This is a genomic window from Enterococcus casseliflavus NBRC 100478 (genome assembly GCF_001544095.1).
Taxonomy (GTDB): domain Bacteria; phylum Bacillota; class Bacilli; order Lactobacillales; family Enterococcaceae; genus Enterococcus_D; species Enterococcus_D casseliflavus.
This window is the reverse complement of record NZ_BCPT01000008.1, coordinates 115,343-158,832: the sequence shown is the minus strand read 5'-3', so window position 1 is coordinate 158,832 and position 43,490 is coordinate 115,343. Positions and strand designations below refer to the sequence as shown.

Below are 43,490 nucleotides of genomic sequence, written 5' to 3'. Positions count from 1 at the left end.
TTCCTTCTACATTCACTGCTTTTGCGGCCCTCTTCATGGTCCAAGAAGTTCTACTATAAGGCAGCTTCCCCTCGTTCATTGGTGCGAATCCGAATCGCTTCTTCCAACGGGTAGACGAATATTTTGCCGTCACCGACTTCATCTGTCCGACAGATCGATACAATCAGCTCAATCACCGCATCGACTTTTTCATCTGCTAAAACAAAACGGACATTTACTTTTGGTAAAAGAGTTGTGATCACTTCTTGGCCACGAATAAACTCTTTGAGCCCTTTTTGATTGCCACAGCCCAGCACTTGACTGACTGTCATGCCGCTGATCAAATCAGACTGGTCCAAAGCGGCCTTTAGTTCTTCTAATTTTTCTTGGCGAATAATCGCTTCAACTTTTTTCATGACTGCTCCTCCACTCTTAAGAGTCTAACCCCATAAAGGTAGGATAGGCCGTTTCGTCATGTTCGATCCGATCCATCCCCACTGCTTCTTCTTGTTGCGATACGCGAATCGGCATTACCCATTTGATCAAAGTGATAATGACAAAGGATAAGATACCTGCAAATAGAATCGTAAATACGATACTTTCGGCTTGTGCGAGAAAAAGATCAACGCCGCCATAGAGCAATCCTGACCGTCCACCCACTGTTGGATCCGCAAAGATCCCCGTCATCAAACCACCGAAGATCCCGCCTACCCCGTGGCAGCCAAAGGCATCCAGCGCATCATCTAATCCTAGACGATGTTTGATGACAGAAATAAAGAAGTAGCAAAACGGACTGACTAAAGCGCCAATGATAAAGGAAGACCAAAGCGAGACAAATCCCGCACCTGGTGTGATGGCAACTAAGCCCACGACGGCTCCAGTACACGCACCAACGATCGTCGGTTTGCCCAACACGATTTTTTCGATCAGCATCCAAGAAAGCATCGCACTGGCTGCAGCCGTATTCGTGGTCATTAGGGCGTGGATCGCTAGACCATCAGCTGCTAACGCAGAGCCAGCATTAAAGCCAAACCAGCCAAACCATAAAAGTCCAGCACCTAGTACTACAAAGGGAATATTATGAGGACGATATTCGGTTTGATGAAATTCTCGCCGCTTACCGACAACGATCGCTAAGACTAACCCACTGATACCCGAACTGATATGAACGACATTGCCTCCTGCAAAATCGATCGAGCCGATCGCATCTAAAAAACCGCCGCCCCATACCATATGTGCCATTGGAAAATACACGAGAGCTAGCCAGAAGCCGATAAATAGGAAAATAGCTGAGAAACGCATTCTGCCCACGACAGATCCAGTAATGATCGCCGTTGTAATCAAGGCAAACATCATTTGAAAGGCCGCAAATAACCCTTCAGGAATCCCTTCTCCTTCTGTCATCGAGACATGATTGAAAAAGACTTTATCTAAATTCCCAATAAATGAGCCTGTGCCGCTAAAAGATAAGGTATACCCTAAAGCGACCCATAGCACAGACGCCAAGCCCATCGTACAAATCACCATCATCATGGTATTGAGGATGTTTTTGCGACGTTCCAATCCTCCGTAAAAAAATGCCAATGCTGGAGTCATAAGAAAAACCATGCCGCTACAAATTAAAATAAATGCAATATTCCCTGTGTTCATTTTTGACGCCTCCTTTTCTTTATGTTAGTTATCCTAACATCATATTTTCAAATAATCTAGATTTTTCTGAGAAAACCGTGAATTTTCTGAAAATAGCTAACTATTGATGTCAGATAACTTAACACAAATCCGAAAAAAGACAAAAAAATACCGAGAGAATTCTCGGTATAATTACGTTTCTAATTGATGGTAGGCTTGATAAACAAGCTGTTTCTTCACTTGATTGCGTTTAGCCACTTCTTTGATGGCTTCTTTCGAAGACAAGTCTGCCTCTTCCATCAAGGCTGCCACCTGTTCAGCATAGCTTCCTTCATAAACGACTTCAGGGATTTCAGAAGCGCCTTCCACTAATAGACAGCATTCCCCTTTGATTGGTTGTTGGTCGAGGTATTCAATCAATTCTGAAAAGGTCCCTCGCAAATATTCTTCGTGGATTTTTGTCAATTCACGGCAGATAACTGCTTGACGTTCTCCCAATACCTCTTTCATCGTTTCGATCGTCGCTGCGATTCGATACGGTGACTCATAAAAAATCATCGTAGCTTTTTGGCTTGCCAATTCACTTAACGCTTGCTTTTGTTCTTTTTTCTTACGAGGTAAAAAGCCATAAAAAAGATTCGGCTGCGGTGATAAGCCAGAAGCGATCAGCGCGGTCAAACCAGCCGTAGGTCCTGGGAGCGCAATCACTGCGATTCCTTCGACCAAGCACGCCTTGACTAATTCATGACCTGGATCACTAATGGAGGGCATACCAGCATCACTGCATTGGGCAATAGTCTTGCCCATTTGCAGCTGTTCTATCAGCTGTGGCACCCGTTCTTTATAATTGTGTTCATGTAAGCTTTTTTGCGGTGTCGCAATCTCAAAATGATTCAACAATTTCTGGGTATTTCGAGTATCTTCACTTGCGATCAGGTCCGCTTCTTTTAAAATTTTGACACATCGGAACGTCATATCTTCCAAGTTACCGATCGGTGTTGGAACAAGATACAGTTTTCCAGTGTCTTGTTTATAACTTTGCTGCTTTTGCATGTACTGCTCCTTTCGAAAAAAAGACCAGCAGAAACTGATCTTTTTTCTAACGAACCGCTTCGTCTGTCAGCTATTTGCCGCTTTCACGATAGATCACTTCTAGACAAAACGCACAAGGTTCGTCATGTTCTCTGCGAGAACCATATAAGTCATAACAAACATGAAATCCTTCTTCGTAAATCTTTTCTAAGTTCATCCGTGATTTAGAAAGCTCTTGTTTGACCGATTCAGCGGGTGCATCTGCCACTTGGTTCAACTCACGAATGTGTTCACGTAAGCGTTGATTTTCCAATTCTAATGTCGTATTTTTTTCGACGATTTCTTGCAAAGACTGCTTCATTTCCGCTAGATTATTCAAGGAATTTTGCAACTCCACTTCTAACTGATTCAATCCGTCATATATTGATCGTTTGTCCATGCTCATTATGGTCACCTACTTATTTTGTCACTAGTTCTTCATAATCATACTCGATTGGTGTTTGCCGATCATGCAAACGGACTTTGATCACTCGGCTCAACAGATCCAGCCCGACCACACGTCCTTTGCCATCTGGCGTTTCAACTTCCTTGCCGCGATCCGGCAATTCTTTTTTTGCACGCTCATACTCTTCACTTTCGTACTTAAGACAACACATCAAACGACCACATAACCCTGAAATTTTTGCAGGATTCAAGGAGAGTCCTTGATCCTTAGCCATCTTGATGGACACTGGGATAAAATCGCCTAAAAACGTCGCACAGCATAGTTTGCGACCGCAGGGTCCAACTCCGCCTAGCGCCTTTGCTTCATCCCTGACACCAATTTGGCGCAGTTCGATCCGTGTATGAAATTCACTTGCCAAGTCTTTGACCAACTCACGAAAATCAACGCGGCTTTCTGCCGTGAACGAAAAAATCAGTTTTGTGCGCTCAAAGGTATATGCCACCCGAATCAGCTTCATTGGCAGCTGGTGTGCTCGGATTTTTTCTTTCCCGATTTTCAAAGCTTCGTCTGCTGCTTTTTGATTGGCGACAGCTTGCTCCAAATCTTTTTTCGTCGCTCGACGCAGGATCGGTTTGACTGCTTGAGGCAAATCGCTCTCATTCATTTTTCTGCTTTTTGTAACCACCGTGGCAAGACATTTGGCATCTTGTGATTCCACGATGACTTGTTCATTTATGGTATAGGTCTGTTTTTTTGGTGTGTAAAAATAAATCTGGCCCACGTCATGATAACGCACTCCGACAACTTCGATCATCTCTGGTCTCCTTTTCCGGCTGCTGCGTTTTATCCATAGATGATTTTCACGGAAAATTGTTCTGCCACTCCTTGGAAAGACACATTGGCTTGCAATTTTTTTTGTGCTTGCAATGCGGCTTCAATGGCACGATTGATCTCTTTTCCCCATAAACCTTGTGCCAACAATCGATCTCGTTCCTCTTGAAAGTAAAATAACAAGAGCAAAAAGATTTCTGATTGCTGATTTTTTTCTTTTGCTAGACCCAATAATTTTTTCTGAACAAAAATAAATGCTTGCGGGTCTTTCTTCAAAAGGTAATTCACCCAACGCTTAACAGCATCCTTAGTTTCATTAAACCATTCATTCTGCGAGATTTCAACTGCTTTATGATAACTATTCGTCAAGTGGCTCAGAAGTCGACTCGTCTCTTTGGAAAGTCCTTCTTCTTGGAGCTTCTCCTGTAGTTTTTCTTTTGACAGCTGCGAAAAATGAATGATCTGACAGCGAGACTGAATCGTCGGCAAAATACGTCCTAAACTCTCAGTTTCTAAAATCGCCAAAAAGTTTCCCACCGGTTCTTCCAAAAACTTTAATAGGCTGTTGGCAGCGCTGTTGTTCATTTTGTCAGCTTGAGACAAAATAAAGATTTTCAGACGACTTTCAAAGCCGCTTTTTGAGAACTCCTCTTGCAGCTGCCGAATCTGGTCGACTTTGATCATCTGCCCATCCGGCTCGATTTGGATGACGTCAGGATGCTCTCCTTGGGCGATCCGCAGACAATTGCTGCATGTGCCGCACGGGGCTTCTTCTTGCACATTGGTACAAAAAAGGCGTTTTGCGAGCCACAGACTTAATTCGTGCTTGCCAGTCCCCTTGTCCCCTTCAAAAAGATAAGCATGAGCAATGCGCCCATGCTTGATACTTTTTTTTAGTTGGGCAAAAACAAGAGGCTGATATTCTTGTAGAAATAACTCCTCCATGAAAAGCTCCTTTTTTAATATTGATGGAATCCGTCAACCGGTAGCACGAACACAGTTGCTCCGCCGACTTCGACTTCGACTGGATAAGGAACTTGACCGTCTAAGGAAATGTCTAAAGACATCGGTGTCGAGACATATTGTTTTCTTGATTGACAGGTTTTTTTGATCAATTCTAATGCATCTTGTACCCGATCGTCTTCAATACCAATGATAAACGTACTGTTGCCAGCCTTTAAAAACCCACCCGTTGAGGACAATTTTGTAGCACGGATATTGGCATCAATAAACTCATTTGCCAAACGATTACTGTCTTTGTCTTGTACGATTGCCATAATTAATTTCATGGGACCATCTCCTTTGTGTTATCCAACCTACTCTAGATTGACTTGAAGTAAGCAGGATACGATTCAACGATTGCTGAATAGCTGGATTCAACAACTTCTTGTAACCCCATTCTAGCATCAATCTTATGAATGCGTACAGGATTTTCTTCCGCCAGCTTAAGATACGCATGACGAACCCGTTGATGAAACTCCAATCCTTCCGAATCTAAGCGGTCATATTGATGTGCGCGGTTTTCTTGGATGCGACGCAAGCCAGTATCAGAGTCAACATCTAGATACAAGGTAAAATCAGGCGTCGTTCCTTCCGTCGCAAACTCGTTGATCCGTGCGATCTCAGGAATCCCGATGCGGCGTCCAGCTCCTTGATAGGCAAGCGAACTGTCAACAAAGCGGTCACAGATCACGATGTGTCCAGCATTTAATGCCGGCAGGACAACCTCAATCAAGTGTTGGCGGCGGGCCGCTGCATAAAGTAAGGCTTCCGTCCGCTCATCCATTTCTTCATTTCGCGGATCTAAAATAATTTTACGAATCTTTTCAGCGATTTTAACTCCGCCAGGTTCTCTTGTTTTCACGATTTTTCTTGTTGCTTCAAGCTGTAACCGAGGATACAACTCTTCGATCACACTGGTTTTTCCAGCACCATCCGGTCCTTCGATGGTTATAAACAATCCATTCACCCTAATTGCCTCCAATATCTTTATAATTCTCGGCGACCTTCTACTGCTTTTAGCAAGGTCACTTCATCCGCGTATTCAATATCGCTGCCCACAGATAAGCCATGAGCCAAACGCGTGACTTTAATACCAGCAGGCTTGATCAAACGTGACATATACATCGCCGTTGCTTCACCTTCCGTGGTCGCATTGGTCGCAATAATCACTTCTTTGACCTGATCATCATGCAGCCGCTGTATCAGCGATGCAATGTTGATATCTTCTGGACCTGTCCCTTCCATCGGGGATAACACGCCATGCAGCACATGATAAAGTCCATGATACTCCCGGACTTTTTCTAGTGCCATGACATCTTTAGGCTCTTCAACCACTAAAATCGTTTCTTTGTCTCTTGTTGGATCACTACAGATCTCACAAGGATCTTCTTCAGTTATATTTCCGCAAATACTGCAAAAGTGCAAATCTCGTTTGACACTAAGCAACGATTTGGCAAACTCATTGACGACTTCTTCTTTCATATCGATCGTATAAAATGCCAAACGTGTCGCGGTTTTTTGTCCGATTCCCGGCAGTTTCATGTAACTGTCGATCAATCGGGCGATCGGTTCAGGATATTGCACCGTCATTTCTCCTTTTATAGACCCGGAATGTTTCTTGTGTATTTGCCCATCGTTTGTTCCGATTCTTTTTCAATTTTCTTCAATCCGTCATTGACAGCTAAAATGATCATATCTTGCAGCATTTCCACATCGTCAGCATCAACGATCGCTTCATTGATAGTAATGTCTTGTAACGTCTTATCGCCAGTAAAGGTCGCTTTGACATAGCCATTTGTCGATTCGCCGATAAATTGTTTGCTGTTCAGCGCTTCTTGTTCTTTCATCATTTCTTTTTGCATTTTTTGCATTTGTTTCATCATGCCTTGCATATTTCCCATGCCTCGCATCATTATCAATCACTCCATTTTCATTAATTTTCTTCAATGCTGGTTAATTCACCAAATAACTCTTGCGCTTTTGTTACTAAGTCGTCATTTTCAGGTTCGACAGGAGCGGCTTCGGTCTCTTCTTGGTCTACTTCAATTTCCGAATCTGCCGTTGCTTGACCGCCGGCCAAAAACTCTTGCCGTAGTGCTGGCCAACTTTCTTTTGTGATAAAGACAGCCTGTGGGGCGTAGTCTTTGATCATGCGAGACAATTGATTATGGATCATCAATTGAAACTCTTGGTCGTTACTTGCTCGCTGGCATAAGATCTCATAGTCAAAAGCGATCACGACGCCCGATTCGCTGGCAGCTTTTGCTTCACTGGAATGCAGCATCGCTCTTTGCGTCACGGAAAGAGACATCAAAAGATCGTCCCAAACATTGCGAACGTTTGCCAAGTCTTTCTTCGTTGCACTTTTCAGTACTTGGAACACGCGTTCCTTTGGTAAACGGAACGTAGTACTCGCCTTGGCTTTCTTCACTGGCGCAGTGGTTTCCGCAACGGCACCTGCCGGTCGATTCTCCTGCAGTCGTTGCACCTCTGCCTGAAGTTTTTGCAATGCTTGCCGTAACTGCGCCACTTCTTGACTATTATCAGCTGAATTGCTAGCAACAGCAGCACTTTCTGGATCATTGGCTAATTTGACCACAGCCACTTCCAGATAGATCGTAGGATTGTTCGTAAATCGTACTTCATTTTGCGTATCGTTTAAGACCGTGATCCAGTGATAGATTTTTGCTGGCGGGGTATTTTTTGCCAGTGTTTGAAACGCTTCAGTCAATTGCAGCGACTTTTCAGATAGCAGCTGCGGCGCTTGTTGATACATCAGCAAGTCTCGACAATAAACCAACAAGTTTTCTAATAAACGTCGGGCTTCTTTACCAGAGGCTAATAACTCCCGCAAGGTCGCTAACGCATCGGCAACTTCTTTTTCCCCGCAAGCTTGCATCAGCCGGTCCATCATTTCATAGGACAAGCTGCCCGTCACTTCAAGAGCATCTTGGGTCGTTACGGTTCCATCACTAAAAGCGATCGCCTGGTCGGTGATACTCAAGGCATCCCGCATACCGCCTTCTGCGGCTCGCGCAATGATCTGTAAAGCTTCTGCTTCGTAATTGATCTCACTAGTAGTAAGGACCGTTTCTAAATGACCCACGATATCTTGCGTATTGATCCGTTTGAAATCAAAACGTTGGGTTCGAGAAATGATCGTTGCTGGAATCTTATGGGGCTCTGTTGTTGCCAAAATAAAGACAACATTTTTCCGTGGTTCTTCCAATGTTTTTAGTAAAGCGTTGAATGCGCCTGTTGACAGCATGTGCACTTCATCAATGATATAAACTTTGTATTCAGCTTGGGTCGGTGCATAGTTCGCACGATCACGAATAAAGCGAATTTCTTCTACACCGTTGTTGCTTGCCGCATCGATTTCGATCACGTCTTCTTGCGTCCCTGCTGTGATTGAGCGACACATATCGCACTCATTGCAAGGCTCACCGTTGACCTGGTTCGGACAATTGATGGCTTTGGCAAAAATTTTCGCTGCACTTGTTTTCCCGGTTCCTCGAGGACCAGTAAATAAATAGGCATGCGAGATCTGGTTTTGATCGATTGCATTTTTTAAGGTTTGGGTAATTGCTTTTTGTCCGACAACATCATCAAAACGCTGAGAACGCCAAACACGATATAATGCTTGATAAGCCATAGTTTTCCACACTCATTTCAAAATTCGCTACCTTCTATTATACGTAATATCAGCCAAAAAAACCACCGTTTGCGTGGGGGAATCTCAAAAGAAATGGAAATTTAATCCGCAACCTCCAATTTGTCTCTTTTATTCAAATCCACCTGCGAACGAACCGTTTATTGATGGATTTTGCGAAAAACTCCTCTCCAACTTTAGACTGATAACGTAAATCTCACCTCCTATGGTATAATGAATCTATGTTCATCTATTGTGATGAAAACAATTTAAAGGAGGACTGAAAATGGGTATTATCAAAGCGGCAACAAGCGCAATTGGCGGCGGATTAGCAGATCAATGGCTAGAGGTGATCGAGCCTGACAATATGAGCGATTCGACAGTAATGACAAAAGGTGTCAAAGTGCGGCGTAATGACAAACGCGGTTCCAACAGAAAAGGGACAGAAGATGTCATCACTGATGGCTCAGTGATCCATGTCTATCCGAATATGATGATGTTATTGGTTGATGGCGGGCGAATCATCGATTATACCGCCGAAGAAGGCTACTATACAGTGAAAAACGAATTAGCGCCTTCAATGTTAAACGGTTCATTGAAAGATGCGATTTCTGAAACGTTTGACCGCTTTAAGTTTGGTGGCGTTACACCGCAAAAACAACAAGTTTTTTATATCAATCTACAAGAAATCAAAGGGATTCGCTTCGGTACTTCCTCGCCTTTGAATTATTTTGACAACTTTTACAACGCAGAACTTTTCTTGCGGGCGCACGGAAACTATTCCTTACGAATTACCGATCCAATTTTGTTCTATACGAATGCGATCCCAAAAAACAAAAGTCAAGTCGATATCAACGACATCAACGAGCAGTACTTAGCTGAATTTTTGACCGCCCTACAAACAGCGATCAACAAAATGTCCGCTGATGGCGAACGAATTTCTTACGTTCCATCTAAGAGCATGGAATTAAGCAAATATATGGGAACAGTTCTTGATGACAGCTGGCGAGAACTCCGAGGAATGGAAATCGTTTCGGTTGCCGTCGCAAGCATCTCTTATACGGATGATTCCGTAAAATTGATCAACATGCGGAACCAAGGGGCAATGTTAGGTGACCCTTCGATTCGTGAAGGCTATGTTCAAGGTTCGGTAGCTCGTGGTATGGAATCTGCCGGTAGCAATGCCGCTGGCGCTACGACTGGGTTTGTTGGCATGGGCATGGGGATGAACGCTGGTGGCGGTTATTTGAACCAAGCGTCACAAAACAACCAACAGCAGATGCAGCAGCAACAAGCACCTGCACAAAGCAACGCAGATCATTGGGACTGCCCACAATGCGGCACATCTAATACTGGTAAATTCTGCAGCAATTGCGGCACGCCTAAACCAACGAGCGATGGACCAAGTCTGAAAATGAAATGCAGCGATTGTGGTGAAGTGATCGATTTAGCCAACGGCATTCCAAAATTCTGTCCGAATTGCGGCAAACCTTTCAAAGGTGTCCCAGTAGACTAATTGAGGAGGATTGCTGATGGATGTTATCACACATAAGTGCCCCAATTGCGGGGGTGCTTTAACTTTTGATCCTGGCGATCAAAAATTTCATTGTCCATTTTGTCTGAGTATTTTTACTGAAGACGAAGTCACTGCCTTTGAAGAAAAGCAAAAAGAAGCGCAAATGGCCGCTGATTCTTCTGTAGATGCTACGGCTACCTCAGTGACGGAGCCGAGCCTTGAAGAAGAAGTGCAGCAACAAGCCAATGCACAAGCGGGACAGATGGACCTTTTCACCTGCCCCAGCTGCGGTGCTGAAATCGTGACGGATGCGACTACAGCTGCAACCTATTGCTACTTTTGCCATAACCCGGTCGTTTTATCTGGACGGCTTTCGGGAGAATTTTTGCCAAACAAAGTCCTTCCCTTTGCGATCGAAAAAGAAGAAGCAACGCAAAAGTTTTTAGAATGGGCGCAAAAGAAAAAATTCGTCCCACGGGATTTCTTCGACCAAGCACAAGTAGAGAAATTGACTGGCGTATACTTCCCTTATTGGGTCGTCGATGCCGAGATGAACGGCTCCCTCTCAGGAATGGGTACCTCCTTGCGAATTTGGCGCGTTGGTGATATTGAATATACTGAACACAAACAATACGATGTCTTGCGACGAGGAAAAATCAAGGTGAATGAATTGCTCAAGCATGCGCTGTCAAAAAACGTCCAGCAAAAAATGGTGACTGGCGTTCAGCCGTTTCCTCTTGAAAAAGCTGTTAATTTTCGCAGTCAGTATTTAGCCGGCTTCCAAGCAGAAAAAAGAGACATTGAATACATTGATCTTTCCGACGAAGTCAAAAACGAGTTATCGGGGTATGCTGAAAACCTGTTAGCAGGTACCGTCAATGGCTATACTAGTTTTAAACGCAACAATCGATCCATCAATCTAACAAAAGAAGAAAACAATTACGTTTTGCTTCCTGTATGGCTAGTGACCTATCGAGCCGATGATGAAAACAAGAGTGCCTTTTATTATGCGATGAATGGGCAAACAGGAAAAGTCAGCGGTGTTTTACCAATCAGTTACAAACGCTTGGGAATCGTCAGTGGCGCAATTTTCGCGGCAACGACCATCCTCGCATTGATTGGAGCGTATTTCTTATGAAAAAACTATCCTATTTGTTGCTTCTGCTGGTTGGCTTTTTCTTCACCACCCTGCCCGCCTTCGCAGCCGAAGAGACAGTCGCAGACCACGCTGGACTTTTTACCGAACAAGAAATCCAGAAGTTGAATGAAGAAGCAGAAGCGCTGAATGCGAAAATCAAAGGCGAAGTGTTTATTCAAACAACGAACAGCAACACGGGAGATATCGAGTTGTATACTAATCGATATCTTTCAAGACGGATCGGCAACGACAACAATGGATCCGCTTTGGTGATCGATATGTCGCAACGTAAATTTCACGTTTCGACTTCTGGAAATATGATCGATTACCTCACTGACTCACGTCTAGACAAGCTACTTGATGCAGTATTTGACCAGATGGCAGAGGGAAATTATTACCAAGCGGCATTGGTCTATCTGCAAAAAGCGGCTGGTTTTGTGGAAGCAGGTGTTCCTGCCGATCACTATCGTATCGATCGTGATACTGGAAAAATTACTTATTACAAAGTGATGACGCCACTAGAAATTGCTATTTGCTTAGCAATCGCAGCAGTGATCAGTATCGCCTTTTTCATCATTGTTAAATCCCGTTACCAATTAAAAATGGGCGGCTACAAATTTAACTATCTAGAAAAATCAAGTATTGATCTGACCCAAAAAGAAGATCGCTTAGTCAACTCCTTTGTCACAACCAGACGCATCCCCCGTCCTTCGAATAATGGCGGTGGCGGCGGTGGCGGCGGTGGTGGCGGTTTTTCTGGCGGTGGCGGCGGCAGTACGACCCACTCTTCTGGTGGCGGTACTTTCGGCGGCGGCGGACGCAGTTTCTAATCGTTAAATAGTTGTTTTGAATGTAAAAAAGAGTTCCTTCAAACGGGAACTCTTTTTTTTGCTGCTATTCATACCATGAATCGACAAGATCCTTTAGCTATCGTCACAATGATTTTGACCCTATCGCAGGTAAAGATATAGAGATCCTTTTGATAATTTCAAATGCACCTCATCGATTTTACTTGAGTATGCTTTTTATTCAAATCATTTCCTTAAACACAGAGAAATCAATATTGCCGCCGGAGACCAAAGCCACAGTTTTCTTTCCTCGAAGTAAATGATCGATCTGTCCGCTTAAAATCGCCGCTGTACTTAATGCACCAGCACCTTCTGCAATGACTTTTTCCTTCAAAGCCAAGTAATGGATCGCTTGTTCGATGTCGGATTCTTCAACTAAGACCGTTTCATCGATACGGGTCTTCAAAACATCATAGGTCAGCTCCCCTGCTAAAGCAACATCACAGCCATCGGCGATCGTTCTACTGCGGCGATTGGCTACCAGCTTTTGCTGCCAGATCGATGCGATCATACCATAAACGCCATAGGATTGAACGCCGATGATTTTGACTTCTGGACGAAGTTCTTTTAAGGCTAAAGCCATCCCAGCGATCAACCCACCACCGCCAATGGGAATAATGACATTATCAACATCTGGAAGATCCTCCAACAGTTCGATCGCAATCGTTCCTTGCCCCTCCATTACTGCACGATCATCAAAGGGAGAGACAAAAACTTCGCCACTGTCTTTCATGGCGTCTACTGTCAGTTGTTTGGTTTCATCAAACGTCTCTCCTGCTAAAACGACTTGTGCGCCATAGCTTCTTGTCGCCTCTATTTTTGTTTTAGCAGCCGTTAATGGCATAAAGATTCGGACATTGATCCCCAGTAACGATCCTGCGAGAGCAACACCTTGCGCATGATTTCCTGCAGAACAGGCGATGACACCGCGAAGTTTTTCTGCATCAGTCAATGAAGCGAGCTTGTTATACGCCCCCCGCGCTTTAAAGGAGCCGGTACGCTGTAGATTTTCTAATTTCAAAAATATCGTGCCCTCTTTTTCTTTGCCTAAAATATTACTTGGTGCAAGTGGTGTATGGATCATGATTGGTTTCAATCGTCGATACGCAGCAGCGATCCCCAGACTGTCCGTCAACACTTCCTCAATCACAAACGTTCCCCCTTTTTTGTTTTTTTATACTCTCATTGAAGCACAGAACTTGTAGAAAAACAAACTGGGGAACTCGTACAAGCAAAGAGCACTTCCCAATCCTTTACACGTCAATGTCACCAACTATTCTTACAGAAGAATTTTCAGAAAATAATGACATTTCTTTTCTGAAGTGCTATACTTAGAAAAATTAAAAAAGGGTGTGAACGAATGACAATCGATTGGTCAAATTTAGGGTTTTCTTATATGAAGACGCCATGGCGTTTTTTGGCAACATGGAAAGACGGTTCTTGGAATGAAGGCGAACTTACCGAGGATAATTATCTGCATATCCACGAGGGATCAACCGCTCTTCATTATGGACAACAATGTTTTGAAGGACTAAAAGCCTACCGAAGAAAAGATGGCGGCATCAATTTGTTCCGTCCAGACGAAAATAGCAAACGGATGAATCGCAGTGCCTATCGCCTGCGCATGCCAGAGGTTCCTGAGGACTTTTTCTTAGATGCGGTAAAACAAGTAGTAAAAGCAAATCAGGAATATGTTCCACCTTATGGCAGCGGCGCCACCTTGTATATTCGTCCTCTATTGATTGGGGTCGGAGAAAACATCGGTGTCAGTCCAGCACCAGAGTATATTTTTACGGTTTTTTGTATGCCTGTCGGTCCTTACTTTAAGGGCGGATTGACACCGACCAATTTCATTGTTTCTGATTATGATCGCGCGGCACCAAATGGTACTGGCGCAGCCAAAGTTGGTGGAAATTATGCTGCGAGTTTGTTGCCTGGATACGAAGCCCATCAGCGGAAATTTTCCGACTGCATCTATCTGGATCCAGAAACGCATACCAAAATCGAAGAAGTCGGTTCTGCTAACTTTTTCGGAATCACGGCTGACAATGAATTTGTGACACCAAAATCTCCTTCTATTTTGCCAAGTATCACAAAATATTCATTGCTGCATCTAGCGCAACACTCATTAGGATTGACCCCTGTTGAAGGCGATGTTTATCTCAATGAGCTGGATCGGTTTGTCGAAGCGGGTGCCTGCGGAACAGCTGCTGTTATCTCCCCAATCGGCGGGATCCAAAACGGTGAGGATTTTCATGTGTTCTATAGTGAAACGGAAGTTGGTCCACAAACAAAAGCATTGTATGATCAATTGACCGGCATTCAATTTGGAGATATTGCGGCCCCAACAGGTTGGATCTTTGATGTCCCATTGAAATAGCCACACCCATAGACCATCATAAAACGAACGGTCCACTGTGATCGTTCGTTTTATTCTCTTTCCGCCAACCAATTCCTTTCCATCAGGAGAGAATTGATTGCCACAACTCTTTCGACTTGTTACAATCATAGCAAAGGGAGGCGTAATGATGGGTAAACGACTCGGCTATTCTTTGCTTGCAACAGCATTGTATTTGGTGGTTTCCAATATCGGTAATCTCGTTTTTGGTATCAACCGCAGCTTTAGCTGGACCACAACATTGTGGGAAGCATTTTTCTTTTTTATTTTTGTGTTCCTATTCCAACAATTCCGAAAAAAATAAGCAGTGATCCTCGCTAGTAAGAAACGGGGATTGCTGCTTATTCCTTTTGCAGGAATTTCATTTACAAAAAAAAAGCGCCAAATCCCTTCATACAAAAGGATTTGACACTAAGAAAAATTATTTAACTGTTACTGAAGCGCCAACTTCTTCTAAAGCTGCTTTCAATGCTTCAGCTTCGTCTTTAGAGATGCCTTCTTTAACTGCTGAAGGAGCTCCGTCAACGACTGCTTTCGCTTCTTTCAAGCCTAAGCCAGTTGCTTCACGAACTGCTTTGATAACTTTAACTTTTTGATCGCCAGCTGCAGTCAATTCTACAGTGAATTCAGTTTGTTCTTCAGCAGCACCAGCATCGCCAGCTCCACCAGCTACAGCTACAGGAGCTGCAGCAGATACGCCAAATTCTTCTTCGATAGCTTTAATTAAATCGTTTAATTCTAAGATTGTCGCGCCTTTTAGCTCTTCGACAATGTTTTCAATGTTCAATGCCATTTTGTTTTCCTCCATTTAAGTAAGTAGTTTAGTTTTTTAATACTGAAAAATCATGCGGCAATTATGCTGCATCTTCTTCTTTTTCTGCCACTGCTTTGACAGCGTAAGCCACGTTGCGGATAGGTGCTTGTAGCACAGATAGCAACATAGAAAGAAGTCCTTCGCGGTTTGGCAATTTCGCCAATGCAGTAATTTCTTCCAATGAAGAAACTTTGCCTTCGATGATACCGCCTTTGATTTCTAAAGCTTTTGCGTCTTTTGCGAAATCGTTAATGATTTTTGCAGGTGCAACAACGTCTTCGTTACTGAATGCTACGGCAGTAGGACCAGTGAATACTTCACCTAAACCTTCTAGACCAGCTTTTTCAGCAGCACGAGAAAGAATTGAGTTTTTGATAACTTTCATCTCAACGTTTGCATCACGCAATTGTTTACGTAAGCGAGTTACTTCATCAACAGTTAGTCCACGGTAGTCAACAACGACTACAGATGCGGCTGCAGAGAATTTTTCACTCACTTCATCAACGATCGCGGATTTTTTAGCGATAGCTGCTTCACTCATTTATATTTCACCTCCTGATTTTGATGGAAGAGTTTCTTCGAAACGAACGGTTCCTTTGTCTTAAAAAAAGACAATAAAAAACTCTATGCCACCGTAGACATAGAGGGACTATTGAAGGTTCTCAATAAACGTCCTCGGTAGGGAATTAAGGCAAATGCCACCTACTGTCTTCGGTACAGTTAAACTTTTAACCTTGACTACCTTACCATAGATAAGGCAGTCAAGTCAATAAAAGTTTTAAATTTTTGTATTAGATTAGAAAGAAGCTTGTTCTACATGGATCCCAGGTCCAAATGTTGTTGTAACTGAGATATTTTTCATGTATTGACCTTTTGCTGCTGAAGGTTTAGCTTTCAACAATGTTTCATGGATTGTTTTGAAGTTTTCGATTAATTTGTCATCTTCGAATGAAACTTTTCCGATTGGTACGTGGATGTTTCCAGCTTTGTCAACACGGTAAGTTACTTTACCAGCTTTAACTTCGTTAACTGCTTTTGTTACGTCCATTGTTACTGTACCAGTTTTAGGGTTAGGCATCAAACCTTTAGGGCCTAACACACGACCTAATTTACCAACAGTAGCCATCATGTCAGGCGTTGCAACAACAACGTCAAAATCGAACCAGCCACCTTGGATTTTTTGAACCATATCGTCGTCACCAACGAAATCAGCACCAGCTGCTTCTGCTTCTTTGGCTTTATCGCCTTTAGCAAAAACTAAAACTGTTTGTGTTTTACCAGTACCGTTTGGTAATACAACCGCGCCACGGATTTGTTGATCCGCTTTTTTAGGGTCTACGTTTAATTTGTAAGCAACTTCAACCGTTGCGTCGAATTTTGCAATATTTGTTTCTTTTGCCAAAGCTACTGCTTCTTCAACTGAATAAGCTTTTGTAGCATCAACTTTTTTCAATGCTTCTTGCATTTTTTTGCTTTTTTTAGCCATTTTGTTTCCTCCTTGATGTGGTTATAACGGTAGAACCTCCCACGTGTCCCATATTTTTCAATATGAAGCCGACTGAGAAGCTACTTCCTTAGGGCTGTAATTATTCTACAGTGATCCCCATGCTTCGTGCAGTTCCTTCAACCATGCGCATTGCTGCTTCAACGTCAGCTGCGTTTAGGTCTTCCATTTTCAATTCAGCGATTTCTTTTACTTGATCGCGTGAAACTTTTGCAACTTTTGTTTTGTTTGGTTCGCCTGAACCTTTTTCAACGTTTGCTGCTTTTTTCAACAATACTGCTGCTGGTGGTGTTTTTGTAACGAAAGTAAATGAACGGTCTTCGTATACAGAGATCACTACTGGAATGATCAAACCTGCTTGATCAGCTGTACGAGCATTGAATTCTTTAGTGAATCCCATGATGTTGATACCCGCTTGACCTAGCGCAGGACCTACCGGCGGAGCTGGTGTTGCTTTACCTGCAGGAATTTGCAATTTAACGATTTTTTCTACTTTTTTTGCCACGAGACATACCTCCTTGAGTCCGTGATGTGGTTAATTGGAGATCCAAATTTCTCCTCCCACTTTGGTGATTCATGTGCACACACAAAAAACGTGTGACGAAAGCACACTGGAATATTATAGCATCTTTAAGGAATAATTCAAGGTTTTTCAGCTGTTTTTTTTTTGAAAAAATACTCACCAACGCTTTTCATCCTTCCTTTGATAAAAAAATAAATAAAAATCTCTTGCTTTTGGTCTGCTTTTTTCATTCTCTCATTTTTTTATGCTACACTACTACTGGAATTCTTCCCTATTCGTTTACTACTATCGAGGTGAAAAAAATGGAACAATTAAAATACCGCAGTGTATTTGATATAATCGGTCCCATCATGGTGGGTCCCAGCAGTTCTCATACAGCCGGTGCGGCTCGGATCGGAAAAATCGTTCGCAGTATTTTTGGTGAACAGCCAGACAGTGTTGATATCCTTTTGTATGAATCGTTTGCCAAAACCTATCGCGGTCATGGAACCGATATTGCGTTAGTTGGCGGTCTTTTAGGCATGGAGCCAGATGATGCTCGCCTAGCAGACTCTTTAAAAATCGCTTATGAGAAAGGGATCGAAGTCCTATTCGTTCCTAAAAAAGAAAAAGCGGAACATCCAAATATGGTCAAGATGATTTTGACAAAAGGTAGCCACAAACTTTCTGTCACTGGTATCTCGATCGGTGGTGGTAATATTCAAATCTCAGAGCTTAACGGCTTCAAAATTTCTCTGACGCTGGGTACGCCAACTTATGTGATCGTTCATCAAGATGTTCCAGGAATGATTGCAAAAGTAACCAATTTACTATCAGAGGCTCAAATCAATATCGGTACGATGACCGTAACAAGAGAAGCTGTCGGTGATAAAGCAATCATGATCATCGAAGTCGATCAGCGCAATGATCAGCTGGCGCAACAAATCAAAGTTTTGCCACACGTTTACAGCGCTGCGTATTTTGATTAAAGGAGAAAAGGCACATGTTCTATACAATAGAAGAATTAGTAACAGAGAGTAAAAATTATCCTTCCGTTGCAGAGATGATGATTGCGATCGAAGCTGAAAATACTGGCCGTAGTCGCGAACAGATCCTTGCAATCATGGAAAAGAATTTAGTTGTTATGGAACAATCAGTCGCTGAAGGTGTCGCTGGTGTAAAATCGGTGACGGGATTGACCGGCGGCGATGCGACACGCATGAACGACTACCTTGCTGCCGGTGATTTTTTAAGCGGAGAAACCATTCTACAAGCGGTCCAAAATGCCATTGCAGTCAACGAAGTCAATGCGAAAATGGGCTTGATCTGTGCAACACCGACCGCCGGTAGTGCGGGTGTTGTTTCTGGTGTCTTGATGGCCGTACGTGAACGTTTGGCACTGACTCGAGCGCAACAAGTCGACTTTTTGTTTACAGCCGGCGCCTTTGGTCTAGTGATTGCCAACAATGCCTCGATTTCTGGAGCCGAAGGCGGTTGTCAAGCGGAGATCGGTTCTGCTAGCGCAATGGCAGCGGCAGCTTTGGTTTGTGCAAAAGGTGGCACCCCTCACCAAGCGGCTCAAGCGGTGGCGATCACCCTCAAAAATATGATGGGCTTGATTTGTGACCCTGTCGCGGGCTTAGTCGAAGTCCCATGCGTGAAGCGCAATGCCCTGGGATCTTCCCAAGCCTTTATCTCTGCCGACATGGCACTGGCAGGAATCGAAAGTGTTATCCCACCTGATGAAGTGGTCTTAGCGATGTATCAAGTCGGTCGCCAAATGCCTAGCATTTTCAAGGAAACGGCTGAAGGCGGTCTAGCCATGACACCGACTGCCCAACGCTTGCAGGCAGAAATCTTAGAAGCCAATCGTTGATTTTTTTAGAAACGAACACGAATAAAAACCAACCAAGAACAACCAATCGTTGCTTGTTCTTGGTTGGTTTTCATTTTCCCATGATTTCCAGCGACGAAAAGACAAGTAATCCACACTTGTTAAACAAGTAACAAACGACATTGGCGGTTTTTCTACTCCCACTCGCCTACTCCATAGTGTTTCTTTTGGGCAACGGGTTTTAATACCTTCACAGGCTCGGAAAATTTAGGTTTCCCTTCTGTTTGATCCAACGTGACCAATGGCTGCTCGCTTTCTTGTGCTTTCAAGTCCATTTGTGGTTTTTCTTCCTGGGTAGCTTGTGCCTGATCGGCTGATTTTTGCCAGAGCTGTTTGCTGAGATCCAATAAGGGAATGATCATCATGGCGACGAGCCCGCCAGAAAAACCATTGTTATACAAGTTCAAGCCACCATGTAAGAAATCAATATTCAGTACCATTGAGGCGTGGACAAAACCGACCACCAAGCCGCCTTTCCAGCCATAGGCATTTGTTACTGCACAGAGCATCATCGCAAAAATCGCTGACGTGACTGTAACCGTCTCGTTGATGGTGTATACGCTCAATAGATTGGCGATCGTCACCCCTGCCAATAAAGGCAGCGAGTTAAACACATGAGAGCCACAAGCAGAAAAGCCGATGACACAAAAGATCGCACCGATAACTGGTCCATTTAAAACCGCACCAATACTGACAACGTAAGCCACTAACAAGAATGTCATTAACCCCATATTGATCATGGTATTGTAAACGCCGGTATCCCTTAAAATATCGCGCTCGATTTTGCCACTATGCGACCAAATCGCTCGCATATTCAATCGTTTTTTCTTAATCGCCATCAACAAACCATAGCCGACGAATACCCCTCCTAAAACCAGCATCATAAAAATCAATCGAGGTTGCTGTTCTTGAGATACTAATGTTCTTAGCTCGATCGTTAAGCCAAACATTCGGCAGATGGCAGCGACCAGTGTGCATAGCATCCCTGAAGTAAATCCCGCACTGTATAGACTGACACTTTGAAACAGCGCTTGAAAGTATAAAGCCATAGGAACCATCAAAAAACCGGTGAAGATCCCAATGCCATACCCCATCACAAGACTAAAATATGGTGGCAAGGAATCATTGAAAGCAAAATAGCTGACGATTGGGGAAACCGATGACCCATAGAGGGCGATCAACAAAAATTTTTTCAATGGTTCGTTCATAAAATACGAATACAGTCGAACGCCTAAAAATATTGGGATAAAATTCAGGAGATTTTTCCCAAAAAAGCCATAGCCAGTCACCATGAAGATCGCAGAGACGGCACCGCCCGTGATCGGTACCCGATAGTGATAGCAAATCGAGATCGCTACAAAGGTCATCAGACTGCTATTTAACAAAGCCGTCCCTACCGAGGTCATGGCAATATAATCGGTGACTAAATGACTTTCCGAAAACAAAATCAACTTGAGCTCTTCGATTGCCACCATTGGATCAAAAAACAACATAGCAAAGAAAAATAGCAGCAAATTGAAAAGAAATAACAAGCTATATCCATTATGTACAGAGATCATCCCTTTACCATGGGGATGAAAATCATTGTGAAACTTTACTCTAAAAAAAGTGACTAGTTTTGACATAGGACCCCTTCCTCTTATAAAGCGCTTACTGATTTTGAGAAAAAAAGTGGGCCAACGAATTGGTCCACTTTATTCTCATTACTGTTATTTTACCGTAAAAGAGTCATTCTTGCTAGTGAGTCCAGTAGTTAAATCTTATCTACTTGCTCAAAATCAAGTTCTGTACTCGTTTCACGACCGAACATATCGATGTTCACTTTTAGTTTTTGTTTTTCTTCATCGATTTCTGCTACTTGTCCTTCTAGACCAGAAAACGCACCTTCGATGATTTTGACGGTTTCGCCAATTTCTACTTCCAGTTCAACTGTCCGAGTGCTCATACCGATCGAACGTAAAATTGAATTGATTTCTTCTTGTAATAAAGGCGCTGGCTTGCTTCCTGCACCATGGGAACCAACGAAACCTGTTACCCCAGGAGTATTACGTACAACGTACCAAGATTCATCCGTCATGACCATTTCAACTAATACATAGCCAGGAAATGTTTTATGAACGATTTCTTTGGTTTTGCCGTTTTTTTCTTCTGTTTCTACTTCTTCGGGAACGACGACACGGAAAATATAATCACCCATACCCATGCTTTGTGCACGTGACTCTAGGTTCGCTTTTACTTTGTTTTCATAGCCAGAATACGTATGCAGTACATACCAATTTTTTTCAAAAGATTCCATTTTTTTCGGACTCCCCATCTTTTTGTAAAATAAAAAAACCTCAGCTGCACCGAAGTTTTTCCTCAAAGCGATTATAGCATGATTTGCGATAAATGACTAGCGCTATCAGTAAGAAGTCTTACTTTAGGATCCAATTGAAGACTGTTTGAATCAGTGTGTCCATCACAAAGAACATCAATGCAAAAATAATGGTTGTTTGAATCACCACAAAGGTATCTTTACGTAATTGCTTTTTCGATGGCCAAGAAACGTTTTTCATTTCTTCAACAACATTTTTCAAAAATTTCATTTGATTCCCTCCTTACTTCGTTTCACGATGCAACGTATATTGATTACAATACTTGCAAAATTTGTTGATTTCAAGGCGTTCGCCTTTTTTACCTTCACTGACTGATTTTGAATAGTTGCGGGATCCGCAGACAGAACAAGCCAAAGCAGCTTTTTTTGTTGCCATCTTAGTGTCCTCCCCCTTTTTATAAAGTTTTCCAACACTAAAAATACCATTTATTTAAGAATGTGTCAATTTTTGATTTTCTGTCGTAAAAATATAGTTTCTTCTAATTTTGTGGTATGATAATGGTGTTAAATGGGTATTTGGGAGGGAAAATTATGTTATTAAAAACAATGGTTTACAAAAAACGCGATTTAACAACGGTAAAAGAAACAGCTACTTTAGAAGAAGCGCTGGCAATTTTGGAAGAATCTGGTTATCGTTGTGTGCCTATCCTAGATGAATCAGGCAAGATTTTCAGAGGAAATATTTATAAAATGCACATTTATCGCCACAAAGCAAACGGCGGCGACATGACTTTGCCAGTCACTTATCTACTAAAAAATGCGACCAAATTTATTTATGTCAATTCTTCTTTCTTTAACGTTTTCTTTACGATCAAAGAATTGCCTTATATTGCTGTATTAGATGAAAACAATCAATTTTATGGCATCTTGACACACAGTTCTTTGTTGAACATGTTGTCACAATCATGGAGTGTTGAGCAAGGAAGCTATGTGTTGACGATCGCATCAACTGGTCAACAAGGCGACTTAGCAGTCATCGCAAAAATAATCGCAAAATACAGCAGTATTGCCAGCTGTATCACATTGGATATCGGTAAAGATGAATTTATCCGTCGTACGATGATCACTTTACCAGCGAACACATCAAAAGAATTATGCGACAAGATCGTTTCTCAACTGGAAGCAAAAAATTTCAAAGTTGTGGAGATCGAAGACCTAAAAGCAGAATAAAACAAAAGATCATTCCTAAAAAAGAAAGGAATGATCTTTTTTCTTGTTTTTTGAGAACCATCAAAGCAAAAAACAAGATTTTTTTTAAACGCGCTTATCGAAACGAACGGCACGATTGATGATATACATCACAGGTGCAGTGATCGTCATCACGATAAATTCACTCAATGCCGTTGTTGCAAAGGTTGGCCAGAAAGGTAATGCTAAGGTGATGTTTAGCATAATCGCAATCAGGAACATGCTTAATGAAAAAACAATTGTATTAAATGCGAGTCTTAAGAAAACATTTGGAATCTTCTTATGTACCAAGGCAGTTGCTCCTAAGGCTAAAAAGCTTCCGAAACCGCCGAATACGACATCCAAGATCCCCATTCCAAAGAACAAGTTATACACAACGACCCCACCGACGACACCCCACATCAATTTTCTGTTGAAAACGACTAAGTGATTCAACCCTTCAGATATTCTGAATTGAATCGCTCCTGAGGCGACTGGTGCGACCAGAACCGTTACAGCAACATAAAGTGCCATAATGATCCCATTGGCTGCGACGACACGCAAACGTTGATTGGTTAGATTTGTTGATTTTTCCATTTGATCCCTACTTTCTCCGAGTTTTGATTACGCGGGATGGTTGATGAACCGCGGTGCGCTTCGCACAAGTACTTATTATACACATTAATAGCCATATATCAATGTTAAACCAGCCAAATCCTTTTCTAAATCCCCTTAAAAGCTTTTTCTAAGTCAAGTTTCTCACCGATTGCCATTCATTCAGTGCTTCTTCATTCTACTTAAACAAGCTAGTCACGGCTCATGGGGTAGCTTTTATTTTTGGCTGCCAATAAAAGCATACTTTTGGAAAGCAAACTCAATGAGAAATACTCTTGCAAAGCCTACGCTTACTAATAAAAAAGTACCGCTAGTCATGCTGATCTTTCAGATAGCAAAACTAAAAAAAGAAGGGAGAGAAGCACTTGTAATTGATGTCGCAAATCACGTGATGGATAATCATATTTTTTTACTTTAATGAGGTGCGCAATAAATATGTTACAATATACTCATATAAACAAAAATAAAAGGAGGAAAAGGTGTAATAATGAAAAAAATATCGATAAACTTAATAACTCTCCTTCTGATGGTCATAGCTGTTGGTTGTGGAAATGGTAATGGTAATGAAAATATCACAAAAGAAGACTTACAAAAAAATGACTGGCTTATTGAGATAGATGATGATGGTGAGTATGCAGTGATGACAGCCACATTTAGTGAAACGAATCTTACTATTGGTACCGATAATAGCTCGCTACAATCAGAAGAAGATGATGAACTGGAAGAGCTTGGAGTAGCTTTTGATGGGGTAGTCTGGGAAGAATTCGAGTATACCTACAACTATACCCTTGAAGACAATCAGCTAGTGATGCAAGATCCAGAATATGAAACTGAGATGTCCTACTTCTTCCTTGAAAGAGATGGTAAAAATATTATTTTTACATTTATTGAAGGAATGAACGATGAAGATGGTAGCTTTGTGCTGAAACCTCGCTAAAAAAAGGATCAGCCTATAAAGCGGGCAGCCAGTAAACTTACTTTGTGAATCCTCATATCTAGCAAAAAATACTATGAAATAAAAAACTCCTTTCCCGCTGAGGGGAAGGAATTGTTTATAGTGATCGAACCAGTTTCAAGTGCCCGATTGTGTACACATTGACTGAGTCCTTCTCTATTTAGCTGGTCGAAAGCCCTCTTTGTAAGCTTCCACCTCTGTCTTGAACATACGAATCGGAATGGTCGTTTTCTTATAGTATTGACTACCCGGTAGGTGATAAATCTTTTGTTTTGACCCTTTGATCAACCCTTTGCCCCGTTTATCTACATATTTTTTCAGTCCATCTCGAAAGCCATTATTCGTCGTTCCAGGTGCTTTCCCACCTTTTTTTACCAGCTTAATCTGAATTGCTTCCAATTGAAAGCCAAAGCCAGAAGTTCCTGAGGACTGCCCGTTTTTTGCCCAGCCCATCCAGCCAAATTGTTGTGCATTGACTCGATAATAGACATCATAGTATTTAGCGATCTCACCGGTAAGTTTGATTTGGATCGCTTCCAAACGTTGCCCCTTACCGCTTGTACCAGATAGCGCACCATTTTTTCTAAAAGATTTTTCTCATCCTTGTTTCTGAATGGATGTTTTATATTCAATACTTCCTTTATATTTTTCGTTTGTAATTTTTATTTTGATTGCTTCAAGTCGCTTCCCTTTTCCTGTAGCCCCTGACGTCTGAGCGTTTGTTTTCCATGATTGCCACCCTTGAGACTGGACATTCGTTTGATAGCTCACGCTCGGTGAAGAAGCAGCGAAAACTGTCACTGGAAAAACAACAAAACCAAGTAAGAAAACAAGTAATACAGAAACTTTTTTCATTTTATCCCCTCCTTATTTTTGATTATCTCAATATAATATCTAAAAAACAAACTTTTTATAAACAATAAGTAGTTTTTTATCAAAACAACTTATATAAATGATAACAGGACTGAAAAATCAAAAGAAGGATCACTCATGGAAATGGAAAGGAGCTTTAAACGAGGAATGCGAAAATCAATTCATTTTAAGTTAGGTTTACTTATTGTATTCCTTTCAATACTCAAAGTTGATAAGTGCATAGGATAAAACTAGCTTTTCGACTACTGGTAGAATTTACCTATCAACGCACGATGAAAGAATCGTTGTTCATTTTTCTGAAAATCTAAAATATGAGTGCTTGCGATATGGTATAATCTATTTCGTTGAAATTGTTTTGAGAGGATGGCATGATTGAAATTATTTGGATTGACCTTTGGCTTAAGAAATGTAAAAACTGGCATTAGTGTATTTCTATGTATTTTGATTAGTTTTCTTTTGAATCGTGAAACGTATGTTGTATCGACGATCACAGCTGTTTTCACATTACGAGAAGACCATGAAAACACTGTCAAATACGGGAAACATCGGATTGCCGGCAACAGCTTTGGCGCAATCGCTTCCGTGTTTTGTATTGCGATATTTAACTTTTTCGGACATTCGTCCGTTATACAAATCATTGCGATCCCTTTAGTGATCATGTTGATGATCGCTTTATTGGTCAAATTTGATTACTCCGAGGGAACAGTTGGCGCCTGTGCCACACTATTGACGATTTTATTTATGATTCCTCAAACTGAATCATACTTGTATGCCTTTAATCGGATTATTGACAGCTTCATAGGCATGACGATCGCCATACTGGTGAATCGCTTTTTCCCATTTCCCAATAAACGCACTACACAAACGAAGGCAACACCGAGTCAGAGCGAATCGGTTTGAAACAAAGCAGAAAAAGAACCCCATCTCAAAACGGCATTGAGATGGGGTTTTAAAAATGGATCAGTTACTGAAAAATACTTGTTGGTCTTCAACTAATGGATAAGAAATCGGTACATTGCCTCCCAAATCTTCTTTATTCATATCGACTGCAACGATTTGACTATTTTCATACGTACGATAGTAATAGATCCCTTTATCTGTATTGCAGCAAGAAGTATAAATCGTGTATTCATAGTTTTCATTTCCAATATCACATAGTCCTTTTTGCTGTTCGACAGAACCTAGAATATGGAAAAACTGACTAATGCTTTCGGATTCAGATTCTCCAGAAACGGAATTCAATCGGGTAAATGCCGCTTTGACAAAACGAGACATCGAAGAAAGATCTCCTGGAAGACCTAAGCCCCCCATTCCACGACTGTACTCATCAAAATCCAGCTTGTCAGAAAAATGCGTTTCTGGTGTTTTCGATGATAACACACGGTAGTTATTCAAATTGAATAACTGGTAGTCAAATGGCGGATTATTCGTTAAGACCCCGACCGAATTTTCATGAATATGAAGACCATCACTCATACTCTCAACAACGATGGCGCTCTTTTTATCAGCAATCATCCAATGCAATGGCGATAATGGTAGTTCTTCACTAAAATTGATCTTTACCAGATTAACCTTCGCCAACAGGGCTTTTGCCTCTTCCACGGTAGCGCATTGTCCTAGTATCCATGGGATGAATTCAAAAGGCGTGACATTTTCTTTCCCCTCTTGAAACTCATTGTATACAGCATTTTCTGGAAAATTCAAACCAGCGATACCTAAGCCTTTTTCGTTGACCGCATCATAATAGAGTGGGTATTCAGCGACTCCAGCAGCAATCCCGATCATCGCATAATGGTGATCTATTTCACTTACTTTGCGAAATTTCAATTGATAATTTCTCGGAGTAATGGTCACCACTTCTTTATAAGAAACATCGTAATCAAAATTTCTGCCAAAATAATGATCCTTCGTTACATACGTTAGCGCAGTACACATCCTAATTCCTCCTAAAATAAGTTTTTACACCTTTAATTTACTCCTATCGCATTTTTTTAACAAGTAAAACGGAAGAAATATTAATAAAAAGATAATTAGACATTTTATAATTATTTTAATATGAACTAAAATTCAAAAAAAAATTTCAGCTTAAATGCCTGCCTTCTCACAGCTTGCTCACTTCGGGAACACTTGGACGACAGCTTCCGAGTTTGGTGCGAAAAGAGGAAGTTGCTACTATTTTTACCTTTCCTTTAGAAAGTTTAAAATTCTCTAAAATGCACAAAGTAAACATTGTAAGCGATTGCTAAAATAGGAAAACCTGCTATACTGTAAGTGTAAGGAGCAAGGATTCCCAGTAAAGCAGACGAAGCAGGTTCTGCAAGAAAAGAATTGTTGTCAACTTAGAATAAAAGACAAAGGATGTGGGAATTTGAGTTACTCCTTACTAATTGAATAGGATTCGGCGATGGGCATCGTTACCTGAGGATCAAAGTGGACATAAGAACCTTTGAGAACCTAGAAAGCACAATCGTCGAATCTATTTTTTTGCTCTTTTTTTCAGGCATCGTCCCCCCTCCTTCTGTCGAAACATGCTATAATTAATCGCATTGAACGAAAAAACGATATGGAGCTATTCATAAAATGAACTATTATTATCACTTCCTCGTGAACCCTGTCTCAGGCAGTGGACGAGGAAAAAAAGCGGTGGAACGTGTGCAAAAAATCGTAAAAAAACATCGTTTCCCCCATCAAGTCTATTTAACAAAGTCTCCAGGTGATGAACGAACGATTACACGAAAACTCTTAAAAGAGCGCCTCATTCCTTGGGATGAGGTCTATTTAGAAAACGGCGAGATGCTTTATCCATTATTGGTGGTTATCGGCGGTGATGGAACGTTGCACCAAGTAGTTTCAGAGTTACAACTTGAACAACAACAAATCCCCGTTGCCTATATCCCTGCTGGTTCAGGAAATGATTTTGCTCGGAGTATCGAGTTGCCGCGGGAACCAGAAAAAGCATTTTGGAAAATTGCTGGTACTACTAAGCCTCAAGAATTGACCATTATCCGTTATGAGGAGCAGATCCAAGAAGAAAATGGCATTGCTCTTAATAATGTCGGAATTGGTCTTGATGCGGCAATCGTCTATACCACCAATCACTCTGTGGCAAAAAGCAATCTAAATAAGTTTAATCTTGGCTCCTTTTCCTATATCGCTGCGATTATTCGGGTTTTGTTTCGCCAAAAAGGCTTCCCGATCTTAGTTGAGTGCAATGGGCAGCAGTTCAGTTACAAAAAAGCTTTTTTATGTACCACGACCAATCATCCTTACTTTGGCGGCGGTGTGGCGATTGCTCCAACCGCTTCAGTCAAAGAGAAAAAGTTTGATTTCGTTCTTGTCGAACGTGTGTCGCTTTTTAAGATTTTTTGGCTGATCGGCTTACTGATGCGAAAGAAACACATGAATTCACGTTACTTTCACCATCTTTCCACTTCGAAGCTGAGAATCATCTCCCCCGTTCCTCAACATGGACAAGAAGATGGCGAGGAAATGGGGCAACGCCCCTTTGATATTACCTTTACCACGGCTTCACAATTATTCTGGTGCCCATAAAAAAACGATACAAATCGCTGCTGATTTGTATCGTTTTTCTATCCGTTCGATCATTAATTTTTCGCCGAATGGTATTGCCAACGACGGCTTCCTTCTCTTCCCAAAATAAATTGGAGCATTGAAAATACGGCAGCAAAAGCAACTAGTACGAAGCCATTGAACCAAAAAGATTCTGTGAACGCTTGATTATAAGTGAGGGTTTCACTGATCAATGTATTGTTTTGTACAAACCAATAGGTTGGCGTAAACGCTGCAATTTTATTGACGATATCTGGCAGGAAATTCGCGGATACAAAGACACCACCGACAAAACAACTTCCTGTTATGAAGATATTGCTGATCCCACCGATTGCTTCTGAGTTTTTCACCAGGGAAGTGACACAAGCTGAAAAGCTGATAACTGGCAATAAAAACAAGAACGTATTCAAAATGTGGTACCAGGCTGCTGTATCCCAAGACGTGCGAATCACTAATAACACCATCAGTAGTAGAAAGCCGAAGGTCAAGAGTAGCGAGTAGCTGATCAAACTTAGAAGGATTTTCCGCTGCAATACACGCTTCGGAAGTGGTGCACTCTGGTTTCGCTTGCTGATTTCTTTGCGATTGAATGCCAAGTTGATCACACCAAACCCGCTAAATACCGAGAGAAAGAGCCCATAAGACAATAAGTTAAAGGTCATGCCAGTCAACAGTTTTTTCATTCGCTGCCCATACTCTGCACTCAGCTTCACATCCCCTGTGACCGCTAGTGCAGATTGCGCTTGTTCTATCGCCGCTGCGACGGTTTTGCCTTCCTCCTGAAACAAAAGGACTGTTTGTAAAAAAGTGTTCACTTGCTGAGTGACGACTGTTTTAGAAAAGGCATCGGGTCGACTTTGAATCTCGATCGTCGGCATCTTGCCTGCCTCAACTTGATAAGTGAAATCTGCTGGCACATGCAAGACAATGTTTACACGATTAAAATAAAGCGCATCATCAATTTCTTTTTGCGAGGTGCCATCCAACGTGACCAAGGTTTGCTTTTCTTTTAAATAGGCTCGGAGACCATCCACGACAGGCGACTCCTCCTCACTGATCAAAGCAATTTTTGCCTCTTGCAAAGAGGTGTTTTCGACATCGATGCTTTGTGCATAAAAGAATGTGACAACAACAGTGATCAATACCCCAATCAGTAAGTTCGACTTATTTGCTTTAAGCAAAGTCCAAATCGTTTTATAAAGCGTCATAGCGCACCCCTCTTTCGATCCAAGCATTCCCGATGGCAAATAGGACGATAAAGCCAGTCAGCCATAGAAGATTGGTATAAAAGCTAGTCAAATCTGTATAGTAGTACAATTGATACAGGCTTTCACTGATCAAATTGACGAGATTCACTTGCCCCAACAGTGGCACATGCAGATCAAGCCAATACTTGATTTGTTCCGAGCCCATCATCCCGGCAAAAAAGCTCATTGCCATCGTCACGGAGACCAAAATTCCGTCCTTTTGCACCAAATTCATTTTTGGTGTCAGATTCCCAATCAATGTCCCTAGCAAAATCGCACACAATGATCCTAATGCGGCAACCAGCAGTAACCACTGCCAACGTTCGCCGAAGTCTACTTGATAGACAAAACGAAAGACGGCTAAGATAAGATAGATTTCGACTAACACAATCGTAAAACTTGCCGCTAAATTCGCACTTGAAACCAATGTCCGTTTCCTTGGTATCAAGGAAAGCCGAATACCATTCGCGGATTGATTGGCTTGCTGATCCTGGACATTGCGGACACCCCACATCGTCCCGTAGAGGATCGCCATCCCGATCAACGTAAAGAAATAGAAACTTTTGAAACTCATGTCACGATCAGCATTCACTTCTTGAAAAGTCGCTTCCTGCTCAAAAGCCGATAGAATTGGTGCCAGATCAAGGCTCTCAAGTTCTGCCGCTTTACTAGCAATGATTGCTGTGCGTTGTAAAAATTGATCCATTACATTTTTCATCAACGACTGGCTCATGCCCGCTTGGCCCACATGCAGAGAAATGGTTTCATCATCAATCAGATAATACCCAGCTAAATCACCGGCAGTCAGCTTCTCAGCTGCCTCTGCCTCTTGTAATTCCTCGAGTTCAAATAATGGTTTTTCATTGATTTTTACTTGTTCAAGGACGGTGGAAAAATTTTCCGAAAGCGCTGATTGATCTCCAGTCTTTACGATCCCCGTTGTGATCGTTTCTAGATTGCCCGCTTGATCGATCTCCCAGAAGGCAGCCATAAACATTAGACCTAAGAGGATAGGAAACGCCAACGTCCAAAACAGCATGGATTTATTTCGCAGCAACACTTTTGTGCGGTATTTATAAAAATGCCAAAACATTGTGATTCCCTCCTTTAGTCTCTCAATTCCTTGCCCGTGATCTCTAAAAAGACATCATTCAAGGTGGCTTCTTTGGTTGCAATTTTTCCATAAGTGATATGCTCTGCTTGTAAGAGCGTCAGAATCGGTAATAAAACTGTATTCAGCTCCGTCGTTGTTACTTCAAGCTGACCGTTTTTATAGGCGATCCCATCAGAAGCAATGGTTTGCTGAATCGTTGTCAATACAGGCTCAGGCAGTAAGGGGATATCGATGGTCAAACGATCCGCTGTCCGTACCATATCTTTTAGAGATTCTTTGGTTCCTTTAGCAATCACCTGTCCTTGATCCATAATCACGATCTGGTCACAAAGAATCTCCACCTCTTCCATGTAATGGGTCGTATAAACAATCGTCGCTCCTTGACGATTCAGTTCTTTGATACTTTCTAAAATTTTGTTCCGACTTTGAGGATCGACCGCTACCGTGGGTTCATCTAAAAAGATCAAGCGCGGCTTATGAGCGATCCCGCAGGCGATATTCAATCGTCGCTTCAACCCACCGCTGAGCTCGCCTGGGTGAAACGTCACAAAATTTTCCAATCCCACTAATTGAATCACTTCTTCGATCAAGGCTTGGCGTTTCTGTTTGTCAGCAACATATAAACCGCAAAAGTAATCGATATTTTCTTGCACACTAAGTTCTTCAAAGACGGCAACATCTTGAGGAACGACGCCAATCATTGCCTTGACGGCATAATTTTCCGGCGTCATGATTGATCCAAACAGTTTAATGATCCCTTTGTCATAATTTAACAAAGAGAGCATACAGTTGATGGCGGTGGATTTTCCGCTCCCGTTTGGTCCCAATAATCCTAAAACTTCTCCTTCTTGAACTTGCAGATCAAAATGGTTCAATGCCACAAAATCACCATAGCGTTTTACTAATTTATCAATTTCGATAATCATGATGAAAAACTCCTTCCAAATTTCTTGTTAATCTGACTATAATAAAGTTCAAGGAAAGAAACTAGTGACGATTGGCTAAACCAACCATGACATTTGTCACAATGAAGGAGTCTCCTATGACGAACTATCGACCACTCACCGAAGCGGGCTTTTTCCTCGCTATCTCATTGTTCTTATTGGTAAACCAAGGATTTGTTGCTGTGCAAGTCATCTATCTGCTGATCGCTGTTTTATTTACTGGCGTCAGTTATTTGCTGCCTAAGAAACCAAGCTGGTTTTTTCAAGTTATTCTGTTGCTGCTATGTGCCTTTTGGCCAGCGCTTGCCCTCTTTTTGCCCGCAATGATGCGGGTGATCGCTCCAAAAGAAAGACAAGATGATGGTTTATTCCTATTAGGTTTTTTGTTGATTTCGACGGTTGGCAACCATTCACCCACTGAGCTCGCCTTTATCATCCTGCTACTGCTTTTCGCTTTTTATTTACGAAAAAAAGAGCAGCGAATGATCGATCTTGAGAAAAAATATATTGCTTCAAAAGATACCCATTGGGAAAAGCAGCAGCAGTTATCGGAACAAAACAAAGCATTAGCCCTGTCACAAGAGACAAAATTAGCCTTACAAATCGCGGAAGAACGAAATCGAATCGCGCGAGATATCCATGACAATGTCGGCCATCTACTTTCGAGTGCCATTTTACAAATTGGTGCGCTTGAAATGATCAATCAAGAGCCGAAATTAAATGTGCCGTTAGCAAATTTGAGTGCAACGGTTCACACTGGGATGGATCGCATTCGGCAAAGCGTTCATGATCTCCATGAAACCTCGATTTCTTTTCCGCAGGCCATAGAGTTTCTGATTGCTGATTTCCCCTCTTCCGTAACGATTGAAGGAAACTTGTTTGAAGGATTGAGCGAAGCACAGCAAAACTGTTTCTTAATGGTCATCAAAGAAGCCTTGACCAACAGCATCAAACACAGTCATGCCAAAACCGTTGTCGTGCATTTTCGCACGTTGCCCGCCTTTTACCGTTTGCAGATCACCAACGAGGACGTCAATTCACCCCAAACTGCAAACAGCGGAATCGGTCTAAAAACGATGCGTCAACGGGTCCAGGAGCTACAAGGTCAAGTTCATATTTTGCAAGAAAACCAACGCTTTCAGTTGACGATCATTTTACCAAAGGAGGAACACCAATGATTACTGTAGTCATTATTGATGATGACCCGTTCGTGACGACCTCGTTACAAACCATTCTTGAAAGCACAGAAGAGATTCAGGTGTTGGATATCGGTCATTGTGCCAAAGACGCCATTGCTCTTTACGAAGCCCATCGTCCTGACGTTTTGTTGACCGACATCCGTATGCCGGAACAAACTGGGATCGCTGCTGCCAAAGAAATACTGGCTAAATTTCCCCAAGCGATCCTCTTGCTTTTGACCACCTTCAAAGATCAAGAATACATTCGTGAAGCCTTTTCTATCGGTGTCAAAGGATATTTGATCAAACAGAACCTGCAAGCGATCATCCCTTCTGTCAAAGCCGCATACAATGGGCAAGTCGTGTTTGGGAATGAGATCGTCGAGACCTTCACGCAAATGATGAAGAACCAACCAGCGATAGATAATCAAGCATCTTTTAGCGAACGTGAACTTGCGATCATCAAAGAAGTAGCAGCGGGTAAAAATAATAAAGAAATCGCTGATGCCTTGTATTTGAGTGATGGAACCATTCGTAATTACATCAGTCAATTACTAGAAAAGCTGGAGTTGCGGGATCGCACGCAATTAGCGATCTATTATTATCAGCATTTAAAGTAAACCTCATCGATTGCAAAAAAGCCTGAAGAATGCGAAGCTGCATTCTTCAGGCTTTTTGTTTTCTACTCGATTATCCGACTGTCATAGTATTTTTGTGGACAAGCTATGGATTTCCAGGACTGCCAGGATTCGTTGGGTTATTCGGTGTGTTAGGCGGAAAAATCGGCGCCTTATCTAACGTTTTTTCTAACCCTGATTCTTCCCGATCGCCTCGTTCTGACTCAGGACTTTCATCCAATTTGAATTCTTTTTCCATCTCATCTAATTTTTTAAAGTCGTTGCCAGATTCTTTTGCTAATTTTGCTAATTTATCTTCGGTTTCTTTCGCCATAACGTAACGCCTCCTTTTGATTTTAGCTTAGCATAAGAAGCTAAAAAACCAAAAGAAAGCGCTCACTAACGACCCTTTTTTAGTATTTTCTCATCTTTGAATCAACCATTTTTTGCGGGCATAAAGTCGTATGGAGAACAATCCTTCATGCCAATCATTGGATCCACTAAATGCTTTTTGACCATCGTTAAGGTCAATACACCATCGTTTGGCGTTTCTTCGATGAGTGCTTCTTCCACCGTAGTCCCTTCACTTAGAACCTTATCCCCTGAAAGAGGCTTTGCCATTTCTGTCTGATTTGATGCTGACGGTTCCGTCTCGGCAAAAGCAAACAAATCAAGCCCACTATCTGAGGTCTTTTCTACCGCTTGCTTGTTAGCACTAACTTCAGTGCTGGATTGCTCCTTTATCTTCGTCGAAGACGTTTTTACTTTCGTGTCAACAGAGGAATCCTCATAAAATGGATCATCCGCTTCTTCAAATTGGGCCAATTTTGCTCGTTGTAACGGCGTCATTTTTTCTGTGCCATTGATGCGTTCTTTCAGCGTCGTTAAACGAGTCGCAGATTCGTGGTTGACACAAGTTTGGTACGCTTGTGGTTCACCAAGTAAAATCAGCATCTCTTTGCTACGGGTCACAGCAGTATATAGCAAATTGCGCTGCAGCATGCGTTGGTATTGATGAACCATCGGCAAAATAACCATTTGAAATTCACTGCCTTGAGATTTATGGATCGAACAACAGTAGGATAACGTGATCTTGTTCCATTCATTCCGCTTATAGGTCACTTCGTTGGCATCAAATTGAATGACCAGCTCGTCGACCTTGTCTTCCGACTGTTTGGCTAGAGTGATCCCAACGATTTGGCCCATATCGCCATTAAACACGTTATCTTCAGGAGAGTTTACCAACTGCAAGACCTTATCTCCGATACGATACACCGTATCATTGAAGGTCACCTCTTTTTTGGTCCCATCATTGGGGTTAAAGATCTCTTGCATCATTTTATTAAGGGCATCGATCCCGGCTGCCCCACGATACATCGGTGCCAACACTTGAATATCTTGCGGCGTGTAGCCTTTGTCTTTTGCCCGTTTCACGATCTGAGCGATCAACGGTTCGATTTTGTAAGCATCACACGCAAAGAAAGAACGATCTTTTTGGTTTTGTGTAAAATCTGCAGGCAGCTGCCCGTTTTTTATGGCATGGGCGAGTGGAATAATACTTGACCCATCGCCTTGGCGGTAGATCTCCGTCAATTCTTGTTTCGGGATCGCATCGATCGCTAGCAAGTCATGAAGAACTTGTCCTGGCCCCACAGAAGGAAGCTGATCTTTATCCCCCACAAAAATCACTTGCATGTTCGTAGGAATCGACTTAAAGAGGGTATTCGCCAGCCATGTATCCACCATAGACATCTCATCGACGATCAGTAAGCCGCCTTCTAATTCTTTTGGACTGATCGATGGCGCTTTTTCACGTCCGTTCAAGCCTAACAAACGATGGATCGTACCACTTGGCAAGCCAGTCGTTTCGTTCATTCGTTTGGCGGCTCGACCAGTCGGTGCTGCCAAGAGAATCGGAAAGGTTTCGTCGCTGTATTTTGATGGCTCTAAGTCCAAATCGTTCAACTCAGCAAACAATTGTACGATCCCATTGATCACCGTCGTTTTCCCAGTACCAGGTCCTCCTGTCAAAATAAACAATGGCGAACGAATGGCTTCTTTGATTGCTTCTTCTTGCGAAGACCCATAGGTGATTCCTAAATGCTTCTCAATTTTTCGCAGCGTTTTGCTGATTGTTTTCTCAGGATACACGATCTCTTTTTTGCGAGAAAGCAAGCGTTCGATGGAACTAGCGATTCCCCACTCAGAAAAGTACAAACTGTTTTCATATAAACGAGTTTCTTCTTGCTGGATTTTTCCTTCTTCCACTAATTGAATGATCGTTGATGCCAGGTCGTCTGGCGCGATCTCAATAGGTCGACTCGTCTCTAATAAACGCAGTGTCTGCTCTAACAAGTCCTGGGCGTGGATAAAGGTATTACCCGTCTGCAAGGACTGGGCAAAGATCTGATGCAAGACCGCCGCTCGAAACCGTTGCGGTGACGATGCTTCGATCCCTAGTTGCTCAGCGATGCCATCTGCACGTTTAAAGCCAATGCCTTCAATGTCTTCCACCAGCTGATAAGGATTTTCTTCGATAATTGCTAATGCTTCATTTTTGTAGGCTTGGTAGATTGCAAAAGAAAGCTGACTACCAAAACCATAACGGCTCAAGCCAACGATCACTTGATCCATCCCATGGTTTTGCCGAACGGTATCTAAAATCATTTTTTGCTTACTTTCATTCAATCCTGGAATCTGCTCCAACAATGTTGGTTCTTCCAGCATCCGGTCGATCGCTTCTTCTCCTAAAAGATCAACGATTTTTTCAGCGGTCTTCTTGCCGATCCCAGGAAATTTTTCTCCAGAAAGATAGGCGATCAACCCTTGTTCAGAGGTTGGTTGTTCTTGTTGGTAGCTTTCGGCCTTCAACTGGACGCCATACTTGGGATGATTGACCAGCTCACCAAAAAACCGATACTTTTCCTCTTCTTGGATTTCGCCGAAACTACCAGTAACGACGATCTCCGAGTCTTTGTAGTCGGCATTATTCTCAGTGACTTTAACTAATAGTACTTTATAAAAATTGCTGGGATTCTGGAAAAAGATGGCGGCAACATGGCCGACAAAAAACGTTCTTTCTGGAATCATGGTGCCGCTCCTTTCATGGTTTACAATAAAGCGTCTAATCCTGCCTGATTGCTTAAAAAGCTTGCTTCATTCCAAAGTTTTAGTTTAAAAGGCAATACTTTTTGTTCATTCGTCTCTAATAAGCTAACGCTGTTATTGACTAATCCACCTTGCTCTCTTAATTCGGCTAATGGTTTGCCTGCAAGCCACTGTATAGCAGCCGTAAAGGATGCTCCATGACCGACGAACAATAATGGGCCTTCATGCTGCATCACCGCATCCATGACGACGGTCTCGATTCGGCTCAATGTTTTTTGGATCGGCTCACCTTTAAAGGCACTGGGATCGTATCTATCCAAGTGATTACGCAAATCATTCAGTTGTTGGGGATACTTCTCATGCATTTCATCGATGGACCGACCTTCCAATTCACCGAGTCCGATTTCTCGCAGGTTCTCATTATAAATGATTTCAACAGGGTGTTGGAGTCTTGCTTGGATCTCTTGGGCAGTCACTTTTGCTCGCAAAGATGTACTTGAGTAAATCTTCTCAAAAGGAATAGCTGCCAGATAATCACCGAGTAATTTGATCTCGTCATAACTTTCTGGCAATAACGGCGAATCCCCCAGCATTCCTTGAAAGCGGCGTGCTTGGTTCCACTCTGTTTTTCCGTGACGGGTAAAGTATAATTGCATCGAAAAAGCCTCGCTTCTTAGTCTAATTTGTCGTTCTCGTAATGATGCGTCAATTCCAACTCTGGGAAGCCTTGCTGCCGCAAAACTTCATAAATGATCAAGGCCGCCGTATTTGAAAGATTAAGGGAACGAACGTGCTCATCATTCATCGGAATCCGCAAGCATTTTTCGGCATGCTCTCGCATAAAGCTTTCTGGAAGCCCCGTCGTTTCTTTCCCAAAAATGAAGAACTGATCGTCATCTGCGGTGTAATCGACATCAGAATACACTCGATTGGCAAATTTCGAGATCAGGTACAACGGACGCGCTCCTAAAAAGTCCATAAAAGCAGCTAAATCTTTATGATAGGTAATATTGACATCATGCCAATAATCAAGCCCAGCACGCTTCAATTGCTTGTCATCCGTTGAAAAGCCTAAAGGCTCGATTAAGTGTAAATGAGTATTTGTTGCTGCACACGTCCGTGCAATATTCCCCGTATTGGCTGGGATCTGAGGTTCAAAAAGAACGATGTGATTCATAGATAAAAACTCCTTTCGATCGGTTACTGCCGATCGGTTCTCGCATTGATTTGTGTCGTTAAACGTTACGTTTTCCATTGCATGCTCAGTAACTACTTCAATAACTTCTATAGTACCATATTTTGGCACGCTTGTTTTTCTAGAAACAACATTTTTTGGGCGCTTTTTTGGGCATAAAAAAAACGTACCAACTCGGTGTCGATCACTGCGAGTCGTTACGTTAGTGAAGCTCTTTTCACTAACTTTTATCAGAACAGGAACCTGATAAAAACCAATGAAAAATGACTTGAGAACAATATATCACTCCCATGGCATGATTGCAAGAGTAAATAACAAAAAAGTTCAAAATATTTTCAGGAAATTTTCGCAATCAACACCTCAACATCAACCGTAATCTGTGTCAAAGGGGTTTGTCGCAGCTTTTCTTTGCGTTCCTCCGAAGCCCCCCACTCTAACGGGGACATGGCAAGTAAATCTTGACGATTTTCTTCAGGGATCGCAAAAACATGCGTCACTCTTTGACGGGATGCGTTGGGATAGTGTTCAAAAAATTTGCTAACGACCCGTTCATTCGAATACTGCTGTTTTGTTTCGTTATCAGGATAAAAAGCGGCTCGTAGCTCTTTTAAATAGTCCGCCGCAGGAACCACTTTGATCAGCTGTCCGCCTTTTCTTAGAATGCGGTTAAACTCCCCATAATTTGACGGCGAAAATAGATTGAAAATCGTATCAAAGCTCGCTTCAGCAAACGGCAGGTTGGTCAGATCCGCCACACACCAAAAAGCTGGTACGTTTTGATTGGTTGCTAGATAGACTCCGTCCTTGGCAATATCAAAGCCGACAGCCGCCTGAGTCTTTTCATTGACCAGCTGAGCCAGAAAACTGCCTTCCCCGCAGCCAACATCTAAAAGATGCTTAGCATCTCCCAAAGCTGCTTTGATGGTCTCAAGGACTGGTGCATACATGCCGCTAGCGATCATTCGTTGACGCGGCAAAAACAGTGCTTGATCATAATCTGCTTTGACTTGATGATCCAAAAAGAAAAGTGTGCCTTTCTTTGATAAGTCAAATCGATGACGATTTGGACAAACCAAGCCATTTTCGGTCGGGAAAAATGCTTGGCGGCACAATGGACATTCAAACAAGTGATAATGGGCGTTTAAAAATAGGCGCCCGCGATCGATTTTTTTTAACATTCAACTTCCCTCATCTCTGCTCTACTTTAGCATATTCTTGTGGTAGAATGCTAGTGGATAGAATAACAAATCAATTGAACACCCATCAAATGGAGGTAAATCATGTTAAAAGAATTTTGTGCAGAAAACTATACCAATATTCCCTTAGCAATCGCCCGAGGTGCAAAGCGCATCGAACTCTGTGATAATTTAGCAGTCGGCGGAACAACACCAAGTACCGGCGTGCAAGAAGAAGTTCTGCAATATGCTGGCGAAAAAGGAATACCCGTTATGACGATCATTCGACCTCGGGGCGGTGATTTTGTTTACAATGATACAGAATTGAAAATCATGCATACCGACTTGATCGAAGCAAAAAAATTAGGAACAGACGGCGTTGTTCTAGGTTGCTTAACTCCTAGCGGCTGGTTGGACGAAGAAGCATTGGAGCTACTGTTAGAAACCGCAGAAGGCTTGCAGGTTACTTTTCACATGGCATTCGACGCGATTCCTGTAGCGCGCCAATTCAAGGCGATCGATTGGTTAGCTGAGCATGGGGTACAGCGGATTTTGACCCATGGTGGTGCTGCAGGCACTCCAATCGAAGCAAATTTCGATCGTCTGAAAGAATTGATCGCCTATGCTGGTGAGCGTTTAACGATTTTACCTGGCGGTGGCATTTCCTTTGAAAATGCCCAAGAAGTTGCCGATACACTAGGTGTAAAAGAAGTTCATGGAACCAGAATCGTTGACCTTAACGATTGAGCTTGAAGGACACAAAGAAATCCCCACAAACGATGCGTTTCTATCGTTTGTGGGGATTCTTTTAGATCGCTTGCAATAAGTCGTATTGTGATTGATACAAATGGTGATACAAGCCTTTTTGTGCCATTAGCTGATCATGGTTACCCGATTCAGCGATTGTCCCCCCTGCCACGTAAAAGATTCGATCAGAATTTTTGATCGTGGACAGTCGGTGAGCGATGATAAATGAGGTTCTGCCTTCTAACAGCTTCAACAATCCTTCTTGCAGCAATTCTTCTGTCTTCGTATCGATACTTGAGGTCGCTTCATCTAAGATCAAAATTTTTGGATCAGCCAACAACGCTCGGGCAAAGGAAATCAGTTGGCGTTGCCCTGCAGATAAAGTACTTCCTCGTTCTTCGACGACGGTTTGATAGCCATCTTTCAACTCCGTGATAAAGTCGTGGGCACGGACGATCTTCGCTGCTTCGATGATCTCTTCTTCTGTCGCATCTAATTTTCCATAGCGAATATTCTCTATGATCGTTCCTGAGAAAATAAAGGTATCTTGCAGCATGACACCCATTTGTGAGCGCAGCGATTCCAGCGTCACGTCACGAACGTCCATCCCATCCACTTTAACACTGCCTTCATTGACATCATAAAAGCGGCTCAGCAAGTTGATGATCGTGGTCTTCCCTGCACCAGTAGGACCAACCAAAGCAATACTTTCCCCAGGTTCAATGTGGAAGTTAACATCAGAAAGAATGTTTTTGCCTTCTTCGTATCGGAAGGTCACGTGTTCAAAATCAACGGTCCCTTTCATCGTTGGCAATACGTTTGCATCTGGTTTGTCTTCGATATCTGGGACTTCATCCATCGTTTCAAAAATTCGTTCAAGATAGGCTGTTGCTGTAATCAAAGAATTATAAAAATTCCCGATATTGATGACTGGATTCCAGAAATTATTGATATAACTGATAAAAGCGATCAGAGTACCTGTGCTGACATCGACACCGATCTGACGAATGCCGACAAAATAAATCAAACAAGTCGTAATGACTGAAATGTTTTGCACCCCTGGCCACATCAGAAACTGAATTTTGACAGCTTTCATCCATGAAGTTCGGTAATCATTGCTGACTTCTTGGAAGATCTCAGCATTTTCTTCTTCTCGCGCAAAGGATTGAGTAATCTTGATACCAGCAATACTTTCATGAATGTAAGCATTTAGATTGGATTGTTTATTACTCAACACCTGATAGGCTTTGCGCTGGTTATTCTTGATCACCATCACCATGATGAACAAAATTGGCAGCAACGCAAGGGAATACAAGGTCAATTTGAAGTCGATCGCAAACATAAAGATCAAGGTGATGATGACGTTGAAAACATCCGAGATCAAATTGATCAGGCCGTTGCTCAATAGGTCACTCAGTGTATTGATATAGTTTACGATGCGAATCAAGATCTTGCCGTGGGGCCTTGTATCAAAATAAGAAAAAGGCAGTCGCTGCAGATGTTCAAAAATATCAAAGCGCATATCCTTCAATACGTCTTGACCAATATTCGTGATATGGTAGATACGGTAACGCATGCAGACGCCGATAACGATCAAGGTCACTAGAAAGGCAGCTCCTAGAAGCAGCAATTGGTTGACATTTTTCTCAGGAATCGATGAATCGATCGCGATCTTTGTGAACACGGGCGCCAGCATTCCTGCTAAGTTTGCCAGAATGATCGTAAATAGGACTTTCGCAATACTTCTTTTATAAGGAACGACATATTGTGACAAGCGTTTGAAATCCTTCCAACTAAATTCCTGGTCTAATTCCTCATCCACATCAAATTTATTTCTCGCCATCGTCTTCACCTCCTGACAAGCCTAATTGTTTTTGATACACTTCGTAGTATTTGCCCCGCAGACTGACAAGTTCTTCATGGGTCCCTTGTTCAACGACTCGTCCTTTTTCCATCATCAGAATCTGATCGGCTTCTCGAACAGAGGAGATCCGATGCGCAATGATAAACGTCGTTTTCTCTCCTGTTAATTTTGTCAGCTCCTGTTGGATCTTCGATTCTGTCTCCATATCGACGGCAGACGTCGTATCATCCAAAATCAAGATCGATGGATCTTTGGCTAAGGCCCGTGCTAGAGAGATCCGTTGTTTTTGTCCGCCAGAAAGCCCTACACCTCGCTCGCCCACGATCGTTTCATAGCCTTGAGGCATCCGAGAAATAAAGGTATCTGCATCAGCGACTACCGCCATTTGCCGAATAAAGCCTTCATCAGCTAAAGGATTTCCAAAAGCAATGTTGTCGGAGATGGTATTGGAAAACAAGAAGACATCTTGCATCACCATTGAAATGTTTTCCCGCATTTGACGCACGGGATACTCTTTGGCGTTTTTTCCATCAATCAATACTTCCCCTTCAGTCGGATCATAAAAGCGTCCAACTAAATTCACTAACGTCGTTTTCCCTGAACCGGTTTCCCCTAAGATCCCTAACGTTTGGCCAGGGCCAATTTTGAAGTTGATGTTTTCCAACACATTTTGATTCGGATCATCCGAAAAGTGGAAGGAAACATCTTTAAACTCTACAAATCCTTTGATTGGCTCTAATTTTTCTTGTTGATGAACAGGAATTTTCGATTCTTGCGCCAACATTTGCCGAATTTTGATACAGGCTGCAGAAAATCGCTGAACATCGTTGATCAACCAACCACTCATGCGCATAGGATTATTCAACATCCAAAGATAGCCATTAAACGCAACAAGATCTCCTAAGGTCATGTCCCCATTGATTACGAAAATTCCGCCTAAGACTAAGGCAATGACTGACAAGCTTCCTGCTAAGCCGTCAAGCCATGGCAGATAGGTACGGGAAACTTTGGCAGATGCCATGTTGCGGGTCTTAAAATCTTCGTTGTAGGAGCGAAATTTTTCAATCTCAAAATTTTCACGAGCGAAGGCTTTTACGACCCGATTGCCGCCGATATTTTCTTCCACCATTGAATTCAAGCGCGAAAAGCTCTCACGAATGTCAAAAAACAACGGGTGTGCTTTCTTAGACATGCGATTGGTCAACAGAAATATGATCGGTGTGACAGCCACCAGCGCCAACATCAATTTCCAATCAATAAAGCTCATAACCACCACCGCTGAAAAGAACCACAAGATACATTCAGCGATATTGTAGGTCACCCAAGAAACAAAGTGGCGAATGGCATCGGTATCACCAGTCATCCGTGCCATAATATCTCCCACACGAGTATGATTGAAAAAGTCGAAATCCAATTCTTGCAGCTTCTGATACAAATCTTCCCGTAAATCGTATAGCGTATTTTGCCCGACCCGTTCAAATAAAATTTGATAACTGTAGCGGACAATGGTACGAATGACGGTCGTTGCGATCATGATCAACAATAATGGAATCAATAAGTGCG

48 protein-coding genes, 1 pseudogene and 1 other annotated feature (1 of these 50 cut by a window edge) are annotated in these 43,490 nt (G+C 42.3%); of the genes and pseudogenes, 14 read left to right on the top strand and 35 right to left on the bottom strand.

The window, feature by feature from the left end; all coding sequences use genetic code 11:
• Positions 1 to 53 precede the first annotated feature (53 nt).
• From ECA1_RS08845 to dnaX, 11 genes are all read right to left on the bottom strand, one after another.
• Positions 54 to 395 (bottom strand): P-II family nitrogen regulator, encoded by a 342-nt coding sequence (locus tag ECA1_RS08845; RefSeq protein WP_005229830.1) that lies wholly within the window; start codon positions 393 to 395, stop codon positions 54 to 56.
• A gap of 16 nt (positions 396 to 411) precedes the next feature.
• Positions 412 to 1,629 carry an ammonium transporter gene (locus ECA1_RS08840; protein WP_060792262.1) on the bottom strand — a complete coding sequence of 406 codons (1,218 nt, stop codon included), beginning with the start codon at positions 1,627 to 1,629 and terminating at the stop codon, positions 412 to 414.
• 171 nt (positions 1,630 to 1,800) lie between these two features.
• Positions 1,801 to 2,661 (bottom strand): 16S rRNA (cytidine(1402)-2'-O)-methyltransferase, encoded by an 861-nt coding sequence (gene rsmI, locus ECA1_RS08835; RefSeq protein WP_015509949.1) that lies wholly within the window; start codon positions 2,659 to 2,661, stop codon positions 1,801 to 1,803.
• A gap of 70 nt (positions 2,662 to 2,731) precedes the next feature.
• Positions 2,732 to 3,079 carry a DNA replication initiation control protein YabA gene (locus ECA1_RS08830; protein ID WP_026008088.1) on the bottom strand — a complete coding sequence of 116 codons (348 nt, stop codon included), beginning with the start codon at positions 3,077 to 3,079 and terminating at the stop codon, positions 2,732 to 2,734.
• A 19-nt stretch (positions 3,080 to 3,098) separates the two neighbouring features.
• Positions 3,099 to 3,899: a PSP1 domain-containing protein gene (locus ECA1_RS08825; RefSeq protein WP_060792261.1), complete on the bottom strand. Its 801-nt coding sequence runs from the start codon at positions 3,897 to 3,899 to the stop codon at positions 3,099 to 3,101.
• A gap of 29 nt (positions 3,900 to 3,928) precedes the next feature.
• Positions 3,929 to 4,861 (bottom strand): DNA polymerase III subunit delta', encoded by a 933-nt coding sequence (holB, locus tag ECA1_RS08820; protein WP_015509950.1) that lies wholly within the window; start codon positions 4,859 to 4,861, stop codon positions 3,929 to 3,931.
• 14 nt (positions 4,862 to 4,875) lie between these two features.
• On the bottom strand, positions 4,876 to 5,205 hold the full coding sequence (darA, locus tag ECA1_RS08815) for a cyclic di-AMP receptor DarA (RefSeq protein WP_005229817.1): 330 nt from the start codon (positions 5,203 to 5,205) through the stop codon (positions 4,876 to 4,878).
• A gap of 32 nt (positions 5,206 to 5,237) precedes the next feature.
• Positions 5,238 to 5,885 (bottom strand): dTMP kinase, encoded by a 648-nt coding sequence (gene tmk / locus ECA1_RS08810; RefSeq protein WP_005229815.1) that lies wholly within the window; start codon positions 5,883 to 5,885, stop codon positions 5,238 to 5,240.
• 20 nt (positions 5,886 to 5,905) lie between these two features.
• Positions 5,906 to 6,502 carry a recombination mediator RecR gene (gene recR / locus ECA1_RS08805; protein WP_005229813.1) on the bottom strand — a complete coding sequence of 199 codons (597 nt, stop codon included), beginning with the start codon at positions 6,500 to 6,502 and terminating at the stop codon, positions 5,906 to 5,908.
• A gap of 14 nt (positions 6,503 to 6,516) precedes the next feature.
• Positions 6,517 to 6,831, bottom strand: coding sequence for a YbaB/EbfC family nucleoid-associated protein (locus ECA1_RS08800; protein ID WP_005229811.1), 315 nt, complete (start codon positions 6,829 to 6,831; stop codon positions 6,517 to 6,519).
• A 20-nt stretch (positions 6,832 to 6,851) separates the two neighbouring features.
• Positions 6,852 to 8,573 (bottom strand): DNA polymerase III subunit gamma/tau, encoded by a 1,722-nt coding sequence (gene dnaX / locus ECA1_RS08795; protein ID WP_060792260.1) that lies wholly within the window; start codon positions 8,571 to 8,573, stop codon positions 6,852 to 6,854.
• 283 nt (positions 8,574 to 8,856) lie between these two features.
• Between dnaX and ECA1_RS08790 the strand changes: the two genes are divergently transcribed.
• Genes ECA1_RS08790 through ECA1_RS08780 form a run of 3 tightly spaced genes read left to right on the top strand, consistent with a single transcriptional unit; the run spans position 8,857 to position 12,054 of the window.
• Positions 8,857 to 10,086 carry an SPFH domain-containing protein gene (locus ECA1_RS08790; protein WP_010749514.1) on the top strand — a complete coding sequence of 410 codons (1,230 nt, stop codon included), beginning with the start codon at positions 8,857 to 8,859 and terminating at the stop codon, positions 10,084 to 10,086.
• A gap of 16 nt (positions 10,087 to 10,102) precedes the next feature.
• Entirely contained in the window at positions 10,103 to 11,224 is a 1,122-nt protein-coding gene (locus ECA1_RS08785; protein WP_060792259.1) for a TFIIB-type zinc ribbon-containing protein, read from the top strand.
• Positions 11,221 to 12,054, top strand: a complete 834-nt coding sequence (locus ECA1_RS08780) for a TPM domain-containing protein (protein ID WP_060792258.1) — start codon at positions 11,221 to 11,223, stop codon at positions 12,052 to 12,054. The genes ECA1_RS08785 and ECA1_RS08780 overlap by 4 nt, the downstream gene beginning before the upstream one ends.
• Before the next feature lie 199 nt (positions 12,055 to 12,253).
• Here ECA1_RS08780 and ECA1_RS08775 read toward each other — a convergent pair whose 3' ends face one another.
• Complete coding sequence (locus ECA1_RS08775; protein ID WP_010749511.1) at positions 12,254 to 13,222, bottom strand: pyridoxal-phosphate dependent enzyme; 969 nt, start codon at positions 13,220 to 13,222, stop codon at positions 12,254 to 12,256.
• 210 nt (positions 13,223 to 13,432) lie between these two features.
• Between ECA1_RS08775 and ECA1_RS08770 the strand changes: the two genes are divergently transcribed.
• Both ECA1_RS08770 and ECA1_RS17625 read left to right on the top strand, forming a co-directional pair.
• Complete coding sequence (locus tag ECA1_RS08770; RefSeq protein ID WP_060792257.1) at positions 13,433 to 14,452, top strand: branched-chain amino acid aminotransferase; 1,020 nt, start codon at positions 13,433 to 13,435, stop codon at positions 14,450 to 14,452.
• Between the two features lie 148 nt (positions 14,453 to 14,600).
• The gene (locus ECA1_RS17625; RefSeq protein ID WP_005231922.1) at positions 14,601 to 14,774 is read left to right on the top strand and encodes a hypothetical protein; all 174 of its coding nucleotides are present in this window, start codon (positions 14,601 to 14,603) and stop codon (positions 14,772 to 14,774) included.
• A 117-nt stretch (positions 14,775 to 14,891) separates the two neighbouring features.
• Here the strand turns inward: ECA1_RS17625 and rplL are convergent, their stop codons facing one another.
• The 4 genes from rplL to rplK all read right to left on the bottom strand — a co-directional run bounded on the left by rplL (position 14,892) and on the right by rplK (position 17,293).
• Entirely contained in the window at positions 14,892 to 15,263 is a 372-nt protein-coding gene (gene rplL / locus ECA1_RS08765) for a 50S ribosomal protein L7/L12 (RefSeq protein ID WP_003127081.1), read from the bottom strand.
• Positions 15,264 to 15,324: 61 nt separating this feature from the next.
• Positions 15,325 to 15,825: a 50S ribosomal protein L10 gene (rplJ, locus tag ECA1_RS08760; protein ID WP_016610861.1), complete on the bottom strand. Its 501-nt coding sequence runs from the start codon at positions 15,823 to 15,825 to the stop codon at positions 15,325 to 15,327.
• A gap of 65 nt (positions 15,826 to 15,890) precedes the next feature.
• Positions 15,891 to 16,017: a sequence feature (ribosomal protein L10 leader region), on the bottom strand.
• A 63-nt stretch (positions 16,018 to 16,080) separates the two neighbouring features.
• Entirely contained in the window at positions 16,081 to 16,770 is a 690-nt protein-coding gene (rplA, locus tag ECA1_RS08755) for a 50S ribosomal protein L1 (protein ID WP_005229790.1), read from the bottom strand.
• Positions 16,771 to 16,870: 100 nt separating this feature from the next.
• Positions 16,871 to 17,293, bottom strand: coding sequence for a 50S ribosomal protein L11 (rplK, locus tag ECA1_RS08750; RefSeq protein WP_005229787.1), 423 nt, complete (start codon positions 17,291 to 17,293; stop codon positions 16,871 to 16,873).
• Between the two features lie 320 nt (positions 17,294 to 17,613).
• Between rplK and sdaAB the strand changes: the two genes are divergently transcribed.
• Entirely contained in the window at positions 17,614 to 18,279 is a 666-nt protein-coding gene (sdaAB, locus tag ECA1_RS08745) for an L-serine ammonia-lyase, iron-sulfur-dependent subunit beta (RefSeq protein ID WP_005229781.1), read from the top strand.
• A gap of 14 nt (positions 18,280 to 18,293) precedes the next feature.
• The gene (sdaAA, locus tag ECA1_RS08740; protein ID WP_010749448.1) at positions 18,294 to 19,166 is read left to right on the top strand and encodes an L-serine ammonia-lyase, iron-sulfur-dependent, subunit alpha; all 873 of its coding nucleotides are present in this window, start codon (positions 18,294 to 18,296) and stop codon (positions 19,164 to 19,166) included.
• Here sdaAA and ECA1_RS17460 read toward each other — a convergent pair.
• From ECA1_RS17460 to rpmG, 5 genes are all read right to left on the bottom strand, one after another.
• Positions 19,149 to 19,328 (bottom strand): hypothetical protein, encoded by a 180-nt coding sequence (locus ECA1_RS17460; protein WP_153883781.1) that lies wholly within the window; start codon positions 19,326 to 19,328, stop codon positions 19,149 to 19,151. The two genes, sdaAA and ECA1_RS17460, sit on opposite strands and share 18 nt — an antisense overlap.
• Complete coding sequence (locus tag ECA1_RS08735) at positions 19,319 to 20,809, bottom strand: DUF1576 domain-containing protein (protein ID WP_060792256.1); 1,491 nt, start codon at positions 20,807 to 20,809, stop codon at positions 19,319 to 19,321. Before ECA1_RS08735 ends, ECA1_RS17460 begins: the two co-directional genes overlap by 10 nt.
• 128 nt (positions 20,810 to 20,937) lie before the next feature.
• Entirely contained in the window at positions 20,938 to 21,480 is a 543-nt protein-coding gene (gene nusG, locus ECA1_RS08730; RefSeq protein WP_005229769.1) for a transcription termination/antitermination protein NusG, read from the bottom strand.
• Positions 21,481 to 21,598: 118 nt separating this feature from the next.
• A complete protein-coding gene (gene secE / locus ECA1_RS08725; RefSeq protein WP_005229766.1) occupies positions 21,599 to 21,769 on the bottom strand; it encodes a preprotein translocase subunit SecE in 171 nt (56 codons plus the stop codon).
• A 12-nt stretch (positions 21,770 to 21,781) separates the two neighbouring features.
• Positions 21,782 to 21,934, bottom strand: a complete 153-nt coding sequence (gene rpmG, locus ECA1_RS08720) for a 50S ribosomal protein L33 (RefSeq protein WP_005229764.1) — start codon at positions 21,932 to 21,934, stop codon at positions 21,782 to 21,784.
• A gap of 155 nt (positions 21,935 to 22,089) precedes the next feature.
• Between rpmG and cbpA the strand changes: the two genes are divergently transcribed.
• On the top strand, positions 22,090 to 22,728 hold the full coding sequence (gene cbpA, locus ECA1_RS08715; protein ID WP_005229762.1) for a cyclic di-AMP binding protein CbpA: 639 nt from the start codon (positions 22,090 to 22,092) through the stop codon (positions 22,726 to 22,728).
• An 84-nt stretch (positions 22,729 to 22,812) separates the two neighbouring features.
• On the opposite strand, the gene ECA1_RS08710 is transcribed toward cbpA, so the two are convergent.
• Positions 22,813 to 23,322 carry a QueT transporter family protein gene (locus ECA1_RS08710; RefSeq protein WP_005229760.1) on the bottom strand — a complete coding sequence of 170 codons (510 nt, stop codon included), beginning with the start codon at positions 23,320 to 23,322 and terminating at the stop codon, positions 22,813 to 22,815.
• Positions 23,323 to 23,827: 505 nt separating this feature from the next.
• Here ECA1_RS08710 and ECA1_RS08705 point away from each other — a divergent pair.
• Positions 23,828 to 24,277, top strand: coding sequence for a hypothetical protein (locus tag ECA1_RS08705; RefSeq protein WP_060792255.1), 450 nt, complete (start codon positions 23,828 to 23,830; stop codon positions 24,275 to 24,277).
• 174 nt (positions 24,278 to 24,451) lie between these two features.
• Here the strand turns inward: ECA1_RS08705 and ECA1_RS18070 are convergent, their stop codons facing one another.
• Both ECA1_RS18070 and ECA1_RS17825 read right to left on the bottom strand, forming a co-directional pair.
• Positions 24,452 to 24,694: a sunset domain-containing protein gene (locus tag ECA1_RS18070; protein ID WP_434056708.1), complete on the bottom strand. Its 243-nt coding sequence runs from the start codon at positions 24,692 to 24,694 to the stop codon at positions 24,452 to 24,454.
• A pseudogene (locus tag ECA1_RS17825) lies at positions 24,677 to 25,150 on the bottom strand (hypothetical protein); the annotation flags it as partial. The pseudogene ECA1_RS17825 and the gene ECA1_RS18070, both read right to left, overlap by 18 nt.
• 390 nt (positions 25,151 to 25,540) lie before the next feature.
• On the opposite strand from ECA1_RS17825, the gene ECA1_RS08695 reads away from it, so the two are divergent.
• Positions 25,541 to 26,068: an FUSC family protein gene (locus ECA1_RS08695; RefSeq protein ID WP_060792254.1), complete on the top strand. Its 528-nt coding sequence runs from the start codon at positions 25,541 to 25,543 to the stop codon at positions 26,066 to 26,068.
• A gap of 60 nt (positions 26,069 to 26,128) precedes the next feature.
• Here ECA1_RS08695 and bsh read toward each other — a convergent pair whose 3' ends face one another.
• Complete coding sequence (gene bsh / locus ECA1_RS08690) at positions 26,129 to 27,103, bottom strand: choloylglycine hydrolase (RefSeq protein ID WP_060792253.1); 975 nt, start codon at positions 27,101 to 27,103, stop codon at positions 26,129 to 26,131.
• Between the two features lie 645 nt (positions 27,104 to 27,748).
• Between bsh and ECA1_RS08685 the strand changes: the two genes are divergently transcribed.
• A complete protein-coding gene (locus ECA1_RS08685) occupies positions 27,749 to 28,720 on the top strand; it encodes a diacylglycerol/lipid kinase family protein (RefSeq protein WP_060792252.1) in 972 nt (323 codons plus the stop codon).
• A 53-nt stretch (positions 28,721 to 28,773) separates the two neighbouring features.
• Here ECA1_RS08685 and ECA1_RS08680 read toward each other — a convergent pair whose 3' ends face one another.
• From ECA1_RS08680 to ECA1_RS08670, 3 genes are read right to left on the bottom strand one after another with little or no spacing between them, the layout of a single operon-like run.
• Entirely contained in the window at positions 28,774 to 29,946 is a 1,173-nt protein-coding gene (locus ECA1_RS08680) for an ABC transporter permease (protein WP_010749441.1), read from the bottom strand.
• The gene (locus ECA1_RS08675) at positions 29,933 to 31,078 is read right to left on the bottom strand and encodes an ABC transporter permease (RefSeq protein ID WP_060792251.1); all 1,146 of its coding nucleotides are present in this window, start codon (positions 31,076 to 31,078) and stop codon (positions 29,933 to 29,935) included. Before ECA1_RS08675 ends, ECA1_RS08680 begins: the two co-directional genes overlap by 14 nt.
• A gap of 14 nt (positions 31,079 to 31,092) precedes the next feature.
• Positions 31,093 to 32,025, bottom strand: a complete 933-nt coding sequence (locus tag ECA1_RS08670; protein WP_060792250.1) for an ABC transporter ATP-binding protein — start codon at positions 32,023 to 32,025, stop codon at positions 31,093 to 31,095.
• An 86-nt stretch (positions 32,026 to 32,111) separates the two neighbouring features.
• On the opposite strand from ECA1_RS08670, the gene ECA1_RS08665 reads away from it, so the two are divergent.
• Positions 32,112 to 33,221, top strand: a complete 1,110-nt coding sequence (locus tag ECA1_RS08665) for a sensor histidine kinase (RefSeq protein WP_370447897.1) — start codon at positions 32,112 to 32,114, stop codon at positions 33,219 to 33,221.
• A complete protein-coding gene (locus ECA1_RS08660; protein ID WP_060792249.1) occupies positions 33,218 to 33,841 on the top strand; it encodes a response regulator transcription factor in 624 nt (207 codons plus the stop codon). Before ECA1_RS08665 ends, ECA1_RS08660 begins: the two co-directional genes overlap by 4 nt.
• 103 nt (positions 33,842 to 33,944) lie before the next feature.
• Here the strand turns inward: ECA1_RS08660 and ECA1_RS08655 are convergent, their stop codons facing one another.
• From ECA1_RS08655 to ECA1_RS08635, 5 genes are all read right to left on the bottom strand, one after another.
• The gene (locus tag ECA1_RS08655; RefSeq protein WP_005229738.1) at positions 33,945 to 34,172 is read right to left on the bottom strand and encodes a hypothetical protein; all 228 of its coding nucleotides are present in this window, start codon (positions 34,170 to 34,172) and stop codon (positions 33,945 to 33,947) included.
• 101 nt (positions 34,173 to 34,273) lie between these two features.
• Entirely contained in the window at positions 34,274 to 36,928 is a 2,655-nt protein-coding gene (gene recD2, locus ECA1_RS08650) for an SF1B family DNA helicase RecD2 (protein WP_060792248.1), read from the bottom strand.
• A gap of 20 nt (positions 36,929 to 36,948) precedes the next feature.
• Positions 36,949 to 37,602 (bottom strand): histidine phosphatase family protein, encoded by a 654-nt coding sequence (locus tag ECA1_RS08645; RefSeq protein ID WP_060792247.1) that lies wholly within the window; start codon positions 37,600 to 37,602, stop codon positions 36,949 to 36,951.
• Between the two features lie 17 nt (positions 37,603 to 37,619).
• Complete coding sequence (gene trmL / locus ECA1_RS08640; RefSeq protein WP_005229727.1) at positions 37,620 to 38,123, bottom strand: tRNA (uridine(34)/cytosine(34)/5-carboxymethylaminomethyluridine(34)-2'-O)-methyltransferase TrmL; 504 nt, start codon at positions 38,121 to 38,123, stop codon at positions 37,620 to 37,622.
• Between the two features lie 353 nt (positions 38,124 to 38,476).
• A complete protein-coding gene (locus ECA1_RS08635; RefSeq protein ID WP_005229724.1) occupies positions 38,477 to 39,319 on the bottom strand; it encodes a methyltransferase domain-containing protein in 843 nt (280 codons plus the stop codon).
• Positions 39,320 to 39,421: 102 nt separating this feature from the next.
• Here ECA1_RS08635 and ECA1_RS08630 point away from each other — a divergent pair, with 102 nt between their 5' ends.
• Positions 39,422 to 40,063 (top strand): copper homeostasis protein CutC, encoded by a 642-nt coding sequence (locus ECA1_RS08630; protein WP_005229722.1) that lies wholly within the window; start codon positions 39,422 to 39,424, stop codon positions 40,061 to 40,063.
• Positions 40,064 to 40,124: 61 nt separating this feature from the next.
• On the opposite strand, the gene ECA1_RS08625 is transcribed toward ECA1_RS08630, so the two are convergent.
• Positions 40,125 to 41,906, bottom strand: a complete 1,782-nt coding sequence (locus ECA1_RS08625) for an ABC transporter ATP-binding protein (RefSeq protein ID WP_060792246.1) — start codon at positions 41,904 to 41,906, stop codon at positions 40,125 to 40,127.
• A protein-coding gene (locus ECA1_RS08620; RefSeq protein ID WP_060792245.1) for an ABC transporter ATP-binding protein crosses the window boundary here: on the bottom strand, positions 41,893 to 43,490 show its 3' portion. Its footprint extends 154 nt past the window's final position; 1,598 of the gene's 1,752 nt are visible here — the last part of the coding sequence; its start codon lies off the right edge, out of view; the stop codon is at positions 41,893 to 41,895. Before ECA1_RS08620 ends, ECA1_RS08625 begins: the two co-directional genes overlap by 14 nt.

What these genes read in the sequence shown, in the direction of transcription:
- ECA1_RS08845 (WP_005229830.1), bottom strand. Translation starts at nt 395, where the DNA reads ATGAAAAAAGTTGAAGCGATTATTCGCCAAGAAAAATTAGAAGAACTA.
- ECA1_RS08840 (WP_060792262.1), bottom strand. Translation starts at nt 1,629, where the DNA reads ATGAACACAGGGAATATTGCATTTATTTTAATTTGTAGCGGCATGGTT.
- rsmI (WP_015509949.1), bottom strand. Translation starts at nt 2,661, where the DNA reads ATGCAAAAGCAGCAAAGTTATAAACAAGACACTGGAAAACTGTATCTT.
- ECA1_RS08830 (WP_026008088.1), bottom strand. Translation starts at nt 3,079, where the DNA reads ATGGACAAACGATCAATATATGACGGATTGAATCAGTTAGAAGTGGAG.
- ECA1_RS08825 (WP_060792261.1), bottom strand. Translation starts at nt 3,899, where the DNA reads ATGATCGAAGTTGTCGGAGTGCGTTATCATGACGTGGGCCAGATTTAT.
- holB (WP_015509950.1), bottom strand. Translation starts at nt 4,861, where the DNA reads ATGGAGGAGTTATTTCTACAAGAATATCAGCCTCTTGTTTTTGCCCAA.
- darA (WP_005229817.1), bottom strand. Translation starts at nt 5,205, where the DNA reads ATGAAATTAATTATGGCAATCGTACAAGACAAAGACAGTAATCGTTTG.
- ECA1_RS08800 (WP_005229811.1), bottom strand. Translation starts at nt 6,831, where the DNA reads ATGATGCGAGGCATGGGAAATATGCAAGGCATGATGAAACAAATGCAA.
- dnaX (WP_060792260.1), bottom strand. Translation starts at nt 8,573, where the DNA reads ATGGCTTATCAAGCATTATATCGTGTTTGGCGTTCTCAGCGTTTTGAT.
- ECA1_RS08790 (WP_010749514.1), top strand. Translation starts at nt 8,857, where the DNA reads ATGGGTATTATCAAAGCGGCAACAAGCGCAATTGGCGGCGGATTAGCA.
- ECA1_RS08785 (WP_060792259.1), top strand. Translation starts at nt 10,103, where the DNA reads ATGGATGTTATCACACATAAGTGCCCCAATTGCGGGGGTGCTTTAACT.
- ECA1_RS08780 (WP_060792258.1), top strand. Translation starts at nt 11,221, where the DNA reads ATGAAAAAACTATCCTATTTGTTGCTTCTGCTGGTTGGCTTTTTCTTC.
- ECA1_RS08770 (WP_060792257.1), top strand. Translation starts at nt 13,433, where the DNA reads ATGACAATCGATTGGTCAAATTTAGGGTTTTCTTATATGAAGACGCCA.
- ECA1_RS17625 (WP_005231922.1), top strand. Translation starts at nt 14,601, where the DNA reads ATGGGTAAACGACTCGGCTATTCTTTGCTTGCAACAGCATTGTATTTG.
- rplL (WP_003127081.1), bottom strand. Translation starts at nt 15,263, where the DNA reads ATGGCATTGAACATTGAAAACATTGTCGAAGAGCTAAAAGGCGCGACA.
- rplJ (WP_016610861.1), bottom strand. Translation starts at nt 15,825, where the DNA reads ATGAGTGAAGCAGCTATCGCTAAAAAATCCGCGATCGTTGATGAAGTG.
- rplA (WP_005229790.1), bottom strand. Translation starts at nt 16,770, where the DNA reads ATGGCTAAAAAAAGCAAAAAAATGCAAGAAGCATTGAAAAAAGTTGAT.
- sdaAB (WP_005229781.1), top strand. Translation starts at nt 17,614, where the DNA reads ATGGAACAATTAAAATACCGCAGTGTATTTGATATAATCGGTCCCATC.
- sdaAA (WP_010749448.1), top strand. Translation starts at nt 18,294, where the DNA reads ATGTTCTATACAATAGAAGAATTAGTAACAGAGAGTAAAAATTATCCT.
- ECA1_RS08735 (WP_060792256.1), bottom strand. Translation starts at nt 20,809, where the DNA reads ATGTCAAAACTAGTCACTTTTTTTAGAGTAAAGTTTCACAATGATTTT.
- nusG (WP_005229769.1), bottom strand. Translation starts at nt 21,480, where the DNA reads ATGGAATCTTTTGAAAAAAATTGGTATGTACTGCATACGTATTCTGGC.
- secE (WP_005229766.1), bottom strand. Translation starts at nt 21,769, where the DNA reads ATGAAATTTTTGAAAAATGTTGTTGAAGAAATGAAAAACGTTTCTTGG.
- rpmG (WP_005229764.1), bottom strand. Translation starts at nt 21,934, where the DNA reads ATGGCAACAAAAAAAGCTGCTTTGGCTTGTTCTGTCTGCGGATCCCGC.
- cbpA (WP_005229762.1), top strand. Translation starts at nt 22,090, where the DNA reads ATGTTATTAAAAACAATGGTTTACAAAAAACGCGATTTAACAACGGTA.
- ECA1_RS08710 (WP_005229760.1), bottom strand. Translation starts at nt 23,322, where the DNA reads ATGGAAAAATCAACAAATCTAACCAATCAACGTTTGCGTGTCGTCGCA.
- ECA1_RS08705 (WP_060792255.1), top strand. Translation starts at nt 23,828, where the DNA reads ATGAAAAAAATATCGATAAACTTAATAACTCTCCTTCTGATGGTCATA.
- bsh (WP_060792253.1), bottom strand. Translation starts at nt 27,103, where the DNA reads ATGTGTACTGCGCTAACGTATGTAACGAAGGATCATTATTTTGGCAGA.
- ECA1_RS08685 (WP_060792252.1), top strand. Translation starts at nt 27,749, where the DNA reads ATGAACTATTATTATCACTTCCTCGTGAACCCTGTCTCAGGCAGTGGA.
- ECA1_RS08680 (WP_010749441.1), bottom strand. Translation starts at nt 29,946, where the DNA reads ATGACGCTTTATAAAACGATTTGGACTTTGCTTAAAGCAAATAAGTCG.
- ECA1_RS08675 (WP_060792251.1), bottom strand. Translation starts at nt 31,078, where the DNA reads ATGTTTTGGCATTTTTATAAATACCGCACAAAAGTGTTGCTGCGAAAT.
- ECA1_RS08670 (WP_060792250.1), bottom strand. Translation starts at nt 32,025, where the DNA reads ATGATTATCGAAATTGATAAATTAGTAAAACGCTATGGTGATTTTGTG.
- ECA1_RS08665 (WP_370447897.1), top strand. Translation starts at nt 32,112, where the DNA reads ATGACATTTGTCACAATGAAGGAGTCTCCTATGACGAACTATCGACCA.
- ECA1_RS08660 (WP_060792249.1), top strand. Translation starts at nt 33,218, where the DNA reads ATGATTACTGTAGTCATTATTGATGATGACCCGTTCGTGACGACCTCG.
- ECA1_RS08655 (WP_005229738.1), bottom strand. Translation starts at nt 34,172, where the DNA reads ATGGCGAAAGAAACCGAAGATAAATTAGCAAAATTAGCAAAAGAATCT.
- recD2 (WP_060792248.1), bottom strand. Translation starts at nt 36,928, where the DNA reads ATGATTCCAGAAAGAACGTTTTTTGTCGGCCATGTTGCCGCCATCTTT.
- ECA1_RS08645 (WP_060792247.1), bottom strand. Translation starts at nt 37,602, where the DNA reads ATGCAATTATACTTTACCCGTCACGGAAAAACAGAGTGGAACCAAGCA.
- trmL (WP_005229727.1), bottom strand. Translation starts at nt 38,123, where the DNA reads ATGAATCACATCGTTCTTTTTGAACCTCAGATCCCAGCCAATACGGGG.
- ECA1_RS08635 (WP_005229724.1), bottom strand. Translation starts at nt 39,319, where the DNA reads ATGTTAAAAAAAATCGATCGCGGGCGCCTATTTTTAAACGCCCATTAT.
- ECA1_RS08630 (WP_005229722.1), top strand. Translation starts at nt 39,422, where the DNA reads ATGTTAAAAGAATTTTGTGCAGAAAACTATACCAATATTCCCTTAGCA.
- ECA1_RS08625 (WP_060792246.1), bottom strand. Translation starts at nt 41,906, where the DNA reads ATGGCGAGAAATAAATTTGATGTGGATGAGGAATTAGACCAGGAATTT.